This is a genomic window from Dyella choica, assembly GCF_003977665.1.
GTDB lineage: Bacteria > Pseudomonadota > Gammaproteobacteria > Xanthomonadales > Rhodanobacteraceae > Dyella_B > Dyella_B choica.
The window spans coordinates 56,990-102,433 of sequence record NZ_RYYV01000016.1 but is presented as its reverse complement, the minus strand read 5'-3'; the positions used below and the strand labels follow the sequence as shown (position 1 = coordinate 102,433).

At 62.7% G+C, this 45,444-nt stretch carries 44 protein-coding genes (1 of these 44 running past the window's edge); 16 read left to right on the top strand and 28 right to left on the bottom strand.

The window, feature by feature from the left end:
* Window positions 1-201: 201 nt before the first annotated feature.
* The 5 genes from EKH80_RS18185 to rlmE form a co-directional block, all read right to left on the bottom strand.
* On the bottom strand, window positions 202-921 hold the full coding sequence (locus EKH80_RS18185) for an AraC family transcriptional regulator (protein WP_126686210.1): 720 nt from the start codon (window positions 919-921) through the stop codon (window positions 202-204).
* Window positions 922-1,458: 537 nt separating this feature from the next.
* A complete protein-coding gene (locus EKH80_RS18180) occupies window positions 1,459-1,878 on the bottom strand; it encodes a DUF1330 domain-containing protein (RefSeq protein ID WP_126686209.1) in 420 nt (139 codons plus the stop codon).
* Window positions 1,879-1,891: 13 nt separating this feature from the next.
* On the bottom strand, window positions 1,892-2,488 hold the full coding sequence (locus tag EKH80_RS18175; protein WP_126686208.1) for a DUF2239 family protein: 597 nt from the start codon (window positions 2,486-2,488) through the stop codon (window positions 1,892-1,894).
* 133 nt (window positions 2,489-2,621) lie between these two features.
* Complete coding sequence (gene ftsH / locus EKH80_RS18170) at window positions 2,622-4,556, bottom strand: ATP-dependent zinc metalloprotease FtsH (protein ID WP_196240408.1); 1,935 nt, start codon at window positions 4,554-4,556, stop codon at window positions 2,622-2,624.
* On the bottom strand, window positions 4,553-5,203 hold the full coding sequence (gene rlmE / locus EKH80_RS18165) for a 23S rRNA (uridine(2552)-2'-O)-methyltransferase RlmE (protein WP_126686207.1): 651 nt from the start codon (window positions 5,201-5,203) through the stop codon (window positions 4,553-4,555). Before rlmE ends, ftsH begins: the two co-directional genes overlap by 4 nt.
* Window positions 5,204-5,282: 79 nt before the next feature.
* Here rlmE and yhbY point away from each other — a divergent pair, with 79 nt between their 5' ends.
* Both yhbY and EKH80_RS18155 read left to right on the top strand, forming a co-directional pair.
* The gene (gene yhbY, locus EKH80_RS18160; RefSeq protein ID WP_126686206.1) at window positions 5,283-5,579 is read left to right on the top strand and encodes a ribosome assembly RNA-binding protein YhbY; all 297 of its coding nucleotides are present in this window, start codon (window positions 5,283-5,285) and stop codon (window positions 5,577-5,579) included.
* Between the two features lie 10 nt (window positions 5,580-5,589).
* Window positions 5,590-5,967 carry an Mth938-like domain-containing protein gene (locus EKH80_RS18155; RefSeq protein ID WP_126686205.1) on the top strand — a complete coding sequence of 126 codons (378 nt, stop codon included), beginning with the start codon at window positions 5,590-5,592 and terminating at the stop codon, window positions 5,965-5,967.
* Between the two features lie 117 nt (window positions 5,968-6,084).
* Here the strand turns inward: EKH80_RS18155 and EKH80_RS18150 are convergent, their stop codons facing one another.
* Genes EKH80_RS18150 through surE form a run of 4 tightly spaced genes read right to left on the bottom strand, consistent with a single transcriptional unit; the run spans window position 6,085 to window position 9,193 of the window.
* Window positions 6,085-7,059 (bottom strand): peptidoglycan DD-metalloendopeptidase family protein, encoded by a 975-nt coding sequence (locus EKH80_RS18150; RefSeq protein ID WP_126686204.1) that lies wholly within the window; start codon window positions 7,057-7,059, stop codon window positions 6,085-6,087.
* Window positions 7,060-7,104: 45 nt separating this feature from the next.
* Window positions 7,105-7,713 (bottom strand): YqaA family protein, encoded by a 609-nt coding sequence (locus EKH80_RS18145; protein WP_126686203.1) that lies wholly within the window; start codon window positions 7,711-7,713, stop codon window positions 7,105-7,107.
* Window positions 7,713-8,363 (bottom strand): protein-L-isoaspartate(D-aspartate) O-methyltransferase, encoded by a 651-nt coding sequence (locus EKH80_RS18140; RefSeq protein WP_230473794.1) that lies wholly within the window; start codon window positions 8,361-8,363, stop codon window positions 7,713-7,715. Before EKH80_RS18140 ends, EKH80_RS18145 begins: the two co-directional genes overlap by 1 nt.
* A gap of 38 nt (window positions 8,364-8,401) precedes the next feature.
* Window positions 8,402-9,193 (bottom strand): 5'/3'-nucleotidase SurE, encoded by a 792-nt coding sequence (gene surE / locus EKH80_RS18135; protein ID WP_126686216.1) that lies wholly within the window; start codon window positions 9,191-9,193, stop codon window positions 8,402-8,404.
* A gap of 166 nt (window positions 9,194-9,359) precedes the next feature.
* Here surE and EKH80_RS18130 point away from each other — a divergent pair, with 166 nt between their 5' ends.
* Entirely contained in the window at window positions 9,360-9,905 is a 546-nt protein-coding gene (locus EKH80_RS18130; RefSeq protein WP_126686201.1) for a Smr/MutS family protein, read from the top strand.
* A gap of 8 nt (window positions 9,906-9,913) precedes the next feature.
* Window positions 9,914-10,273: a gamma-glutamylcyclotransferase family protein gene (locus EKH80_RS18125; protein WP_126686200.1), complete on the top strand. Its 360-nt coding sequence runs from the start codon at window positions 9,914-9,916 to the stop codon at window positions 10,271-10,273.
* Between the two features lie 20 nt (window positions 10,274-10,293).
* Here the strand turns inward: EKH80_RS18125 and truD are convergent, their stop codons facing one another.
* From truD to cyoA, 9 genes are all read right to left on the bottom strand, one after another.
* Window positions 10,294-11,310: a tRNA pseudouridine(13) synthase TruD gene (gene truD, locus EKH80_RS18120; RefSeq protein WP_126686199.1), complete on the bottom strand. Its 1,017-nt coding sequence runs from the start codon at window positions 11,308-11,310 to the stop codon at window positions 10,294-10,296.
* A 112-nt stretch (window positions 11,311-11,422) separates the two neighbouring features.
* Window positions 11,423-11,749, bottom strand: coding sequence for a cell division protein FtsB (gene ftsB / locus EKH80_RS18115; protein ID WP_126686198.1), 327 nt, complete (start codon window positions 11,747-11,749; stop codon window positions 11,423-11,425).
* Window positions 11,750-11,769: 20 nt separating this feature from the next.
* A complete protein-coding gene (gene eno / locus EKH80_RS18110) occupies window positions 11,770-13,068 on the bottom strand; it encodes a phosphopyruvate hydratase (protein ID WP_126686197.1) in 1,299 nt (432 codons plus the stop codon).
* 107 nt (window positions 13,069-13,175) lie between these two features.
* Entirely contained in the window at window positions 13,176-14,009 is an 834-nt protein-coding gene (kdsA, locus tag EKH80_RS18105; protein ID WP_126686196.1) for a 3-deoxy-8-phosphooctulonate synthase, read from the bottom strand.
* Entirely contained in the window at window positions 14,006-15,679 is a 1,674-nt protein-coding gene (gene pyrG, locus EKH80_RS18100; protein WP_126686195.1) for a CTP synthase, read from the bottom strand. Before pyrG ends, kdsA begins: the two co-directional genes overlap by 4 nt.
* Window positions 15,680-15,874: 195 nt before the next feature.
* The gene (cyoD, locus tag EKH80_RS18095; RefSeq protein ID WP_126686194.1) at window positions 15,875-16,246 is read right to left on the bottom strand and encodes a cytochrome o ubiquinol oxidase subunit IV; all 372 of its coding nucleotides are present in this window, start codon (window positions 16,244-16,246) and stop codon (window positions 15,875-15,877) included.
* A gap of 2 nt (window positions 16,247-16,248) precedes the next feature.
* Window positions 16,249-16,878 carry a cytochrome o ubiquinol oxidase subunit III gene (gene cyoC / locus EKH80_RS18090; protein ID WP_126686193.1) on the bottom strand — a complete coding sequence of 210 codons (630 nt, stop codon included), beginning with the start codon at window positions 16,876-16,878 and terminating at the stop codon, window positions 16,249-16,251.
* A 3-nt stretch (window positions 16,879-16,881) separates the two neighbouring features.
* On the bottom strand, window positions 16,882-18,897 hold the full coding sequence (gene cyoB, locus EKH80_RS18085) for a cytochrome o ubiquinol oxidase subunit I (RefSeq protein ID WP_126686192.1): 2,016 nt from the start codon (window positions 18,895-18,897) through the stop codon (window positions 16,882-16,884).
* Between the two features lie 3 nt (window positions 18,898-18,900).
* Entirely contained in the window at window positions 18,901-19,830 is a 930-nt protein-coding gene (cyoA, locus tag EKH80_RS18080) for a ubiquinol oxidase subunit II (RefSeq protein ID WP_126686191.1), read from the bottom strand.
* A 757-nt stretch (window positions 19,831-20,587) separates the two neighbouring features.
* Between cyoA and EKH80_RS18075 the strand changes: the two genes are divergently transcribed.
* From EKH80_RS18075 to EKH80_RS18055, 5 genes are all read left to right on the top strand, one after another.
* Window positions 20,588-22,387: an aminopeptidase P family protein gene (locus EKH80_RS18075; RefSeq protein WP_126686190.1), complete on the top strand. Its 1,800-nt coding sequence runs from the start codon at window positions 20,588-20,590 to the stop codon at window positions 22,385-22,387.
* Window positions 22,388-22,540: 153 nt separating this feature from the next.
* Window positions 22,541-24,430, top strand: coding sequence for a DNA topoisomerase IV subunit B (gene parE, locus EKH80_RS18070; RefSeq protein WP_126686189.1), 1,890 nt, complete (start codon window positions 22,541-22,543; stop codon window positions 24,428-24,430).
* Window positions 24,431-24,536: 106 nt separating this feature from the next.
* A complete protein-coding gene (locus EKH80_RS18065; RefSeq protein WP_126686188.1) occupies window positions 24,537-27,122 on the top strand; it encodes an acyltransferase family protein in 2,586 nt (861 codons plus the stop codon).
* Window positions 27,115-28,482 (top strand): SGNH/GDSL hydrolase family protein, encoded by a 1,368-nt coding sequence (locus EKH80_RS18060; protein WP_126686187.1) that lies wholly within the window; start codon window positions 27,115-27,117, stop codon window positions 28,480-28,482. The genes EKH80_RS18065 and EKH80_RS18060 overlap by 8 nt, the downstream gene beginning before the upstream one ends.
* Before the next feature lie 95 nt (window positions 28,483-28,577).
* Window positions 28,578-29,099 (top strand): 3-hydroxyanthranilate 3,4-dioxygenase, encoded by a 522-nt coding sequence (locus tag EKH80_RS18055; RefSeq protein WP_126686186.1) that lies wholly within the window; start codon window positions 28,578-28,580, stop codon window positions 29,097-29,099.
* 283 nt (window positions 29,100-29,382) lie between these two features.
* Here EKH80_RS18055 and EKH80_RS18050 read toward each other — a convergent pair whose 3' ends face one another.
* Complete coding sequence (locus EKH80_RS18050) at window positions 29,383-29,931, bottom strand: NUDIX hydrolase (RefSeq protein ID WP_126686185.1); 549 nt, start codon at window positions 29,929-29,931, stop codon at window positions 29,383-29,385.
* Window positions 29,932-30,077: 146 nt separating this feature from the next.
* Between EKH80_RS18050 and EKH80_RS18045 the strand changes: the two genes are divergently transcribed.
* From EKH80_RS18045 to EKH80_RS18035, 3 genes are all read left to right on the top strand, one after another.
* Window positions 30,078-31,055 (top strand): hypothetical protein, encoded by a 978-nt coding sequence (locus EKH80_RS18045; RefSeq protein WP_126686184.1) that lies wholly within the window; start codon window positions 30,078-30,080, stop codon window positions 31,053-31,055.
* 198 nt (window positions 31,056-31,253) lie between these two features.
* Window positions 31,254-32,738 (top strand): amino acid permease, encoded by a 1,485-nt coding sequence (locus tag EKH80_RS18040; RefSeq protein WP_126686183.1) that lies wholly within the window; start codon window positions 31,254-31,256, stop codon window positions 32,736-32,738.
* A gap of 79 nt (window positions 32,739-32,817) precedes the next feature.
* The gene (locus tag EKH80_RS18035) at window positions 32,818-34,287 is read left to right on the top strand and encodes an amino acid permease (RefSeq protein ID WP_126686182.1); all 1,470 of its coding nucleotides are present in this window, start codon (window positions 32,818-32,820) and stop codon (window positions 34,285-34,287) included.
* Between the two features lie 400 nt (window positions 34,288-34,687).
* On the opposite strand, the gene EKH80_RS18030 is transcribed toward EKH80_RS18035, so the two are convergent.
* Window positions 34,688-35,020: a high-potential iron-sulfur protein gene (locus tag EKH80_RS18030; protein ID WP_126686181.1), complete on the bottom strand. Its 333-nt coding sequence runs from the start codon at window positions 35,018-35,020 to the stop codon at window positions 34,688-34,690.
* Between the two features lie 157 nt (window positions 35,021-35,177).
* On the opposite strand from EKH80_RS18030, the gene EKH80_RS18025 reads away from it, so the two are divergent.
* From EKH80_RS18025 to EKH80_RS18010, 4 genes are all read left to right on the top strand, one after another.
* Complete coding sequence (locus EKH80_RS18025; RefSeq protein WP_126686180.1) at window positions 35,178-35,825, top strand: methylthioribulose 1-phosphate dehydratase; 648 nt, start codon at window positions 35,178-35,180, stop codon at window positions 35,823-35,825.
* On the top strand, window positions 35,822-36,379 hold the full coding sequence (locus EKH80_RS18020; RefSeq protein ID WP_126686179.1) for a 1,2-dihydroxy-3-keto-5-methylthiopentene dioxygenase: 558 nt from the start codon (window positions 35,822-35,824) through the stop codon (window positions 36,377-36,379). Before EKH80_RS18025 ends, EKH80_RS18020 begins: the two co-directional genes overlap by 4 nt.
* 91 nt (window positions 36,380-36,470) lie before the next feature.
* The gene (gene mtnC, locus EKH80_RS18015) at window positions 36,471-37,157 is read left to right on the top strand and encodes an acireductone synthase (protein ID WP_126686215.1); all 687 of its coding nucleotides are present in this window, start codon (window positions 36,471-36,473) and stop codon (window positions 37,155-37,157) included.
* Window positions 37,158-37,167: 10 nt separating this feature from the next.
* Window positions 37,168-38,169, top strand: coding sequence for a C13 family peptidase (locus EKH80_RS18010; protein ID WP_126686178.1), 1,002 nt, complete (start codon window positions 37,168-37,170; stop codon window positions 38,167-38,169).
* A gap of 248 nt (window positions 38,170-38,417) precedes the next feature.
* On the opposite strand, the gene hisIE is transcribed toward EKH80_RS18010, so the two are convergent.
* From hisIE to hisG, 8 genes are all read right to left on the bottom strand, one after another.
* Entirely contained in the window at window positions 38,418-39,050 is a 633-nt protein-coding gene (hisIE, locus tag EKH80_RS18005) for a bifunctional phosphoribosyl-AMP cyclohydrolase/phosphoribosyl-ATP diphosphatase HisIE (RefSeq protein ID WP_126686177.1), read from the bottom strand.
* Entirely contained in the window at window positions 39,043-39,834 is a 792-nt protein-coding gene (gene hisF, locus EKH80_RS18000) for an imidazole glycerol phosphate synthase subunit HisF (protein WP_126686176.1), read from the bottom strand. The genes hisIE and hisF overlap by 8 nt, the downstream gene beginning before the upstream one ends.
* Window positions 39,828-40,556 carry a 1-(5-phosphoribosyl)-5-[(5-phosphoribosylamino)methylideneamino]imidazole-4-carboxamide isomerase gene (gene hisA / locus EKH80_RS17995; protein ID WP_126686175.1) on the bottom strand — a complete coding sequence of 243 codons (729 nt, stop codon included), beginning with the start codon at window positions 40,554-40,556 and terminating at the stop codon, window positions 39,828-39,830. The genes hisF and hisA overlap by 7 nt, the downstream gene beginning before the upstream one ends.
* Window positions 40,557-40,749: 193 nt before the next feature.
* The gene (gene hisH, locus EKH80_RS17990) at window positions 40,750-41,340 is read right to left on the bottom strand and encodes an imidazole glycerol phosphate synthase subunit HisH (RefSeq protein ID WP_126686174.1); all 591 of its coding nucleotides are present in this window, start codon (window positions 41,338-41,340) and stop codon (window positions 40,750-40,752) included.
* A complete protein-coding gene (gene hisB, locus EKH80_RS17985; RefSeq protein WP_126686173.1) occupies window positions 41,340-42,404 on the bottom strand; it encodes a bifunctional histidinol-phosphatase/imidazoleglycerol-phosphate dehydratase HisB in 1,065 nt (354 codons plus the stop codon). Before hisB ends, hisH begins: the two co-directional genes overlap by 1 nt.
* Window positions 42,401-43,450, bottom strand: a complete 1,050-nt coding sequence (hisC, locus tag EKH80_RS17980; protein WP_126686172.1) for a histidinol-phosphate transaminase — start codon at window positions 43,448-43,450, stop codon at window positions 42,401-42,403. Before hisC ends, hisB begins: the two co-directional genes overlap by 4 nt.
* A complete protein-coding gene (hisD, locus tag EKH80_RS17975; protein ID WP_126686171.1) occupies window positions 43,447-44,754 on the bottom strand; it encodes a histidinol dehydrogenase in 1,308 nt (435 codons plus the stop codon). Before hisD ends, hisC begins: the two co-directional genes overlap by 4 nt.
* Window positions 44,755-44,766: 12 nt before the next feature.
* On the bottom strand, window positions 44,767-45,444 hold the 3' portion of the coding sequence (hisG, locus tag EKH80_RS17970) for an ATP phosphoribosyltransferase (protein WP_126686170.1). The gene runs 216 nt beyond the window's last position; 678 of the gene's 894 nt are visible here — the last part of the coding sequence; the start codon falls outside the window, past its right edge; the stop codon is at window positions 44,767-44,769.

Genomic DNA, 45,444 nt, shown 5'->3' with positions numbered 1-45,444 from the left:
ACTGCTCGCCCATGGCCTTCTCCACTCCAGTGATGCACTTGAGTTTAGAATCCGCCGTTACTTTTCTTTGGGCCAGCAAAGAAAAGTGACTCGGTCCCTTTAGGGACCGAAAGCGCCGCAGGCAATGGTTCAACCCACGAAATGCAGCAACCGTGCGGGATAAAAAGGGGCCGTCGGGGTGACACCCCAACCTCCCCCCCGCTACGCCGGCACCATCGCCTCCTGCCCCTGCGCCAGCGAGCGATACGCTCGCGGCGTCATCCCCACCGTCGCCTTGAACTGGCGCGCAAACGCGCTCTGGTCGACAAAACCGCATGCCACGCCTATCGATGCCACACTGTCGTCGGAGTGCAGCATGCGCATGGCTGCCTCAATGCGCAGCTTGGTCAGCACCTGCTGCGGCGTGAGCTGGAAAACGCGGCGGAAATGCCGTTCGAATTGCGCAATCGAAAGCTCGGCCTGCTCGGCCAGGGCCTGGATACGAACACCGTCGCCGTAGTGTTCCTGCATATAGGCCAGCACGCGCTTCAAGCGGTCGTAGACAGGATGGCGCCCATCCGGCAGGCCAAGATCGCGCGAAATGCCCACTACGCCGCAAATCTTGCCGCGTGAGCGCAGCGGACGCTTGCAGGTGAGGCACCAGCCCGGCGCGCGGTTGGCGAAGATATGCACTTCCAGCTGGTTTTCGATGACCTCGCCGTTCAATACACGCAGATCCTGCGCGGCATAGGAGCCGCCCATCGTGGTCGGAAACAGTTCGGTGACATCCTTGCCGATCACGTCGCTGCGCTGCTTGAGGCCAAGACGGCGCACCAGGGTCAGATTAGCGTGCGTGTAACGCCCCTCTGTATCCTTCACAAAGAACACAACATCCGGCAAGACGTCGAACAGCGGCTCCAGCTCATCGGCAGAAATCTTCATGGTGACTAGGTGCGTACCGGCAAAGGATGACAAGGACCGGCTGTACGATCGTGCAGTCCGGACACCGCATCTTAAGGGCTATTTCGCCTACCAGCGCAAGTGCCTCACCAGTAACGTGCTATAGTATGGCAAATAAATTGTGCCGAATTGCGCATTCAAAATCCGCAAGTTGTTCTAGTCTTTCATGCCTGTGCAAAGTGTTTACCGGTGCGTGCGCCATTTGTGCGGAAATTCGCATCTCGCGAGCCTCGAATGCACAAGACACTGTGGCATCAAATTGTCCACTCTATAGATGAGGCGGACGACGCCGCACAAGTACGCTCCCCAGCAATCGATGTGCGGTATGCGTCTGACAGATGTGTGCTGTTTCCTCAAAGTGCGAAAGTGAGAGCACAGGGATGTGCTCGTTTTTTTCGAGCTCCCCAAGCGCAGTAACGGGCTTTACCCTTTGGCCGTGTAGGTTGAGGTGCAGACCCCAACCTCGAAATGTCCATGCACGACGATGTTGGGGTTTGCACCCAACCGACGATCAAACCTTCAGATGTCGATCGACGTCAGTGGCAACAGGCGCGAATCTTCAAGCGCCGCCGTGCGATGCCCTATTCCGGCCAGATACGCCTGGTGCGAAGCAAATGCCATGAATGAAGCAACGCTGTGCTGGCGCACCAGCATGGCCATGTCCCATCGCTCGTCAGGCGGTCCGATCAAAAAATGACCGCCATCGCCAAGCCATAGGAGCTCGCCGCCGCTTTCGCGCAAGTACGGCAAAGTGAGTTCGATGTAACGCTGAAAGGCTTGCGCACCACTGATGGCTTCGGCAGGTGCCAACTCCGGCGTGGCCGAGTAATCGGCCACGGCGCGAAAACGCAACAAATTGAGCATTACGACGCTGCCTTGCCATGGCCTCGCCATGAAGGCACGCCCCGCTTCCCACGTCGGTTCCAGATAGCTGCTCATGACCACCGTCCTTTTATTCGCCGAATGCCAGCTGCGAGGCGTAGTCGCGCACGTCGATCGGCCAGGCGGCAATCAGCTCGGCAAACTTCGACTTGTCGTCGGCGAACAGAGCACGCGTGGCCTCTTCGAAACCGGGCCTGTCGCCGGCCATAGCTGACATGAAGTGATAGGCGCGTTCCTGTCGCGCGCGCGACTTGTCGCGTTCGCCGTGGGTACGACGCGCCTCGTCCACCAGTTTGCGCAGCGCCACGGAGGGGCCGCCTGGCTGGGCGGACAGCCACTCCCAGTGCCTCGGCAGCAAGGTGACCTCGCGCGCGACAACGCCCAGCTTGGGACGCCCCCTGCCCCGGGGAGCATCGGCGGCGCCATCCAGCTTGTCCTCTTCGACGGCGGCAACCGGGAAATAGCGGGCGAGCACGTCTTCATCGGAGCCACGCGTGTCGACATCGACAGAGCGTCCGGTGCTGTCGTCAAAGATCTGAATCGGCTTGGCATTCGCTCGCGCAGCGGCGAGCTTGACCGCCAGCGCCACAACGTGCGGCGGCCCGGAGGCAAGGCGTCGTTCGCTCTGAAAGCTGGTGTAGGAAACGGGTGACGCTGGGCTGTTCATGAGAGGGCTTCCTGGAAAGCCAGAATAATACCCGGATAAAAATACTCATTACAATATCACCCGGATAAAATTATTGACGCGCCCAACAAAAAAGGCCGCCCAAGGGGCGGCCTTTCCGATCGGATGTCCAGGCTTAGATACGGCTTTGCGTAGCCGGATCACCCACCTTGGCCCCGGCATCGCTGCGCGGTGGCGGCGGCGGCACCGAACTCGACGGCGTGGTCTTGGACCAGTCCGCCGGGGGACCCGGCACGCGGCCGGCCATGATGTCATCGATCTGGCGCGCGTCGATCGTTTCGTACTGCAGCAGAGCATCGGCCATCATGTGCAGCTTATCGATGTTCTCGGTCAGCAACTGCATGCTGCGGCCGTAGGCGCGGTCGAGGATGTCGCGCACCACTTCGTCGATCTTGCGCGCGGTCTCATTGGAGACGTTCTTGTGCTGCGTCACCGAGCGGCCGAGAAACACTTCGTCCTCTTCCTCGCCGTAGGTGACCGGACCGAGCTCGTTCGACAGGCCCCACTTGGTGACCATGTTGCGCGCCATCTTGGTCGCGCGTTCGATGTCGTTGGAGGCTCCGGTGGTGACCTTGTCGGTGCCGAAGATCAACTCTTCCGCTACGCGGCCACCGTACAGCGAACACAACTGCGATTCGATCGCGGTCTTGTTCATGCTGTACTTGTCGCCTTCCGGCAGGTACATGGTGACGCCGAGCGCACGGCCGCGCGGGATGATCGTCACCTTGTAGACCGGATCGTGCTCCGGCACCAGGCGGCCGACGATGGCGTGACCGGCTTCGTGATAGGCGGTGAGCTTCTTTTCGTCCTCGCTCATCGCCATCGAGCGCCGCTCGGTGCCCATCAGGATCTTGTCGCGCGCCTTGTCCATATGGGTCATGCGCACTTCACGGGCGTTCTCGCGCGCCGCGAACAGCGCCGCCTCGTTGACGAGGTTGGCCAGGTCCGCGCCGGAGAAGCCCGGCGTACCGCGTGCAATCACCATCGGCTCCACGTCGCTGGCGATCGGCACCTTGCGCAGGTGCACTTTGAGGATCTGCTCGCGGCCCTTCACGTCCGGCAGGCCGACCACGACCTGGCGGTCGAAGCGGCCGGGACGCAGCAGAGCCGGATCGAGCACGTCCGGACGGTTGGTCGCCGCGATGACAATGATGCCCTCGGTGCCTTCAAAGCCGTCCATTTCCACCAGCAGCTGGTTGAGCGTCTGCTCGCGCTCGTCGTGACCGCCACCCAGGCCGGCGCCACGATGGCGTCCTACCGCATCGATTTCGTCGATGAAGATGATGCAAGGGGCGTGCTTCTTGGCCTGATCGAACATGTCACGCACACGCGACGCGCCCACGCCGACGAACATCTCGACGAAATCAGAGCCGGAAATCGAGAAGAACGGTACCTTGGCCTCGCCGGCAATCGCCTTGGCAAGCAGGGTCTTGCCGGTGCCGGGCGGACCGACCATCAGTACGCCGCGCGGAATCTTGCCGCCGAGGCGCTGGAATTTGCCCGGGTCACGCAGGAATTCGACCAGTTCGCCGACTTCTTCCTTGGCTTCGTCACAACCGGCCACATCGCTGAAATTGACCTTGACCTGGTCCTCGCCCTGCAACTTGGCGCGCGAACGGCCAAAGCTCATCGCCCCGCGCCCGCCGCCGCCCTGCTGCATCTGGCGCATGAACCAGATGAACACGCCCACGATAAGAATGACCGGCAGCCAGTTCACCAGCAAGCCGAGCAGCGAAAAGCCGGTGCCGGAATCCTGGGTGACGGTGACGTTCTTGTCCTGCATCTGCTTCACCACCGAGTTGGTGGAGAAGCCGAGTACCGGCGCGACGGTGCGGTAGTTGCTGCCGTCCTTCAGCTTGCCGTTGATGGTGGCCGGATTTTCGGCGCTGATATTGGCCGTGGCGACATTGCCGCTATCCACACTCTGCACGAAGCTGCTGTAAGGCAGGTCCGAAGAGGCGCCACCGTGCGGGTTGAAGCTCTGGAACACGGTGATCAGGACGACCGCGATCACCAGCCAGAGCAACAAAGTTTTCCATGTTTCGTTCATGCGCGGTTCTCGCCAGTTTGCCTGCCGCCGGCCTTGAAGCCGGTGGCCAGCGCGTACACCTCACGCGAACGCGCACGTGAGGCCTTGGGTTTACGCATACTTACGCGCGAGAAGTCAGCGCGCAAGCTACGCAAGTAATCGTCGAAGCCTGTTCCCTGGAACAACTTGATTAGAAACGCTCCGTCGGGCTTCAGCCAGTGCCTGCAGAAATCAAGCGCCAGTTCCGCCAGGTCCATCGCCCGGATCTGGTCGGCCAGTGCCACGCCACTCATATTGGGGGCCATGTCCGACAGCACAAGATCGACTTTCCAGCCATCCAGACGCTGCTCCAGCGCCTGCAGGACGCTTTCTTCACGGAAGTCGCCCTGCAAAAAATCAACGCCGGCAATACCCTGCATGGGCAGGATATCCAGCGCCACCACAGTACCACTATCGCCCAGGCGCTGCCGCACCAGCTGCGACCAGCCGCCGGGAGCCGCTCCCAGGTCGACTACGCGCATGCCCGGCTTCAGCAGGTGGTCGCGATCGACCAGCTCTTCCAGCTTGAATACGGCACGCGAACGCAGGCCTTCGGCCTGGGCCTTCTTGACATAGACATCGTCGAAATGCTCCCGCAGCCAGCGGGAACTGCTCTTGCTGCGAGGCATGGGTCGGCAAACGGACCGGGAACAGGGGGTGGACATGATACCCTTTAAGATTAGCTTGCAGTGCATCGAGACTGAACGCATGGCCATATCCCCTTCACAGAAGCGCTACCTGCGCAGCCTCGCCCACGACCTCCATCCGGTGATCCTGCTCGGCGCCAAGGGCGCCAGCGAGGCGGTGGTGAAGGAGCTGGACCTGGCGCTGTCGCACCACGAGCTGGTGAAAGTGAAGCTCTCCGGCGGCGACAAGGAAGAACGCGAAGAGCAGATCCGGATCCTGCTCGAAGGCACCGGCGCCGAGAACGTGCAACAGATTGGCCACACCGTGGTGCTGTTCCGGCGCAACCAGGACGATCCACGGCTCGCCTTGCCACGCTGAGGAGGCGGTCATGGATCTCTCGCTGGATCGTCCTGGCGACTACCTGTTCGTTCGCCGCGTGACCGAACGTGGCATCACGGTGGTCGACCGTGAACTCACCCGCAGCTTCTTGCTATCGCCGGAACGCGCGGTGGAACAGTGGCCCGTCACCGACGCGCGGGCGCTGACGGACGGCCACGTTGAAGAAGTGTTGGCATTGAAGCCTGAATTGGTGTTGCTCGGCACCGGCATCCGCCAGCAGTTTCCGCCGGCCGCCTTCATGGCCGGATTTCTGCGCAAGGGGATCGGGGTCGAAGTGATGGACAATGCGGCGGCGGCGCGTACCTATGATCTGCTCGCCGGCGAAGGTCGGCGCGTGGTGGCTGCTTTCATACTTCCCGCGGACTGAGCGCAGCTTCGCACCTATATGGACTAGGGCCAGGGGTCAAGCCGGGAGGAAGCGCTGCCCGGCCAAGACGCGCCTACAACCGCTTCATCGCGCTCACCCCAAGCCTTTCGAAAATCCTCAACGCGACGGCAGGTACTCCAGCGGATCCACCGGATTGCCGTCCTTGCGAATCTGGAATTGCAGCTCGTCGCGCGTACTGCCACTGGACCCCATTTCGGCAATTTGTTGCCCGGCTTTGACTTGCTGCCCTTCGGTCACCAACCGCTTGCGGTTATGGCCATAGGCGGAAAGAAAGCTGTCGTTGTGTTTGATGATGATCAGCTCGCCATAACCGACCAGGCCGTTGCCGCTGTACACCACCGTACCGTCCGCCGCGGCCACTATCGAATCGCCCTGCTTGCCGGCGACATCGATGCCCGGTATGGCGGCACTGGCCTGGAATCGGCCGACCACCTGGCCGGATGCCGGCCAGCGCCACTTCACTCCTCCTGCCACGCGCGTACCACCACTGCTCGCTGCAACTACGGGTGCGGCAGCAGCGGCCGTTGCAGGTGTCGGATTTGCGGCAACGGTGTTGCCCGACGGTGCTGGCGCAGCGTTCGGCGGCGGCAAGGGATGCGCAGCCACAGCGGGGGCTGTGGCGACTGAACTGGCATGCGCAGGCGGCGTAGCCGTTGCAGACTTGGTCTCAACCGGCTGGAACACTGGGGCCGCTGTTGCAGGCGCCGGCGCTTTCGCGACTACTGGCGACGGCACATGCGCGGCTGCCGGAGCAGCCCCATGTCCTGGCAATTTCAGGACCTGTCCCGGCCAGATCGTGTAAGGCGACGCAATGCCGTTCAATTTGGCGACATCGCGAAAGTCGGCGCCATTGCGGAAGGCGATGGAATAAAGCGTATCGCCCTTCACTACCGTGTAAGTGCCGGCCTGAGCGGCCGACGGCAACGGACGGGCACTACCTGATGCACTCGGCGGCGGCTGCACCACCACGGTGCTGCAACCGGTCAGGGCCAAGGCTATAACGGCAAATGCGGACCATCGCGTCAATCCATTCATGCGCGCCAGCATAGCGAGGTCCCCAAGAGTTTTCATGCGATCGATACGCGCCGATCGCCGGCCGTTAACGCCCGAGCATCACTAGTGCCGGAAGAACCACCAACCGGCGAGCCCCGCCAATGCCACCAGCGCCGCCCAACCGATCCATTCGATGTGCTTGTGCAGGATCCGCTCCGCACGCTCGCCGAACAGGCGGATCAGCAGCGCCAAGATCCACACGCGCTTGCCTCGTCCGAGCAGGATGCACAGCAGGAACGGCATCAACGGCACCCCGACGATCCCCGATGCCCAGGTGACGAACTTCATCGGCACCACCGGCTGCAACGCCGCGAGCACCAGCACCAGCAGCAGCTCCAGCCAATGCTGGTTCATCTGCGCGCGCAAGCTTTCGACACCGCGCTCGATCGAATCGTACAGATGCAGCGACTGCAGCAGCGGCGTGAGCGCATGAAAAGCCCAATGGCCAAGCGCATAACCCACCAACGAACCGAGCAGCGAGAACAGCAAACTCAAGTTGGCATAGAAGAAAGCGCGATGGCGCTTGCCCAGCATCATCGGCGCCAACATCACTTCCGGCATGATCGGAAAGATGAAGGCCTCCACGAAACTCAGGCCACTAAGGTAATAGACCGCACGACGGTCGCGCGCCCACACCAGTACGCGCGCATAAAGTGTCCCGAAAAGCCGCATCAGCCAATACCGCCCAGCAAGGGTACGAAGCTGACCGCCGCCAATTCTTCCTGCATGAAATCGCCCTTTCCGTCGCCGCGCATGCGGATCAAGGTCTGACTGCTGGGGGAGCCGACCGGCGCGACCAGCACGCCGTCCGGAGCCAATTGTTCGAGAATAGGAGTGGGAATGGCATCGCCGGCAGCGGTGAGAATGATGGCATCGAACGGCGCCTCGGCCGTCCAGCCCAGCTTGCCGTCGTCGTGGCGCGAGCGGATATTGTCGCAGCCGAGCTGGCGGAAGCGCCGGCGTGCCTGGCGCAGCAATTCCTCGATGCGCTCCACCGTGTAAAGCTGCGGCACCAGTTGCGACAGCACCACCGCCTGGTAGCCCGAACCGGTGCCGATCTCCAGCACTTTCAGTGGGCGCCCTGACTTGGGATCAAACGGCTCCAGCAAGGCTTCGGTCATGCGCGCCACCACCCATGGCTGGGAAATGGTCTGGCCGTGGCCGATCGGCAGCGCGGTGTTTTCATAGGCGCGCGAATGCAGCGCCTGATCGATGAAATGATGCCGCGGCAGGTTGCGCATCACGTCCAGTACGCGCTGGTTGCGAATGCCCTCTTCCTTCAATTTCGCAATCAGCCGGTCGCGCGCGCGTTGCGAGGTCATGCCCTCGCCTTTCAAGGCCGATGGCGGCAAGGGATGAATCATGCCGCCTTACCGTTTGCTTGATCGCCCATGTTCTTGCTCAACGCGTCAACCCAGCTGCTGACTTTCTCCAGCGCCTGGAATCGAGTCAGGTCTACATGGATCGGTGTCACGGAGATGTAGCCGTGCTGCACGGCATGGAAGTCGGTGCCGGGGCCGGCGTCCTCCACCTCCCCTGCCGGCCCGATCCACCAGATCGGCCTGCCGCGCGGATCATTCTGCTTGATGCACGGCGCCGAACGATGGCGCTTGCCCAGGCGCGTGGTCTCGAACCCGCGGATCTCCTCCCACGGACGATCCGGCACATTCACGTTGAGAATGGTGTCAGCCGGCAGCGGATCGACCAGCAGGCGCTCCATCAGCAGCAACACGGCCTTGGCCGCGGATTCGTAGTGCTCGCCCTGGTGATTCTTGCTGACCAGCGACACCGCGATCGCCGGAAACCCGAGAAAGCGCCCTTCCATCGCCGCCGACACCGTCCCCGAATAAATGACGTCGTCACCAAGGTTGGCGGCGTTGTTGATGCCGGAAACCACGATATCCGGCTCCTCGTCGAGCATGCCGGCCAGCGCAAGGTGCACGCAGTCGGTCGGCGTGCCCACCACGCGGTAGTACCCGTTGTCCATGCGCGAGACGCGAATCGGTACGTCGAGGGTGAGCGAATTGCTGGCCCCCGAGCGATCCCGGTCCGGCGCCACCACCGTCACCTCGCCTACCGCGCCGAGGCGCTCGGCGAGCACACGGATGCCCGGCGCATCCACGCCATCGTCGTTGCTTACCAGAACTCGCATCATGATCCGTTCAAGACTAGTGATCGGCGTGCGCCCGCGTAGCGGGATACACGCGCCCTGGACCTTGGAGTCTAACCGAGCCGACCGTTTGTTTCACCGGCGATTTTTCCGATTGCCACGACCTTCTCTTCACCATCACTGCATGGCTTTCGCTACGATGGCGATCATGAAACGCCGCCCCCCCGCCATTGTGAGCGACGAGGACAGCCGCCTGTTCCGCGAGGCCATCGGCGAGGTACGCCTGTTCGACCCGGTCGCCCCGCCGCCGGAGTCGCCCAAGCCGGAACCGTACCCGCACATGCTGGAAGCGGATGAGGCCGCCGTCCCGGGCGAATTGCTGGACATGGCCTTCGACCCCGGCCTGATGGAAGTGGGCGAGGAATTGAGCTATCTGCGCGACGGCTATCCGCCGAAACTGCTGCGCCAGCTCAAGCGTGGGCAGTTCAGCGTGCAGGACGATATCGATCTGCACCACATGAACGCCGCGGCGGCGCAAGCGACGATCGCGGAGTTTCTTGCCCATGCCTCCGCACAAGGCTTTCACTGCGTACGCATCGTGCACGGCAAGGGCCTGCGCTCCAAAGCCAGCGGCCCGGTGCTGAAGACTTTGACGGATCGCCTGCTGCGCCGCCGTGACGATGTGATCGCTTTCGCTTCCGCGCGGCCGATGCAGGGTGGCACGGGCGCCGTGGTGGTCCTGCTGAAAGGATAGATGAAGCCATGCCCAAGCTATTTTCCTACGGCACCCTACAGCAGGAAAACGTGCAGCTCGCCACCTTCGGCCGCACGCTGGCCGGCCAGCGCGACCAACTGGCCGGATACGTGCAAACCGAGGTCGAAATTAGCGATCCTGAGGTGGTGGCCGCCAGTGGCAAGACCCACCATCCGATCCTGTTGTTTACCGGCCTGCCAACCGATCACGTCAGCGGCACGGTATTCGACATCACCGATACCGAGCTGGCGCAAGCCGATGAATACGAAGTCGACGACTATCGGCGTATCGCCGTGACCATGGCTTCCGGAACTCGGGCTTGGGTTTACGTGGACGCACGCCAGGACCTGTCCCATGACGTCGCGTAGGCCGGGATGACAATCCCGGCCTACAAAACCAGCTCGCGCACCACTACCGTGGCGTAAGCGCCGGCTGGCAATTCAAACGCCAGTTGCAGCGTTTCCTCATCCACCCAATGCCACTCAAGGTTCTTCGGCAGGAGGCGCAATGGGCGGCGTTCCTGATCCATGCGTGCCGCGGCAAGTCCTTCGGCGAGATCGGCGTATTGCGCAGCAATACTGCGCTCCAGCTCACCTGCTGTGGCGGTAGCGGGCGGCTCACCCTGTCCCCATAGGGGGCCGGAGGGATGGATATCGCCTTGCGCCAGGCGTGCGGCGAGCGTGGCGTCGAACTCTTCCGGACCAAACCAGGAACGCGAACCGGCCAGCGACCAGATTTCGCCTTGCAGCGGCTTGTCCCATGCGTCGCGTTCCACGCGCGCGGCCAGTACGCCGTTGAAAACTTGCGAGCGTGCAGCCGACAGCAGGATCGAGCGCTTGTCGCGATCGACCCGGCGGCCGGCAAACATCGCCCTCGCCTGCGCAACGTTGCCGCCTTCGCGCCCGAAACGCTGCTCGCCGAAGTAATTGGGTACGCCGCGGGCAGCAATGGCGTGCAGCACTTCTTCAGTGCGTAGCCGATCACCGCGCACATCACGCAGCACCAGCACGAACCGATTGCCGCGCAAGGCTCCGCGCTTGAGCTTGCGCTTGTGGCGTGCGCTGCTCAGCACTTTCACTTCCGTGTGGGGAAAAGCGTTCCAGTCCGGATCGGCTTTGCCGGGCAATTGCACGGTGAACGCTTGTCGCGTCACGGCATGCCGGTCCTTCAAGCCCGCGTAGCCGACATTCATCGGCGACACGCCGGCGTAGCGCGCCAATTCGCGCGCCACCCAATCGGTATTGGCTTCGCGCTTTTCCACCCATAGCAGGGCGTGCTCGCCCTCGCCGTCGGCTTCGTAACCGAGAATTTCCTCGACGCGGAAGTCTTCGGGGATGCTGCGCAGTGCTGCCGTTAAAGGCGGTGTGCCGTAGGCACGAGGGAGTTCGTTTTCGGGAGAGGCCATAGCTGGACCGGGATGACAATCGTAGGCTGGGATGACAATCCCAGCTTTTTTGCAACGTACTGCTGCTGGGATTGTCATCCCAGCCTACGCGGCTTTTAGTGAACTATCACGCTCAATTGGCGCCAGTGGTCGCTGCAGCCGCCGGCGCAGCCGTGCTTGCCGCCGGCTTCGGTACCACCTGATAGAACGTCTCGCCCGGCTTGATCAAACCCAATTCACCGCGTGCACGCGCTTCCACCGCCTGCTCACCGTGCTTGAGATCACTCACGTCCGCAGCGAGCGCCTGGTTGCGCTGGGTGAGCTTGTCGTTCTCGTCCTGCTGCTTTTTGACCGCAGCACGCAAATTGGCCACCTCGGACATGCCACCGTGATTGGACCACAGCTCAAGCTGCAGGCCAATCAGCATCAATAGCAGGACCAAGGCGACCCAACGCAACATGGTTTAAGACCAGACCTCGCTCAAGCGGGCAAATGGGATAGGTTCGGGAATGCGTTGCGGCCTGCGTAGCGCGCGGCCGAACCCAGCGCCTCTTCGATGCGCAGCAGCTGGTTGTATTTGGCCACGCGATCGGTACGGCTCAGCGAACCAGTCTTGATCTGCGTGGCGGTAGTGGCCACGGCAATGTCGGAGATGGTGGTGTCCTCGGTTTCGCCGGAACGGTGCGACACGATCGCAGCGTACTTGGCCTGGTCGGCCATCGCGATCGCTTCCAGCGTTTCCGACAGCGTGCCGATCTGGTTCACTTTGATCAGGATCGCGTTGGCGATGTTCTTTTCGATGCCTTCGCGGAAAATCGAAGGATTGGTGACGAACAGGTCGTCGCCGACCAGCTGCACCTTGCTGCCGATCTTGTCGGTGAGCAGCTTCCAGCCGTCCCAGTCGCCTTCGGCCATGCCGTCTTCGATGGTGACGATCGGATACTGTTGCGCCCAGCTTGCCAGCAGGTCGACGAACTGCACAGGCGTGTAGGCCTTGCCCTCGCCTTCCAGATCATACTTGCCGTCCTTGAAGAACTCGGAGCTGGCAACGTCCAGGCCAAGCAGGATTTCGCTGCCGACCTTGTAGCCGCACTTGTTCACCGCTTCGAGGATGGTGTCCAGCGCTTCGATGTTCGAGCGCAGGTTCGGCGCAAAGCCGCCTTCGTCACCCACGGCGGTATTCAGGCCCTTGCCCTTCAGCACGCTCTTGAGCGCGTGGAAGATTTCCGTTCCGGCGCGCAACGCTTCGGCAAAGCTTGGCAAGCCCACCGGCAACACCATGAATTCCTGCACGTCGATATTGTTGTCGGCATGCGCACCGCCGTTGATGATGTTCATCATCGGCACCGGCAGCGCGCCCGGCTTGCCGTGGGAGAGATACTTCCACAGCGGCTCGTGACGCGAAGCAGCCACGGCGTGCGCAGCAGCCATCGACACGCCGAGCAATGCGTTCGCGCCGAGGCGGCCCTTGTTCGGCGTGCCGTCGAGGCCGATCAGCTTCTTGTCCAGACCTTGCTGGTCTGCCGCCTCGAAGCCCTTCAGCGCGTTGGCGATTTCGCCGTTGACGTTGCCGACCGCCTTCTTCACACCCTTGCCGAGATAACGCGACTTGTCGCCGTCGCGCAACTCCACGGCCTCACGCGTACCGGTAGAAGCACCGCTGGGCACTGCGGCACGGCCGAACGCGCCGCCAGAGAGCGTTACTTCGGCTTCGAGCGTGGGATTGCCGCGGGAGTCGAGAATTTCACGGGCGTGGATATGGGTGATCTGTGTCGTCATTGAGTGATGCCCCTAATCGGTTATTACTTGAAGAGCCAAAACAGCAGGGTCGCGATAGCCACCAACAGCACCGCGACAACCATGCGGTAAAACTTCGGGTCGTCAGCTTACAGGGTGTTCTCGAGAAACCCGTGGCGCTTGGTGATCTGATCGAGCTCGAGCAGGGTTTCCAGCAGCGCCTCCATCTTGCCCAGCGGCCATGCGTTCGGCCCATCGCTGAGCGCCTGGCTCGGATCCGGATGCGTTTCCGCAAACAGGCCGGCGATGCCCACGGCTACGGCAGCACGCGCCAGCACCGGCACGAATTCACGCTGGCCGCCGGAGCTGGTGCCCTGCCCGCCCGGCAACTGCACCGAATGCGTGGCATCGAATACCACCGGGCAGCCGGTTTCACGCATCGCGCTCAGCGAGCGCATGTCGGAAACGAGATTGTTGTAGCCGAAGCTGGCGCCACGTTCGCAGACCATGATGGCTTCGTTGCCGACGGCCTTGGCCTTGGCCACGACGTTCTGCATGTCCCACGGCGCCAGGAACTGGCCTTTCTTGATGTTCACCGGCTTGCCGGCACGAGCCACGTTCTGGATGAAATCGGTCTGACGGCAAAGAAACGCCGGCGTCTGCAGCACGTCCACCACTGCGGCCACTTCATTCATCGGCGTGTACTCGTGCACGTCGGTAAGCACCGGCACGCCCACCTGCCGCTTCACCTCGCCCAGGATGCGCAGTCCCTCTTCCATGCCAGGCCCCCGAAAGCTGCTGCCGGAAGAACGGTTCGCCTTGTCGAAGCTGGATTTGAAGATGAAGTTGACGCCGAGCCGGCCGGTTATTTCCTTCAGCTTGGCGGCGGTATCGATCTGCAGTTGTTCGGACTCCACCACGCAGGGGCCGGCGATCAGAAACAGCGGCTGGTCCAAGCCGACTTCGAAACCGCACAACTTCATGCAACCGACTCCTTCGTGGCCAGCTTCTCACCTTCGCGCACGGCCTTGAACTCGCGCGCGGCCCGCACGAAGCCGATGAACAACGGATGGCCGTCACGTGGCGTAGAAGTGAACTCCGGATGCGCCTGGCAGCCGAGGAACCACGGATGCTGCTGCAGCGGCAGCTCGACGATCTCCACCAGCAGGTCGTCCATCGACTTGCCGGAAATCACCATCCCCAGGTCCTCGAACGCCTGTCGATAGCGATTGTTGAATTCGTAGCGATGGCGATGGCGCTCACGCACCACGTCCTGGCCGTACAGCTGGCGCGCCAGCGTGCCAGCCTTGAGGCGGCACTCCTGCGCACCCAGGCGCATGGTGCCACCGAGATCCGAGCGTTCGTTGCGCTGCTCGACTTCGCCGGTCGCCGTGGTCCATTCGGTGATCAGCCCGATCACCGGGTTGGGCGTGTGGCGGTCGTTCTCGCTGGAATCGGCGTCGGCCAGGCCGGCCACATTGCGCGCGAAATCCACCACCGCCGCGTGCATGCCATAGCAAATGCCGAAATACGGAACCCCGTGTTCACGCGCATACCTGGAAGCCAGGATCTTGCCTTCGAAGCCGCGTTTGCCGAAGCCGCCGGGCACCAGGATCGCATCGACCCCGCTCAATACGCTGGCCGCGCCGTCCGCCTCGATCTGCTCGGAATCGATCCACTTCAGGTTCACGCGCGCCTGCTGCTTGATGCCGCCGTGGCGCAGGGCCTCACCCAAGGACTTGTAGGCGTCCTTGTGCTCGACGTATTTGCCGACGATGGCAACGGTGACCTCGTCCTTCGGGTGCTCGACTGCCTCCACCGTGCGCTGCCAGCCGGAAAGGTCGGCCGGCTTGGCGTCCAGGCCCATCTTCTTCACGACGATGTCGTCCAGGCCCTGCTGGTGCAGCCACAGGGGCTGCTTGTAGATGATATCCACGTCGGCCGCACTGATCACGGCCTGTTCCGGCACGTTGGTGAACAGCGCGATCTTGCGGCGCTCGCTGTCCGGCAGCGGCTGCTCGCAGCGGCACAGCAGGATGTCCGGCTGGATACCGATCGAACGCAGCTCCTTCACCGAGTGCTGCGTCGGCTTGGTTTTGATTTCGCCGGCGGCCTTGATGTAGGGCACCAGGGTCAGGTGCATGAACAGGCACTTCTCCGGGCCGTGCTCGATGCGCAGCTGGCGGATGGCCTCCAGGAAGGGCTGGGACTCGATGTCGCCCACCGTGCCGCCGATCTCGACCAGGGCCACGTCGAAGCCACGGGTGGCCTCGTGGATGCAGTGCTTGATCTCGTCGGTGATATGCGGGATCACCTGGACGGTGGCGCCCAGGTAGTCACCGCGGCGCTCCTTGCGGATCACCGATTCGTAGATCTTGCCGGTGGTGATGGAATTCTTGCCGGTGAGGCGGGTATGGACGAAGCGCTCGTAATGGCCAAGGTCCAGGTCGGTCTCCGCGCCGTCGTCGGTCACGTAGACCTCACCGTGCTGGAAGGGACTCATGGTGCCCGGATCCACATTGATGTAGGGATCGAGCTTCATCATGGTGACCGAGAGGCCGCGGGCCTCCAGAATGGACGCGAGCGAGGCCGCCGCGATGCCCTTGCCAAGCGAGGACACCACTCCGCCGGTGACGAAAATCAGGGGGGTCATGGAAAGCAGCCGTGCTGGAAATCAGCATTTTAGCGGCAGATCGTTCCAACCGCGAGATGGCTGCGCCGAAACGGCACAAAAAAGTAGGCTGGGATGCCAATCCCAGCATCTGGAACCCCGGAAAGCTGGGATTGCCATCCCATGCGATTACGACCGATCCCGCCCGCGGTACCGGGCAGGATCGGGAGCTGTCGTTTAGCCGATGCTCGAGGAGGTCGACTGCATCATCGGATGCATCATGTACAGGTTCATGTTGTGCATCACCCATAGCGAGCCCACCACCACGATGGCGATGATCAGCAGGGTGAACACACCGATCGACAGGTTGTCGCGCTGCCCCGGGGCCGCACTCATGTGCAGGAAGAAGCCCAGTTGCACCAGCAACTGCGCGATGCAGAACACCACGATGCCCGGCACCACCAGGTGCTGCGGTACCGCCCCGCTCATCACGCAGCCGAACGACAGCAGCGTAAGAATCAGCGACAGGGCGAAACCAACGACATAGCTCTTCAGGCTGCCGTGGGCGTGGTGCTGGTGGGCGTCAGAATGACCATGCTGGCTCGACATCTTCAGAGCACTCCGAACAGATAGACAAAACTGAACACGCAGATCCACACCAGGTCCAGGAAGTGCCAGAACAGGCTCAGGCACGACAGACGGCGCTGCACGGCGTCATTGAGGCCGAACTTGCCGACCATGACCATCATCGCCACCAGCCAGATCAGGCCGGAGGTGACGTGCAGGCCGTGGGTACCGACCAGGCCGAAATACGCGGATAGGAACGCACTGCGGCTCGGCCCGGCGTGTTCGAACACGACCAGGTGATGGAATTCGTAGACTTCCATGCCCACGAAGCCCGCGCCGAACAGGAACGTGACGAACAACCAGGCGATCACCTTGTTGCGATGGCCGGCATGCATGTTCAGCATGCCCAAGCCAAAGGTGAAGCTGCTGACCAGCAGCAGCATGGTTTCGCCAAACACGAATTTCAGATCGAACAGCTCCTTGCCGCTCGGGCCACCGGCGGTGGCATGCCCCAGCACGGCGAACGTGGCGAACAGGCCCGAGAAGATCAGGCAGTCGCTCATCAGGTAGATCCAGAAACCCAGCAAGGTCTTGGAACCGTCGTCGTGGTGCTCGTGCTCGTGGGCGCCGCCGTGTGCGATGGCGCCGTGGTTAGCGGTAATTGCGGTACTCATGGATTAAGCCACCTTCTCGCCGGCCGACGCCGGGCCCACGTTTTGGATCAGCTTGTTGAGCGGCACCAGGCGTGCGCGCTCGATCTTCTCGACCTCGGCGCCCGGTACGTAGTAATCCACGTCGGTGTCGAAGGCGCGGACGACAAAAGTGCCCACCATGCCGAGCAGGCCGCCAATGGCAAGCCACCAGATGTGCCACACCATGGCAAAGCCAAGCACGGTACCGAAAGCCGCCATGATCAGGCCCGCACCGGTGTTGCGCGGCATGTGGATGTCTGCGTAGCGCGCATGGCTCGGATAGGCGCGCTTGTGCTCCTTGTCCGCCCAGAACTGATCCAGCTCCTCCACTTTCGGCAACACTGCGAAGTTGTAGAACGGCGCCGGCGAGCTGGTAGCCCACTCCAGCGTGCGTCCGCCCCACGGATCGCCGGTGAGATCGCGGTTCTCGGCGCGGTTGCGGATGCTTACCGCGAACTGCAGCAGCATGAAGCCGATGCCCAGCGCGATGAACACGGCGCCCACGGCTGCCACGATCAGGTACGGCTGCCAGGCCGGATTCGCGTAGTGGTTCATGCGGCGCGTCATGCCCATCAAGCCCAGCACGTACAGCGGCATGAAGGCCAGGTAGAAGCCGACCACCCAGCACCAGAACGAAGCCTTGCCCCAGCGTTCCTCCAGCTTGAAGCCGAAAGCCTTCGGGAACCAGTAGTTGACCGCGGCAAAGATGCCGAACAGCACGCCGCCGATGATCACGTTATGGAAGTGCGCGATCAGGAACAGGCTGTTGTGCAGCACGAAGTCCGCACCCGGCACCGCCAGCAACACACCGGTCATGCCGCCGATGGTGAAGGTGACCATGAACGCCACCGTCCACATCATCGGCAAGTTGAACTGGATGCGGCCGCGATACATGGTGAACAGCCAGTTGAACAGCTTCACGCCGGTGGGGATCGAGATGATCATGGTCGAAATGCCGAAGAAGGCATTCACGTCCGCGCCCGACCCCATGGTGAAGAAGTGGTGCAACCACACCACGAAGGACGCCACGCCAATTCCCGCGGTGGCGTACACCATCGACTTGTAGCCGAACAGCGGCTTGCCCGAGAACGTGGCCACGACCTCGGAGAACACGCCGAAGCACGGCAGGATCAGGATGTAGACCTCCGGGTGGCCCCAGATCCAGATCAGGTTGATGTACAGCATGGCGTTGCCGCCAAGCTCATTGGTGAAGAAGTGCATGTCCAGGTAACGGTCGGCCGCCAGCAGCGCCAGCGCCACGGTCAGCACCGGGAACGCCGCCACGATCAGGATGTTGGTGACCAGCGCGGTCCAGGTGAACACCGGCATCTGCATCAGCTTCATGCCAGGCGTGCGCATGCGCAGGATGGTCACGATGAAGTTGATGCCGCTGAGCGTGGTGCCCAGGCCGGATAGCTGCAGCGCCCAGATGTAGTAATCCACGCCCACGGTGGGGCTGAATTTGAGCTCCGACAGCGGCGGATAGGCCAGCCAGCCGGTGGCGGCGAAATCGCCCACGAACATCGACAGCATCACCAGCACCACACCCGAAGCGGTGAGCCAGTAGCTGAGCGAGTTCAGGAACGGATAGGCCACGTCGCGCGCGCCGATCTGCAGCGGCACCACCAGGTTCATCAGGCCCACCACGAACGGCATGGCCACGAAGAAGATCATGATCACGCCGTGCGCGGTGAAGATCTGATCATAGTGATGCGGCGGCAGGTAACCGGCCGCGTCCGCCGAGGCGACCGCCTGCTGGGCGCGCATCATGATGGCGTCGGCGAAGCCGCGCACCAGCATCACTATCGCCAGGATGCCGTACATGATGCCGATGCGCTTGTGATCGACGGTAGTGAACCATTCGGTCCACAGATAGCCCCACTTGCGCTGGTAGGTCACCCAGCCAAGCAGTGCCGCACCACCGAGGCACACCATCAGCAGGGTGCCCATGATGATCGGCTCATGGTAGGGAATGGCCGATAGAGAAAGTTTTCCGAACATGGCCTACTCCGCAGCCTTGGCGTGATCGATGTGCGAGGGAATGGCGCTGGCCTGTTGCGGCTCGACGCCGATCTTGTCCATCTGCATATCGCCCATGTACTGGCCGATGATGCTGTTGAACAGGCCCGGCTTGACGTTGGCGTAGTACGTCACCGGCATCTTTTCGCTCGGCTGGGTCAGCGCGTGATAGGTCTGGTCATCCAGGCTGGCCGGGCTGGCCTTGGCCTTGTTGATCCAGTCCTGGAAGCCCTGTTGGGAAGTTGCGATGGCGGTGAAGTGCATGTCGGAAAAACCTGCACCACTGTAATTGCTCGACAGGCCGGCATATTGGCCCGGCTTGTTCGCGATCAGGTTGAGCTGCGTCTCCATGCCTGCCATGGCGTAGATCTGGCTGCCCAGCTGCGGAATGAAGAAGGCGTTCATCACCGAGTCGGAAGTGATCTCGAAATGCACCGGCACGTCGGTCGGCATGGCCAGTTCGTTGACGCTCGCCACACCGTATTGCGGATAGATGAACACCCACTTCCAGTCCATCGACACGGCCTGGATGGTGATCGGCTTGGCCTGATGTTCCAGCGGCTTGTACGGATCCAGCGCATGCGTGCTGCGCCAGGTGATGGTGCCGAGGATCGCGATGATGATGCAGGGAATGATCCATACCACCGCCTCGATCGCGGTCGAATGCGACCACTTCGGCGCGTACGTGGCCTTGGTATTGGAAGCACGGTAGCGCCAGGCGAAGATCAGGGTCATGGCAATGACCGGAACCACGACCAGCAGCATCAAACCCGTGGCGATGAGGATCAGGGACTTTTCCTGTAGGCCGATGTCACCGCCAGGCGACAGGACTTCCAGGTTGCAGCCGCTGAGCAACAGCGCAGCGAAGCCAGCGCACGACCAGCGCGCGGCGGAGACGAGGGAACGTTTGTTCACGAACGACTCTTAAGAAGGACTGATTGGGAGGTGTCGTGGGGAACGACTCATATAGAATATCGCGCCGCAGCAAGCTGTGACTAGCCCGCGGGTCGCGGAGGCTGCCCGACAGAATGTCGCGGGTGGGGCGTGGGTTGGGGGTTGTAGGCCCCAACGGTCCTGTTTTTGGACTTCGCACGGTTGCTGTATCGCGCACATGTGATGCATTGCCTGCGGCGCTTTCGGTCGCAAGCGACCGAGTCACTTTTCTTTGCTGGCCCAAAGAAAAGTAACCCAAAGAAATGGCCTAAAAGGCTCTTGGCATGGGTAAAGTAAAAGCCTGAACGTCCATCGCCAGATCGAAAGTTGCTCGCCCCAGGTTCAAAGCCCCCGCTATACCGCGAGGCGTCGAGGCGCTGAGGATTTAAGATCTGGCAGATCTCAGCACAGCTCAACCTATCGGCAGGCGCGCTTTAAGCCCTCAGCGCCCCGACGCCTCGCGGTATAGCGGCGCTGCAGAAGCTTGGCCCGCCATCGATCAAAGCATGGCGGCATGCTTCAGGCTTGTAACCTGGGCAGTGCCGCACGCTCTTGAGGCCGTTTCTTTGGGTTACTTTTCTTTGGGCCAGCAAAGAAAAGTGACTCGGTCCCTTTAGGGACCGAAAGCGCCGCAGGCAATGCTGCCAGATACGAAATTCAGCAACTGTGCGGGAACGAAAAACGGGGGATGTTGGGGCGCCCCCCAACGCCCAGCAGGACCCCTGCTACCATCCCCCCCATGAGCACTCCCATTCCCGCCCGCATTGCCGCCTTGCGCGAGGCGATGGCCAAGCACGGCGTCGCCGCCTGCGTCGTTCCGACCGCGGACCCGCATTTGTCCGAATACCTGCCCGCGCATTGGCAGGCGCGCGCATGGCTTTCCGGTTTCGACGGTTCGGCCGGCACCCTCGTGGTTACCGCCAAGACGGCCGGGCTGTGGACCGATTCGCGCTACTTCTCGCAGGCCGAACAACAGCTTGCGGGCGGTGGTATCGCACTGATGAAGCAGCGCCCCGGACAAGCGAACGAACATCTGACCTGGTTGCAGCAACATCTGCATCAGGGCGAAGTGGCGGCCATAGCCGGCGATAGCCTGTCGGTGGCCATGCAACGGCAGACTGAGAGCCTGCTCGGCGCGGCCGGTGCCAGTCTGCGCGTTGACCTGGATTTGCCGGGCATGGCCTGGCGCGACCGCCCCGCCCTGCCCCATGCGCCGGTGTTCGAACATCCGGCCGGCTACGCCGGCGCCACCCGCGCGGAAAAATTCGAGAAGCTGCGCAGCGCCATGCGCAAGCAGCACGCCACGCACCATCTCGTCTCCAGCCTGGACGACATTGCCTGGCTTACCAACCTGCGCGGCAGCGATGTCGAGTGCAATCCGGTGTTCCTGGCCCACCTGCTGGTGCGATCGTCCGGACCGGCCACGCTGTTTGTCGATCGGGACAAGCTCAATGACGAAGTGGTCGCCGCATTGATCGCCGATGGGGTCTATGTCGCCAACTACGCCACCCTGGGCGATGCACTGGGCGAATTGAGAGCGGCTGACACGTTGTTGTTCGATCCCAGCTATGTCGTAAGCGATGTGCTCAAGGCTGTCGCCGCCGATGTGAAGCGCATCGAGGGCGCCAACCCTTCCACCGCATTCAAAGCGGTCAAGAGCGAAAACGAACTGGAGCACGTGCGCGAAGTGATGCGCCGGGATGGCGCCGCGCTGGTGCGCGCCTTCCGCCGCCTGGAAGAGCGCCTTGCCGCCGGCATGACGCAGACCGAGCTGGACGTGTCGGCGCTGCTGCGCGATGAGCGCTCGGCGCAACCCAATTTCATTGGCGAAAGTTTCGCCACCATCGCCGGCTACATGGAAAACGGCGCGCTGCCGCACTATCGCGCCACGCCCGAAGCCCACGACAGCTTGCAGCGCCATGGCCTGCTGCTGGTCGATTCCGGCGGCCAGTACCTGGGCGGCACCACCGACATCACGCGCGTGCTGGCGCTGGGACCGACCACCTCCGAACAGCGGCGCGATGCCACCCTGGTGATGAAGGGCATGATCGCGCTATCCCGCGCCCGCTTTCCCAAAGGCGCCAGCGGCCAGCAGCTAGACGCCCTGGCCCGCGCGCCGCTATGGGCCAGCGGCATGGATTATGGCCACGGCACTGGCCATGGCGTGGGCTACTTCCTGAACGTGCATGAAGGCCCGCAGAGCATCCGCGTGCCGACGTCCGGCGCCACCCTGGTCCCGCTCGAACCGGGCATGATCACCTCGATCGAGCCAGGTCTGTACAAGCCCGCCCGCCACGGCATCCGCCACGAGAACCTTGCCGTGGTGGTCGAGGCCGAACAGACCGAATTCGGCGAGTTCTACGCCTTCGAAACGCTCACCCTCTGCCCGTTCGACCGCCGCGCGCTCGAGCCGGGCCTGCTGGGCCCGGAAGAACGGGCCTGGCTGGACGACTACCACGCCAGCGTGCGCGCCGCGTTGGCGCCCTTGCTGGAAGATGCGGATCTGGCATGGCTGGAGAAACACTGCGCGCCGCTTTAAATAGGCACGCTGGCGGCCCCGATCTTATGTATGGCCGTCATTCCCGCGTACGCGGGAATGACGGCCATGAGGGTTGCGCGCTCCCCTTGACCTGCGCGCAACCACCGCCCATCCTCCCGCGTCTGACTACCCGCGAAACACGCAGCAGGCCCCATGAGCAGCCGTTATAACGCCGCCGACATCGAAGTTCTCTCCGGCCTTGACCCCGTCAAGCGCCGGCCGGGCATGTACACCGACACCACCCGCCCGAACCATCTGGCGCAGGAAGTGATCGACAACTCGGTCGACGAGGCGCTGGCCGGCCACGCCAAGTCGATCGAAGTGATCCTGCACAGCGACGGCTCGGTGGAAGTGAGTGACGACGGTCGCGGCATGCCGGTGGACATTCATCCGGAAGAAGGTATTCCCGGTGTCGAGCTGATCCTCACCCGCCTGCATGCGGGCGGCAAATTCTCCGGCAAGAATTACAACTTCTCCGGCGGCCTGCACGGCGTGGGCGTGTCGGTGGTGAATGCGCTGTCGAACAAGGTGGAAGTGACCATCCGCCGCGACGGCAACGAATACCGCATGGCATTCGCCAACGGCGACCGCGCCAGCCCACTGGAAACCATCGGCACGGTGCCGAAGAGGAAGACCGGCACCACCGTGCGCTTCTGGGCCGATCCGAAATATTTCGACTCGCCGAAGATCTCGCTGCCCAAGCTGAAGCATCTGCTGCGCGCCAAGGCGGTGTTGTGCGCCGGCCTCAGCGTCAAGCTGGTCGACGAAGCCAGCGGCGAAGTGAGCGAGTGGTACTACGAGGACGGCCTGCGCGATTACCTGCGCGGCGAACTCGACGGCGCCGAATGCTTGCCCGCCGAACTGTTCGTGCATCATGTGACGCGCGAAACCGAAGGCCTCGATGTCGCCTTCACCTGGTTGCCGGAAGGCGAACTGGTGCAGGAGAGCTACGTCAACCTGATTCCCACCGTGCAGGGTGGCACGCACGTCAACGGATTGCGCAGCGGCCTCACCAATGCGGTGCGCGAATTCTGCGATATCCGCAGCCTGCTGCCACGCGGTGTGAAGCTGGCGCCGGAAGACGTGTGGGAAAGGCTGGCCTTCGTGCTGTCGGCAAAACTGCAGGACCCGCAGTTCGCCGGCCAGACCAAGGAACGCCTGTCCTCGCGCAACGCCGCCGCGCTGGTGGAAAGCGTGGTGCACGACGCCTTCAGCCTGTGGTTGAACCAGCACGTCGATCTCGGCGAGCGCATCGCGCAGTTGGCGATCGAGCGCGCCAGCGCGCGCTTGAAAGCCGCCAAGCAGGTGGTGCGCAAGAAAATCACCCAGGGCCCGGCCCTGCCCGGCAAGCTGGCCGACTGCACCGCCACCGACCTGAGCCGCACCGAGCTGTTCCTGGTGGAGGGCGATTCGGCCGGCGGCAGCGCCAAGCAGGCGCGCGACAAGGAATTCCAGGCCATCCTGCCGTTGCGCGGCAAGATCCTCAACACCTGGGAGGTGGAATCCACCTCGGTACTCGCTTCGGAGGAAGTGCACAACCTGGCGGTGGCGATCGGCTGTGATCCGGGCAAGGACGACCTGTCGGGCCTGCGCTACGGCAAAGTGGTCATCCTCGCCGACGCCGATTCCGACGGTCTGCACATCGCCACCCTGCTCAGCGCGCTGTTCCTGCGCCATTTCCCTACGCTGGTGCGCGAAGGCCATGTGTTCGTGGCGATGCCGCCACTGTTCCGCGTCGACGTGGGCAAGCAGGTGTTCTACTGCCTGGACGAAAACGAAAAGCAGGCCATGCTCCAGCGCGTGGAGCGCGAAAAGATGAAAGGCCAGGTCACGGTCACCCGCTTCAAGGGCCTGGGTGAAATGAACCCCGGGCAGCTGCGCGAATCCACCATCCATCCCGACACGCGCCGCCTGGTGCAGCTGACGGTGGAAGACAACGACGGCACCGCCAAGCTGATGGACATGCTGCTGGCCAAGAAGCGCGCTTCGGATCGCAAGAGCTGGCTCGAAGAGAAAGGCGATCTGGCGACGCTGGACGTGTGACCGCAAGAAAGCATCGGCCTGCCCGGGATTCGCCCCGACCGGACGCGAATCCATCACAATCGACGCTCATGCTTGACCCTCAACACCTGCAACCAAGAACGGAATCATGCTGCTCGCCAGATATCCGCAGGAAGTGGAATGCCGAACGGACGCGGCTTGGCTCGCCACAGACAGGGCAGCGTCTGCCCCGGCACGAATTCCCGGGCTCGACGGCCTTCGCGCCCTCGCCGTCTCGGCGGTCGTGTTCTTCCACGCCGACTTCCGCTGGGCTCGCGGTGGTTATCTAGGCGTCGACCTGTTCTTCGTCATCTCCGGTTTCCTGATCACCGGCCTGCTGGCTCGGGAGGCCGACGCCACCGGCCGCATGAATCTTGGCGATTTCTATTGGCGGCGCGCCAAGCGCCTGCTGCCCGCCTCATGGCTGATGATGGCGGCTGCCGTCGTCGCTGCGGCCCTGATCGCGACCGATGCCCTGGCGCACCTGCGCGGCGACACCCTCGCTTCGCTGCTGTATGTCACGAATTGGGAGTTGCTGCACTCCAACACTTCCTACTTCGAGGCAATGGGCCGCCCACCTTTGCTGCAGCACCTGTGGTCGCTCGCCATCGAAGAACAGTTCTACATCCTGTGGGCACCGCTGGTCCTGCTGTTGTTGCCACTTGCCGGGCGGCGCGTACTGGCCCTGCTCGCCATCGTTCTTGGCCTGGCATCGGCGGGCTGGATGTTCCTGCTGGCGCGCAAGCTGGGTTATCCCGAACAGGGGGATCCGTCGCGGCTCTATTTCGGCACCGACACGCATGCATTCGCCCTGTTGCTGGGTGCGGCGTTGGGTCTGCTGTGGGAACCTGCGCGAACCCTTCGATCATCGAGCCCGGCCCGACGCGGCTTTGGCCTGTTGCTCGGCCTGACCGCGCTTGCCGGCATGGTCGCCCTGTTCGCAATGATGGGCGAAGAGACTCGCCTGCTCTACCCATGGGGTTTCCTGCTGGCCGCCACCACCGGCATCACGCTGGTCGCCGCCGCCACCCACCCGGGGCTGGCGTTCGGCCGCTGGCTCGACGTGCGTCCGCTGCGCTGGCTCGGCGAGCGCTCGTATGGCATCTATCTGTGGCATTGGCCCATTTTCATGTTGACGCGCCCGGGCATCGACCTGCGCGGAATGAATGCCAACGAAGCGTTCGCCCTGCGCATCATGGCCACCCTGGCCATCGCCGCACTTTCCTACCGCTTCATTGAAATGCCCATCCGCCACGGCGCCATCGAGCGCATCTTTCGCGACGCGCGACTGGCTTCACGCCGCCGCCTGGCGTGGTCGCGCGGACTGCTCATGGCATTGAGCGTCGCGTTCGCCTTCGGCACGATCGGAACCATCCTCTGGCAGGCGCCCGTGGAGGCCAGCCCTGCGCAAGACGTGCGCGAGGCATTGAGCCTCGGCGGTCCGCCCAATCCGACCGATAACAGCACGCTGATTGATACCAGCAAGGGTGGCGGGAAGACGTATGCCTCGCTGACTGTAAGCCTCGCAGACACAGCGGTTGTCACCCCCACCGCATCGGTGGAAGAGCCGGTCGTGCCGGTCCCGACACCCGAGCCTGGCGCACAATCGGATGTTCCGGTGATGGAAACTTTTTCGGGCAGCGACATCACCGCCATAGGCGACTCGGTGCTGCTGGGCTCGAGCCAGCTGCTCAAGGCCTCGCTGCCCGGCGTGGACGTACACGCCACCATGGGCTGGCAGGCCGCCGATATGATCTATCAGTTGAAGGCGCTCAAGAGCGCCGATCAATTGCGCGCGGCAGTGCTGCTGCACCTGGGCACCAACGGCTATGTCACGGAGGACCAGTTGCGCCTGATGCTTTCCATGCTGGCCGGCTGCAAGCGCGTGGTGCTCGTCAACACGCACGTGCCACGCCGCTGGATGGAAGCCAACAATGCACTCATCGATCGTGTCGCCCCCGATTTCCCGAACGTGGTGGTGGTCCGTTGGAGCGACCTGTCCGAAGACCAGCCCGACTATTTCGTCTCCGATGGCGTGCACCTGTCGAGCATCGGCCTGCGCGCTTTCATCTCCGAGATCCTGAGCACGGGCCACCTGGCGCGCGATGCGAAAGTCGCGCAGATGCACGACAAAACGCCGATCGAAACGCCCAAGACAGCCACGCCGTTGCCCAGCACTCTGGAGCTCGCCCCGCAACTAGCAGCCGACGACACCTATTGGCGCAAGATGGCGCTGTGCGAAACCGATGCCAACTGGCGCAATGCCGGACGACACTCGGGCGGGCTGGACATCACCCTCGAAGACTGGGCCAACTGGGGCGGCACGCAATTCGCGCCGACCCCGGCCGAGGCCACGCCCGAACAACAGATCGAAGTGGCCAACCGCATTTCCACCCAGGGCTGGACCAATCAGCAAGGTGTACTGGTCAAACCCGTAGGTTTCAGCCGTTGGCGCTGTGTGGCCGCGCTTGGTCACCCTCACTCGACCTCGCCCTACACTTACACGCCCGAGAGCGTGATCGCGCAAGCGTTCCATCTGGGCGAGCGTGGTGATGTTGTGCGCGATCTGCAACGGATGCTGGGCGAGTCGCCTGACGGCGTCTATTCCAGGAAACTGCACAAAAAGCACCTTGCCTACCTGAAGCAACACGGGCTGGACGAAAGTCTGGCCGGAGCGAAAGCCGTAAATGACTAGAACAAGCTGCGCACAAGGCGCTACACGATCACTCATCGTCAGAGCCTGCTGCGCCGGCCTGCTCGCCCTCTGGCTGCCCCATGCCGCATTGGCGCATGGCGACACATCAGCAAACCAGGTTGATGACCTGGTTTGCCCACGCGCGACACCGGCACCCAAGCCACCCACCGACAAACCTGCCGCCTCCGTATCGTTGGCCGGCAACCAGATGCCCAGCGATGCGGAACTCGGTCCGTTCGCACGCACCATCGTCCGCGACGAGCCGACACTCGATCCGCACGCCATCCCTGGTCTGGCGCTGAGCAACGGCCCATTGCGCCGCATCGCTTTCTGGGGCGACAGCCACATCGCCGCCGGTCCGTTCATGCCTACGCTCATCAACGCCCTGCGTGGCAAGGGCCTAAGCGTGGGCCCCCGTTTCCTGCCGCCAACGATGGGGCGTGCGAACGTGAGCCTGCCGGGACTGCGGGCGTACTGCATCGGTTCGGCGTGGAACACGGAAATCGCCTATACCTCTCCCACGCCGCTCGATATCGGCCCTGCGCTGGTCGATCGCGAGGTCGAAGCCGGGCCGGAGGCCTACCTTTGGCTGGATCTGCGCAACGCCTCGCGCCAGGCCGAAATGCAACAAGTGCAGATGGTCTACGACACGCCGGACGGCGCTACCATCGAGTACTCCATTGACGACGGCGGCACGCACAGCTTGACGCTCGAAAGCACCACCGGCAGCGAACTGTTGACGGTGCGCAGCGACCATCCCATGGCCACCATCAAGTGGCGCGTGGCACGGGGCAAACTGGTGCTGCACGGTTTCGTGCTCGAACCCGTGAAGCTGCCGGACGTCACTTTCGACGTATACGGCCTGCCATCCGCCACCGTGAAGGGTTGGGCCAACGCCAATCCCAAGGTGATCGCACAGACGCTGCACGGCGTGAGCTACGACGGCGTAGTGCTCGAATATGGCACCAACGAAGGTGCCGATCGGGACTTCGACGCGGACAAGTACGCTGCGCTGCTTGGCAAGGCACTCACCAATATGCGGCAGGTGTTTCCCTCTGCATCGTGCCTGCTGGTCGGTCCACCGGATCGAGGCGTACTGCGTTCCGGCAAAGGCAACCGCTTGCCGCTGCTGGCGTATAGTCGCGTCCACCGGCAAATCGAAAATGTCCAGCGCACGGTCGGCAGCCGGTTCGGATGCGTGGAATGGAGTTGGCAGGACCTGATGGGAGGCCAGGGCGGCAGCTATGGCTGGGCTCATGCGAAGCCGAGTTTGATGGGCCGCGACTTGATCCACCTCAGTCCCGATGGCTACCGGCGTACCGGCAGCGCCCTGGCCAAAAGCCTCGGCTGGTCGCCCTGAACACAACGGCGGCGAAGATCGCATGGATCATCCGCATCGGTCCGCTTAAACTGCGCTGGCCGTTTCAAGCGCTCCCATCACGACGGAAAGTGTCCATGGCCCTATTCCCACCCATCGACCTGCAGCGCTGGATCGACGAGCATCGCCACCTGCTCAAGCCGCCCGTCGGCAACAAATGCATCGTCGACGGCGATTTCATCATCATGATCGTCGGCGGCCCCAATGCGCGCACCGACTATCACCACGATGAAGGCCCCGAGTTCTTCTATCAGATCGAGGGCGAGATGGTACTGAAGGTGCAGGACGAGGGGACCGCCCGCGATATTCCGATACGTGCCGGCGAACTGTTCTACCTGCCGCCGCGCGTGCCGCACTCGCCGCAGCGCATGCCCGATTCGATCGGCTTGGTGATCGAGCGGCGCCGTCTCGGGCATGAAAAAGATGGCTTGCTATGGTTCTGCGAGCGCTGCAACCACAAGCTGTACGAAGAGTATTTCACGCTTGAGAACATCGAGACCGACTTCCCGCCGGTGTTCGATCGTTTCTATACCTCAAAGCAAGCGCGCACGTGCACGGCATGCGGGCATCTCAATCCAGCGCCGGCACGTTACGGGTAGGTTGCCCCCTTGGTCACGCACAGTTGCTGCTTGTCATGATTGGCTGCATTGCCTGCGGCGCTTTCGGTCCCTAAAGGGACCGAAAGCGCCGCAGGCAATGCATCACATGTGCGCGATACAGCAACCGTGCGAAGTCCAAAAAAAAAGGGTTACGTTATCCGGTTGAAACCGCCAGCACAGAAAGGTGACTCGAGCGCCTACGGTGTCCGAAAGCGCCGCAGGCAATGCAGCCGCATACGAAATGCAGCAATCGTGCGAGGACAAAAAACGGGACCGTTGGGGTTTACACCCCAACCTGCGCGCTCCCGCGCGCCAACCACTTCCTCGCCATGCGCCGCATCGATTCGTCAGTATCCCGCGAATCAGCCAATCCGCGGATCGACACCCAGGCAAGCTCCAGTGATTCATCGCTGACTGCGTAGTCTTCGCTCTCGCCAGTGCGCACCACGTAGCGCACGTCGTAATGCCAGTGTCCCGGTTCGTGCTTGCGTTCCGGTATCCAATGCCGGTCGACATCGAAAATGCCCTGCTCGACGGTCAGGCCTTGCAGCCCTGATTCCTCGCCGGCTTCGCGCAGCGCCACCGCCGCCAGGTCACTGTCGCCATCGGCATGCCCGCCCAATTGCAACCAGCGCTGCAACTTGCGGTGATGCGTCAACAGCACCCGCTCGCCGTCGCGACTCACCAGCCAGGCCGAACCCGTGAAATGGCCGGCAAGGTGTTCGCGATCGAAGGGGTGCTCAGTCTGCTGCAGAAAAGCCAGGCATGCCACAACGTGCGGATCATCAGGAAAAGCCTGCGCATAGTTGCGCAATGTCTGAAGCAAAGTCACGCATGTCTCCTATGGAAAACCACGACTAACGGCGGAGCATTTTAAAAGTAATTCGATAGATCGGCCGCGTCGCCTTGATTAGCCTCGATCAAAAGCCGGCGCTCGCTTGCCGAGCCCACTTGTTCACCGCGCTCGAGACCTATCCCATGAAACACTCCTGCCTGAAACACGTGATCCTTGCACTGCTGTTCACCTCCCCCGGCTGGTGCGCCCAGGCTGGCGCCACGGATTCGGATGTCAACTTTACCGGACCGCTGATTACGCCCAATCCCATGAACCTGCCGCAGGGTACATTCCTGATCGAACCCTACTTGATGTACTACAAGAGCGATTCCGCCTACGGCAGCAGCGGCAACGAACAGCCTGTGCAGCCTGGTCTGCGCCAATGGCAACTGTCCCTGCCGATGTTCTTTGGGCTTACCGATCGCTTCCAGGTGCAAGCCACGCTTGGCGCAGTGCATTCGATGTCCGGCAATCTCAGTTCGGACGGCTGGAAGGTCGGTGACACCGCCGTTGGCGCCCAGTATCTGCTGCTGTCTCCCGGCACCGATAAAAAGCACCCTGCCGTATCCGTGTTCTATTCGCATCGCTTTCCCACTGGCAATTACGATCAACTCGACGAGAATCCGTTCAATGCCAATGGCAACGGTGCCAGCATCGATACACTTTCGCTACGGGCGCAACAAATGTTTTGGCTGCCCAACCACCGTCCGCTGCGCGTGCGCGCTTCGCTCAGCTACAGCCTGCCGCCAAGCGGCGTGAACGTAAACGGCCACAGCACTTATGGCACCCCCAAGGATTTCCACGGCATCGCCCGCCTGGGGCAAAGCCTGGGCGCAGCCGTCGGCACCGAATACAGCATCAATCCACAGTGGGCACTGGCCCTGGACCTGACTTACGACCGCACAGGTCCCTCCCAGTTGCGAGGCGTGACGAACACTGGCGACAAACTGACGATATTTGAGCGGCGCGCCGGCTCGCGCGATGTCTACAGTCTGGCGCCCGCCGCGGAATACAACTTTAACGATCGCTTCGGCCTGATTGCCGGCGTGCAATTCAGCTTCGCCGGCCGCGACAACGATGCGTTCATGACACCCATGGCGGCTTTCAACATGGCGTTCTGATAGCAGGCTGCGAACAAAACGCAAGTGCCATCGGATCTTGGAAAAACGGAGTCGGAAGGGATCTGCACCGAGGCTGTTTAACCGCAATGCAGCTTGTACCAGCGCCCTCCGCTGGGCTATGGTTTACCGATGCCTCGGGCCTTCGGGCTGATACCAGAGCTGTAGATAAACGAGGCATTCGTCCTCGGGGAGCATTTAATGCTATTCAAACGTGTCAAGCCACTTGACCTGATTCTAGCCACGGCCGAAAAGAAGGGCCTCACGCGACAGCTTGGCGCATTCCAGCTCACCATGCTCGGCATGGGCGCCATCATCGGCACCGGTATTTTCGTACTCACGGCACAGGCCGGGCAAAAGGCCGGCCCAGGCATGATGATCTCGTTCGTGATTGCCGCGGTTGTCTGCGCACTGGCTGCGCTGGCTTACGCTGAACTCGCTTCGATGGTCCCGGTGGCAGGTTCCGCTTACACCTACACCTATGGTGTGCTCGGTGAAGGACTCGCGTGGGTCGTCGGCTGGGCCTTGATCCTGGAATACACGATCGCTGCCAGCACAGTATGCGTAGGCTGGTCGGGCTACATGAACGGCCTGCTTGCCAGCCACGGACTTGGACTGCCCGCGTTCCTGCGTGCCGGCCCCATGGATGGCGGAAGCTTCAATTTGCTGGCCTTCGCGATCGGGGCGGTGGTGACGTTCCTGCTGGTCATCGGCACGTCGAAATCGGCCAAGGTCAACTCCATACTGGTGCTGATCAAGGTCATCGCGTTGACCGTCTTCATCGTGATCGCCCTGCCCAAAGTGCAGGAAACGAACTTTCATCCATTCATACCCAATGGCTGGGGCAACCCGATGGGCGGCATCGGCGTGCTGGGTGCGGCCGCATCCATCGTCTTCGCCTATATAGGCTTCGACGCCGTGTCCACCGCCGCGGAGGAAACCAAGAATCCCAACCGCAACATTCCGATCGGCCTGATCGGTTCGCTCGGAATCTGCACTGTCTACTACCTGCTGGTGAGCTATGGCGCGATCGGTTCGGTCGGCGCCCAGCCCATAACCGGGCCTGGCGGCGTCATGCTGCAACCGGGTACGCCGGAAATGGCATTGGCCTGTAAAGGTTCCGAAGCGCTGGTATGCAGCAAGGAAGCACTTGCACATGCCCTGCGCGTGTTGCACCACAATTGGTGGGGTGACGTGATCGGTGCCGCCGCCAGCATCGCCCTGCCTTCGGTGATCCTCACCATGACCTATGGCCAGACGCGCATCTTCTTCACTATGGCGCGCGATGGCCTGCTACCCGCTTCGCTGTCCAAGATTCATCCGCGTTTCCACACTCCGCACGTGATTACCCTGATCACTGGCCTGTTCGTGTCACTGTTCGGCGCGATCTATCCGGTCGGCCAGCTTGCCGACATCACCAACTCCGGCACACTGTTTGCGTTCTTGATGGTGGCCATCGGAGTGATGGTGCTGCGCGTTACGCAGCCTGATCGCAAGCGTCCGTTCCGCACGCCGATGGTGTGGGTGGTGTGCCCGCTTGCGATCGTCGGCTGCCTACTGCTCTTCGTCAACCTGCCGTGGACGACCATTAAAGTGTTCTTCGGTTGGGGCATCTTCGGCCTGGTGGTGTATTTCCTATACGGTCGCCGCAACAGCCACCTGGCCAACGGCACCGAACCTGCCTGAGGTTCCGTGCTCTGCGTTATCGAGTGAATCTGATCCGGCACGGTGATCCCACCGTGCCGGCTTTCTTTCAGGGATCCCTATGCTGAAACAGCTGTTCGCCCGCAAAACCGATTTTTCCGAAGACGAGTCTTCGCACGGCCCCGCCTTGCGCCGGACTCTCGGTCCGTGGGGCATTACCGCATTGGGCATCGGCGCCGTGATCGGCACGGGCATTTTCGTGGTGACGGGCCAGGCCGCGGCCGATCACGCAGGGCCGGCAGTACTCATCTCTTTCATCCTGGCGGCGATCTGCAGCGGTTTCTCGGCGTTGTGCTACTCGGAATTCGCTACGCTGATTCCGATTTCCGGCAGCTCCTACTCCTACGCCTATGCCACTCTCGGCGAACTGGTGGCATGGTTCATCGGCTGGAACATGGTGCTGGAATACGGCATTTCCGCCTCCGCGGTGGCCACCAGCTGGACCGGCTACTTCGTCAGCCTGCTCGATCATGTCGGCATCCATCTGCCGTCCTCGCTCACTGATGCTCCGTTTGCCTACACCAACGGAGCGCTGGTCGCGACCGGGCACCTGTTCAACCTGCCCGCCGTCGCCATCGTGATGGCGCTGACCTGGGTGTGTTACATCGGCATTCGCGAATCGGCCGGCATCAACTTCCTGATGGTGCTGCTGAAGGTAGGCTTGATCATTGTGGTGGTGGTAGCCGGTTATCGCTACGTCGATCCGGCCAACTGGCATCCGTTCATTCCGGCGCCGCAAGGCGATCATAAATACGGCTGGGACGGCATCCTGCGTGGCGCCGGCATGGTGTTCTTCGCCTATATCGGCTTCGAAGCCACCTCGACCGCCGCCCAGGAATGCAAGAACCCGCAGCGCGATCTTCCGTTCGGCACCCTGGTATCGCTGGTCATCTGCACGGTGCTGTACCTGGCGATGGCCGCCGTGCTGACCGGGCTCGTTTCCTACACCCAGCTTGGCACCCCCGAGCCGGTCGTTACCGCGATCAAGGGGCACCCCGAACTCGGCTGGCTGCGCCTGATCGTGGAAGTCGGCGCGATGATCGGCCTGTCCTCAGTGATCCTGGTGATGATCATCGCGCAACCGCGCATTTTCATGATCATGGCGCGCGATGGCTTGCTGCCGAAGATATTCAGCAGCATCCATCCACGCCATCGCACGCCACATATCAACACGCTCATCACGGGCGGCAGCATTGCGTTGCTCTCGGCCGTGTTCCCGCTCGACCTGCTGGCGAACCTCACCTCGATGGGCACGCTGATCGCGTTCGTGGCCGTTTGCGCGGGCGTGCTGATCCTGCGTTATACCGCGCCGAAATTGCCCCGCACCTTCCGCGTGCCGTGGGCTCCTGTCATCTGCGTGGGCGGCGTGCTGAGCTGCACTGCGTTGCTGATGACCTTCGATTGGTTCAATTGGGCCCTGATGGTGGTCTGGACCCTGTTCGGCTTTGCGATTTATTTCACCTATGGAGTTCGCCATAGTCGCCTGCGGCTTGCCAATGGCACGGCAAAGGGCCAAACGTCGGCCATTTGACGCGATCGACCGTGAAATGTCGCGAAAAGACACCAATCAGTCACTAACGGCGTTTTAATGAATTGAAGGTGATGTCTCGGATTTTTGTTGCAACTATTTGAAATATAAAGATAAAAATTTAAGGCGCAACAAATTTCCTGCCCTGGCCCGCCGTATTTCCGTCAACCGGAGTATCATCGGTAGCCCGTGGGTTGATCACTTGGCAGTGGGCCCCGGATCGCGACCCGGCGCGTCAGGCCAGCTAGCTCCTCGACCTGACGCGTCCGGGTAGCACCTTTCAGCAACACCCCTTCGTTTCTTTACAAACGCCTGTCTCGTACAGGCGTTTTTTTATGCGCCGCAGGGACACGCCAACAAAAAAGGCCGGCGCGAAGCCGGCCTCGGTTCGTCAAACCAGGCATCAAGCCTGTTTGGCGGTATGCGAGATGCACCAGCCTTTCGCTGCCACCGCTTTGCCGGGGAACAACTGGCATGGCCCGTAACCCGCTGCAGCACCGGTGTAGAACTGGCAGTTGGCACAGTTATCGCCAGGCTTGTGCTTGGCATCGGTGGTCTTGCTGGCATCTTCGACGTAGCCCAACGCCTTGGCCGTGGAATCCGCTTCGGAAACATGCGGCAGGTCATCCGCACGTGCGACGCGCGGCAACCCGCTCACCAGTACCGCTGCGGCGGCGGTGCCGGCGGCAAACTTGAGGAAACGACGGCGTGATTCGAATTCTTCTTGTCCTGACATATCCATCCTCATGGCACGGAAGTCCGCCGCGGGAACTGCGGCGATGCTTCGCCCATCCTAAACCCATGCGACGCACGGAAGCCTCTTCGCGAATAACTCGCATTTGGCGCTTTTTCCGCCGTGCTATAGTCATCTTCCATTTGGACGTCCATATGCCATGAGCCAAGACCTGCCTGCATCCATTCCCGCCGCGCTGTTTTACGAGCGCGCCGACGCGATCGCCGACGCTGCGCGCGAACTGGCGCAACACGGCTGGACGCCCGCCACCAGCAGCAATTTTTCGATGCGCGTGGACCACGAACACGCTGCAATAACAATCTCCGGGCGCGACAAGGGCAAGCTCGGTCGCGATGACATCATGCTGGTGGACATGCACGGCCAGGCGGTCGGCACCCGTTCGCGCCCCAGCGCGGAAACCGAGCTGCACACGCAGGTATATCGCCGCTGGCCCGAAGTAAACGTGGTGCTGCACACGCATTCGCGCACGCAAAGCGTGGCCTCGCGCCTGTTCGCCGCCGACGGCGTCATCCGGCTGGAAGGCTGGGAGCTGCAAAAGGCGATCCGCGGCCACACCACGCACGAAAGCGTGCTGAGCATTCCCGTCTTCCCCAACACCCAGCACATGCCCGAACTGGTGGCGCGAGTGGATGCCTGGATCGCGTCCGGTCAACCCCTGCACGCCTACTTGATCAACGGCCACGGCATCTATACCTGGGGTCATGACATGGCCGAGGCGCGCCGTCATCTGGAAGCGCTGGAATTCCTGCTCGGCTGCGAACTCGATCTCAGGAGACTGAACGCATGAGCCGCCTGCGCATTTTTGACGAACATCAGCCGCACAACCCGCTCTCGGTGCACACGGATCACGCCAGCATCGCCGGCGAGCTGGGCAAGGTCGGCGTACGCTTCGAACAATGGGCCGCCAGCCAGCCGATCGCCCCCGGCGCCAGCCAGGAAGAAGTGATCGCTGCCTACCGTGCCGACATCGATCGCCTGATGCGCGAAGAAGGCTACCAGGCGGTCGACGTGATCAGCCTCAAGCCCGATCACCCCGAGCGCGCCACCCTGCGCCAGAAGTTCCTGAGCGAGCACACCCACAGCGAGGACGAGGTGCGCTTCTTCGTGGCCGGCGCGGGCCAGTTCACCCTGCACATCGATGGCAAGGTCTACGACGTCCTGTGCGAACAGGGCGACCTTATCGGTGTGCCGGACGGCACCCGGCACTGGTTCGACATGAGCGAAGCCCCCTATTTCGTGGCGATCCGCCTGTTCACCAACAAGGAAGGCTGGGTGGCCCAATTCACCGGCTCGGATATCGCCCAGCAATTCCCGCGGATGGAGCCACTGGCGACCGCGTAGGCTGGGATTACCATCCCAGCCTACGAAATCAACCGCTTGCACCGGCGCAAGCGCACGCTAAGCTTGGGAGCCCCCTTTGCTCCCCGCCCCCATGACCGCCATCCGCGCCATCGTCACCGACATCGAAGGAACCACCAGTTCGATCAGCTTCGTCAAGGACGTGCTGTTCCCTTATGCCCGCAAGCGCTTGCCGGCCTACGTGGAAACCCATGGCGACCGGCCCGAGGTGCAGCACTGGCTGCATGAAGCGGCCAAGGAGGCCGGGATCATCGAAGCAAGCCGGCAGGAAATCATCGAGTTGCTGCTGCGCTGGATCGACGAAGACCGCAAATCCACCGCACTTAAGGCGCTCCAGGGCATGATCTGGCAGGAAGGCTACGAAGCCGGCGAATACCGCTCGCACATGTACCCGGAAGTCGCTGCGTGCCTGCACGCATGGCGCGGCGCGGGGTTGCACCTGTACGTGTACTCGTCGGGCTCGGTGCAGGCCCAGAAGCTACTGTTCCGCCACACCGAGTCCGGTGACCTCACTCCGCTGTTCGCCGGCTACTTCGACACCGAGACCGGACCCAAGCGCGAGCAGGTCTCCTACCAGCGTATCGTGGAGGCGATCGGCGAGCGGCCCGAGCACGTGCTGTTCCTGTCCGACGTCGAGCAGGAACTGGATGCCGCCCGTGCCGCCGGGCTGCACACCGGCTGGCTGCTGCGGCCACCGCTGGAGATTCCGCCCCAGCCCAGACATCCCGCCTACACCAGCTTCGACGCCATCCAGCCCTGAGGCGACAGCCATGCGCACGCGCACTGCACTGACTGCCCTGCTCTCCTTCGCCGCCGGCGTGCTGGTGATGCTGTGGGCGGCCGGGCACCATCCATCCTCTGAACCTGCCGAACCGGCCGTGGCATCCAGCAGCTCAGCGCCGTCACCGTCCTCGTCCAGCAATGACGCGGACGAGAATGACAACGGCGACAACTGGCCGAGCCAGGGCCCGTCGCCCGAGCAGGTGATCTACTCGCAACCGGCCATGCTGAGCCAGGCCGTATCCAAACTGTCGCCGCGAGTACCGGACAAAACCAACCTGTATCTGGTCGCCTTCGCCGGCGACGGCGGCGAAGACGTGTTTCGCAACGAAGCCGAATACGCTGCCCAGCTGTTCACCCAACGCTTCGGACCTACTACGCATGCGCTGGTATTGGAAAACAATCCCGGCACCTTGCAATCACACCCGCTGGCCAGCTGGAGCAACCTTGAGGCCGCGCTCGACCAGCTCAGCACGGTGATGAAACCGGAGCAGGACATCCTGCTGCTGTACATGACCTCCCACGGCGACGAGGACCACAACCTGCTGGTCGACATGGACCCGCTGCCGCTGGACCAGATCGGCGCCCCGGACCTCGCCGGCATCCTGAAGAAGCGCCCGTTCAAGTGGAAAGTGGTGGTGGTGAACGCGTGCTACTCCGGCGGCTTCGTACCCGAACTCCACGCCCCCGGCACGCTCGTGCTGACCGCGGCGCGCACGGACCGCAGTTCGTTCGGTTGCGGCAGCGATTCGGACATCACGTATTTCGGCAAGGCCTGGCTGGTGGATGCGCTGAACAGGACCGATGACTTCGTCGACGCCTTCCAGTTCGCCAAGCGCGATATTTCCGATTGGGAGCAGCACGACAAGCTCACGCCGTCGGAGCCGCAGATCGACGTCGGCACGGGCATTGCGCAGCAGCTTGCTACATGGCGCAAGGAAGTCGTGTCTGGACCGGCGGTGCGCTTCGCTCCTACGCCGCCGACCCAATAGGCTGGGATGGCAATCCCGGATTGCCATGCCCATCGTTCCTTCGCTGTCATTCCGGCGAAGGCCGGAATCCAGTCTAAATAGGCGTCCGAAGGACACAAAATCAGGCTTTGAGTGCTTCGCACGGCGGATTGAAACTGGATTCCGGCCTGCGCCGGAATGACGGTGAGGTACTACAAGGCCTTGCGATCAAGCGTCGAATTTCCCCGGACGGCGATGGGCTTTCGCCGGAATGACGATGCGGCGAGACCCTACCCATGCCGCTCCACCAGCACCTGCGCCACATCAGCCAGCCCGAATCCCCGCGCGCGCAACAAGACGGTGAGATGGAACACCAGGTCCGCCGCTTCGCCCAGCAGCTCGTCATCGCCCTGCGCCACGGCAGCAAGCGCGGTCTCCACGCCCTCTTCGCCGACCTTCTGAGCTATCCGCCGCGTTCCGCCATGGAACAGCTTGGTGGTGTAGCTGCCTTCGGGCAGTTCGCTTTTGCGGCTTTCCACCAGCGCATCCAGCTGGGCCAGAAAGCCCAGCGGCGGGCGCACTTCGTTGCCGAAGCAGCTGCGGGTGCCAAGATGGCAAGTCGGCCCGTGCGGATCGGCAAGCACCAGCAAGGTATCGCCGTCGCAATCGACGCGAATCGACTTCAAGTGCAGCACGTTGCCGGAGCTTTCGCCCTTGGTCCACAGGCGCTGTTTGCTGCGACTATAGAAAGTCACCATGCTGCTGGTCTGCGTCAGCGTTAGCGCCTGGTGGTCCATGTAGCCCAACATCAGCACTTCGCCCGTGAGCCAATGCTGCACTATGGCAGGCACAAGACCTTCCGTTTTCTTCCAGTCGATCTGGTTGAGATCGAGCGGATCGAAATAGCTGGCTGTTTCACTCATGGCCGACTGTCTCCTGCAGGCGAATCACAATGCCTGCCTGCTGCAGGTAACGCTTCAGATCGGGAACCGAGAGGGCGCCACTGTGAAAAACACTGGCCGCCAAGGCGCCATCAACACGAGCCTGCGTGAACACATCGCGAAAATGCGCCGGGGTGCCTGCCCCGCCTGAGGCAATCAAGGGGACCGCGCATAGCTTGCGCGCCGCCGCCAGCTGCAGCAGATCGTAGCCTTGGCGCACGCCGTCCGTGTCCATGCAGTTGAGTACGATCTCGCCGGCACCGCGGCGCTGCGCCTCCACCATCCAGTCCAGCGTGCGCCTCGCCAGAGAACGCGTCTTGGTCGGATCGCCGGTGTATTGGCGCACACGCCACTCGCCGTCCGCGTCGCGCATGGAATCGACCCCCACCACCACGCATTGCACCCCGAACGCGGCAGCAAGTTCATCGATCAAGTCGGGGCGCTCCAAGGCCGGCGAATTGATCGACACCTTGTCTGCACCCGCGTGCAGCACTTCGCGCGCGTCCGTCACCGAGCGGATGCCACCGGCCACACAAAATGGAATATCGATCTCGCGCGCCACGCGCTCCACCCAGCCGCGATCCACGCTGCGCCCTTGCGGGCTCGCGGTGATGTCGTAGAACACCAGCTCGTCCGCGCCTTCGTCGCGATAACGCAGGGCCAGGTCGACAATTTCGCCCATCACTACGTGATCGCGAAAACGCACGCCCTTCACGACCTTGCCGTCGCGCACGTCCAGGCAGGGAATGATGCGTCGACTCAGCATGCCAAGGCATCCTCCAGCGTAAAGCGCCCTTCCAGCAGGGCGCGCCCAAGAATCACCCCACGCGCACCCGCCTCGCGTGCCGCGCGAATGTCGTCCAATGAGCGTACGCCACCGGAAGCCTGCACGGCCAGTTGCGCCACGGTTTGGGCCAGATGGCGGTAAAGTTCCAGGTTGAAGCCCGCCAGCATGCCGTCACGCTCGATGTCCGTGCACAGCAGGTGACGTGCGCCGTGCGCTGCATACCAGGGCGCCAGCTCGTCCAGCGTGCGCGTTTCGTCCGCAGTCCAACCTGCACTAGGCAAAGTCCACGTATCGTCGCGACGGCGTGTATCCAGCGCGATGGTGAAGCGTTCCGCTCCATGCTTGTTCAGCCATTCGGCTACACGCTCCGGCTCGCGAATGGCGATGCTGCCCACCACTACGCGACTCACGCCCGCATCGAAAAGCCTGTGCACATCCTCCTCTGCACGTACGCCGCCACCGGCCTGAACCTGCATCCCCGCCTTGGTCAGCGCTCGGATGACCGTGATATTGGCCAAATCACCGTCGCGCGCGCCATCGAGATCCACGACATGCAGCCAACGGGCTCCGGCATGGGCGTACTTCGCCGCCAATTCGCTTGGCGCAGAGGCGTATTGGGTTTCTTGCGCGTAATCGCCTTGCCGCAGGCGGACAACTTGTCCGCCGCGCAGGTCGATGGCTGGGATAACTTCAAAACTCATATCGATCCGCAAAATTGAATGCCTGACTCCCTCCCCTGCTTGCAGGGGAGGCTGGGGTGGGGTTGCGCGAGCTTGCCGTGTTGCATGCATTCATCGCGAGATGGTGGACTTCACCCCACCCCAGCCCTCCCCTACTGCACGTAGGGGAGGGAGTTGATCGCGCTCTCGATGCAGTTGCAGGCGAATTCATCGATCACATTTCAAGAAAATTCTTCAACAGCTTCGCTCCCACCTGCGCCGAACGCTCCGGATGAAACTGCATGCCATGGAAATTCCCGCTGGCGATCACGGCCGAAAACGCCATACCGTAGTCACAGCTCACCAGGGTGTAATCCCCCACCGGCACCGCATAACTGTGCACGAAATAGGCCCAATCGCCCTCTTCCAGGTTCTTCAGCAAGGGATGATGGGCAACCGGCGAAAGCCGATTCCAGCCCATGTGCGGCACGCACCGTTCCGGCGTCTCTTCGAACCTGCGTACGCTGGCCGGGATCACGCCAAGGCAGGCGGTATCGCTTTCCTCGGAGTGCTCGCATAGCAGTTGCATTCCCAGGCACACACCCAGCACGGGCTGTGTCAGGGACCGGATCACGTCGACCAGTTCCAGCTCGCGCAAGCGCGCCATGCCTGGCGCCGCCGCACCGACGCCCGGCAAGATGACCTTGTCAGCCGAACGAATGCTTTGCGCATCGGCGGTCAACGCCGCATCCACGCCAAGCCGCTGCAGGGCATAGCGTACCGAGCCGATATTGGTACCGCCGGCATCGACCAGGACCACGCTCATTACAGCGCCCCCTTCGTACTCGGCAATTCATCGCCTTCGCGGCGGATCGCCTGGCGCAGGGCGCGCGCGGTGACCTTGAAGCAGGCTTCCACCATGTGGTGCGCGTTCTCGCCTTTCACGCTCAGATGCAGGTTCGCGCCCAGGGTGTCGCACAGCGAACGGAAAAAGTGCGGCACCAGTTCCGTGGGCACCTCACCCACGCGCTCGCGCGGGAACTGCCCTTCGAACACGAAATACGGGCGTCCGGAAAGATCCAGCGCGGCACTGGCCAACGCTTCGTCCATCGGCAAGGTGAAACCATAACGGCCCAGGCCACGCTTGTCGCCGAGCGCCTGGCGCAGGGCCTGCCCCAGCGCGAGCGCGCAATCTTCAATGGTGTGGTGTTCGTCCACCTTGGTGTCGCCGTCGCAGCGGATGTCCAGCGCAAATCCGCCGTGCTTGCCGATCTGCTCCAGCATGTGATCGAAAAAGCCCAGCCCCGTATGCGCTACCGGCTCGGCTGGGACATCCAGATCCACCCGCACCTGGATGCGCGTTTCCTTGGTATGGCGCAGCACTTCGGCAACGCGCGGCCGGTCGAGCAATTGGTGGGCGATTTCTTCCCAGCTCATGCCATAGGGCCCGACGCGGAACCCACGCACGCCCATGTTCGCGGCGAATTGCAGATCCGTCTCGCGATCGCCCACCATCGCCGATGCGGCACGCGTCCAGCCGTCATCGGCCAGGTACTCCCGCATCATGCCGATGCCGGGCTTACGCGTGTCCAGGCCTTCATGCGGAAAACTGCGATCGATCAGGACTTCGCGAAAACGCACCCCCTGAGAGGCGAAAATGCGCATTAGCAGGGCATGCGGGCCATCGAACTGGGCTTGCGGAAAGCGGTCCGTGCCCAGGCCGTCCTGGTTGGTGACCATCACCAATTCGTAGCCCGCGGCAACAATGCGTTGCAACGCTGCAATCACGCCAGGCAGCAAGGCAAGCTTTTCGTAGCTGTCGATCTGCTCGTCGGCCGGCTCCTCGATCAGGCAGCCGTCGCGGTCGACAAATAGGATCTTGCGGCTCATGCGATGGCCTCCAGCACTCGCGCATTTTCGGCCGGCGTACCGATGGTGATGCGCAACGCATCCTGCAACTTTGGATAGCGCCGTACGTCACGCACCACGATGCCTGCCTGCAGCAAACGCTGATAAACCGCGCCGGCATCAGCGAAGCGCACCGCGAGAAAATTGGCATCCGAAGGTAGCACTTCGCGCACACCAGGAAGCTCGGTCAGCCAACGGTGCATGAGCATACGTTGCTCGCGCACGATGGCGAGGTGCGCACGCGACGAAGCCTGTCCCGGTGGCGACAACGCCGCTTGCGCTGCGGCAACGCAAGGCAGCGGCAGCGGATATGGCGGCATGATCCGCCGGATCAAGGCGATCACCTCCGGACTCGCAATCAGGCTGCCGATGCGCGCACCAGCCAGCGCCCAGGCCTTGGACAAGGTACGCAACACCGCTACGTGCTCATAGTGCCCGATCAGTTCGATCGCACTCGGCTGCTCCGAAAATTCGATATACGCCTCGTCCACCACCAGCATGGCTTTGCCGGCCAGAGCCTGTGCTACCTGCTCGATGGCTGCACGCGAAATCGACTTGCCGCTGGGATTGTTCGGCGTGCACAGAAACACCAGCTTCACGGCAGGCGTGATCGCGCCAAGCAAAGCCGTGACGTCCAGGCTGAAATCCTCCGCCAGCGGCGCTTCGATCACCGCAGCGTTCTGGATCCGCGCACAGACCGCATACATGCCAAACGTCGGCGGCTGGATCACGATCGCGTCCTGGCCGGCGCGGCAAAAGGCGCGCACCAGCAAGTCGATCGCTTCGTCGCTGCCGCGCCCCACGAACAGCTGCTCGCGCCGCACGCCATAGAGACTGGCCAAGGACTGCAACAAGGGCTCCGGTTGCGGATCGGGATAGCGGTTGCAACCAGCCCCCGCTTGACCCACCGGTTCCCAGGCCGATTCATTGGCATTGAGCATGATCTGCCCACCGCCGGCTTCCATGCGCGCCGAAGAATACGGCTGCAGCGTGCGGATTTCCGGCCTTGCCAGGTCCAGCACGCTCATAGACTGATCCCCAGCGCGGCCAAACGAAGCGTCACCGCGCGGCGATGAGCCTCCAGTTGCTCTGCCGCCGCCAGCGTGGCCGTGCACGGACCGATCGCGCGCAAGCCGTTGGGGTCCAGTTCCTGCACCGTGATCTGCTTGAGGTAGCTGGCCACCGACACACCACTGTAACTGCGTGCGTAACCGTAGGTGGGCAATACATGATTGCTGCCGCTGCAGTAGTCGCCCACGGATTCGGGTGTCCACGCTCCCACGAAGACCGAGCCCGCGCTGTCGATACTGGCAACCAGCTCGCGCGCGCCGCTCACTTGCAGGATCAAGTGTTCCGGCGCATAGCGATTGCTGACTTCCACTGCCTGCGCCAGCGACTCGACTTCGATCAGCCGGCTTTGCTCCAGTGCCTGTTGCGCGATCGCGCCGCGCGGCAGCTGTGCGCATTGACAGTCCACTTCCGCAGCCACTTCATCCAGCAGCGCGGCGGACGGGCTGACCAGCACCACCTGCGAATCCGGGCCATGCTCGGCTTGCGACAGCAGGTCGGCCGCGACGAATGCGGGATTGGCCAGCGCATCGGCGATTACCAGCACTTCGGAAGGGCCGGCCGGCATGTCGATGGCCGCACCGTTGGGGTCGGCGCTGACTTGCAATTTCGCTTCCGTTACCCAAGAGTTGCCCGGACCGAACAGCTTGTCGCAGCGGGGCACGCTTTCAGTACCGTAAGCCATTGCCGCGATCGCCTGCGCACCACCGAGCTTGAACACGCGATGCACGCCCACGCTACGCGCTGCGAACAGCACAGCCTCATCGCAAGTGCCGTCCGCTCGCGCCGGAGAGCACAACACCACTTCGCGGCAACCTGCGATTCTCGCAGGCACCCCCAGCATCAGAGCTGTGGATGGTAGCGGCGCGCTACCGGCTGGCACATACAAGCCAACACGGTTGATCGGGCGAAGGATTCGTTCCACGCGCACGCCAACGGCGGTGTTTACGCCAACCGGCTGCGGCGCGGCGGCGCGGTGAAATGCTTCGATGCGCGCAGCCGCTTCGCGGATGGCCGCTTTCAGCTCCGGCGCCAGCTTGGCTTCGGCCGCGGCAAATTCCGCTTCGCCGACTTCGATGGCATCCAGGCTACAACGGTCATAACGCGCCGAAAGCTCGCGCAGCGCCGCATCGCCATTAGCGCACACCTCGGCAATGATGCGCTCCACGCCACGGCGCAGTTCCTCCGCGCGCGCTTGCGCCGGCCGCGCCAGCGCGTCGTTACGTGCGGCCTCGTCCAAAGCGTTCCAGTTGATTCGTTTCATGGCTGATGCGTCTCAGGCAAGCATTTTCTCGACCGGCAGCACGAACATTTCGCGCGCACCGGCCTTCTTGATTTCTTCCAATTGCCGCCAGCTCACCTCGCCGGCGCAAAGGGCCTGCAACATCAGCTGATCGGGTTGCCCCGCCACCGGCAGCAAGGTCGGCTGGGGGCCGCCCGGCAACAAGCGGGTTACCGCTTCGAGCGCGTTACGCGAGGTTTGCAGCAACAGCAGGCGCGACTCGCGCACCTGGATCACACCTTCCAGCCGCTTGAGCAGCAGCTCGATCATGTCGCCGCGTTCGTCCGTGGGCAGTGCTTCCGGACCGGCCAGCACCGCTTCGCTTTGCAGCAACACGGCCGTTTCGCGCAATTGATTGGCGACCAGCGTGCCTCCGCTTTGCACTAGGTCGCAGATCACGTCGGCGGTACCGAGCTTGGGCGCGATTTCCACCGAACCGGCGAGCGTGAGGATGGTGGCGTCCACGCCCTGCTCCCTCAGCCAGGCTGCAAGCAGGCCGGGATACGAAGTGGCGATGCGCAAACCGTGCAGGTCCTTGGGCTCGCCGTAAGGCATTTCCTGCGGCACAGCAATGGAAAGTCGGCAACGGCCGAATCCCAGCGGGCGCCATTCCGTCAGCGTTGCAGCGCCATCGCCGGCGCCGCCCTTGAACTCGTTGAGCACATTGCGCCC

What these genes read in the sequence shown, in the direction of transcription:
- EKH80_RS18185 (WP_126686210.1), bottom strand. Translation starts at nt 921, where the DNA reads ATGAAGATTTCTGCCGATGAGCTGGAGCCGCTGTTCGACGTCTTGCCG.
- EKH80_RS18180 (WP_126686209.1), bottom strand. Translation starts at nt 1,878, where the DNA reads ATGAGCAGCTATCTGGAACCGACGTGGGAAGCGGGGCGTGCCTTCATG.
- EKH80_RS18175 (WP_126686208.1), bottom strand. Translation starts at nt 2,488, where the DNA reads ATGAACAGCCCAGCGTCACCCGTTTCCTACACCAGCTTTCAGAGCGAA.
- ftsH (WP_196240408.1), bottom strand. Translation starts at nt 4,556, where the DNA reads ATGAACGAAACATGGAAAACTTTGTTGCTCTGGCTGGTGATCGCGGTC.
- rlmE (WP_126686207.1), bottom strand. Translation starts at nt 5,203, where the DNA reads ATGCCTCGCAGCAAGAGCAGTTCCCGCTGGCTGCGGGAGCATTTCGAC.
- yhbY (WP_126686206.1), top strand. Translation starts at nt 5,283, where the DNA reads ATGGCCATATCCCCTTCACAGAAGCGCTACCTGCGCAGCCTCGCCCAC.
- EKH80_RS18155 (WP_126686205.1), top strand. Translation starts at nt 5,590, where the DNA reads ATGGATCTCTCGCTGGATCGTCCTGGCGACTACCTGTTCGTTCGCCGC.
- EKH80_RS18150 (WP_126686204.1), bottom strand. Translation starts at nt 7,059, where the DNA reads ATGAAAACTCTTGGGGACCTCGCTATGCTGGCGCGCATGAATGGATTG.
- EKH80_RS18145 (WP_126686203.1), bottom strand. Translation starts at nt 7,713, where the DNA reads ATGCGGCTTTTCGGGACACTTTATGCGCGCGTACTGGTGTGGGCGCGC.
- EKH80_RS18140 (WP_230473794.1), bottom strand. Translation starts at nt 8,363, where the DNA reads ATGACCTCGCAACGCGCGCGCGACCGGCTGATTGCGAAATTGAAGGAA.
- surE (WP_126686216.1), bottom strand. Translation starts at nt 9,193, where the DNA reads ATGCGAGTTCTGGTAAGCAACGACGATGGCGTGGATGCGCCGGGCATC.
- EKH80_RS18130 (WP_126686201.1), top strand. Translation starts at nt 9,360, where the DNA reads ATGAAACGCCGCCCCCCCGCCATTGTGAGCGACGAGGACAGCCGCCTG.
- EKH80_RS18125 (WP_126686200.1), top strand. Translation starts at nt 9,914, where the DNA reads ATGCCCAAGCTATTTTCCTACGGCACCCTACAGCAGGAAAACGTGCAG.
- truD (WP_126686199.1), bottom strand. Translation starts at nt 11,310, where the DNA reads ATGGCCTCTCCCGAAAACGAACTCCCTCGTGCCTACGGCACACCGCCT.
- ftsB (WP_126686198.1), bottom strand. Translation starts at nt 11,749, where the DNA reads ATGTTGCGTTGGGTCGCCTTGGTCCTGCTATTGATGCTGATTGGCCTG.
- eno (WP_126686197.1), bottom strand. Translation starts at nt 13,068, where the DNA reads ATGACGACACAGATCACCCATATCCACGCCCGTGAAATTCTCGACTCC.
- kdsA (WP_126686196.1), bottom strand. Translation starts at nt 14,009, where the DNA reads ATGAAGTTGTGCGGTTTCGAAGTCGGCTTGGACCAGCCGCTGTTTCTG.
- pyrG (WP_126686195.1), bottom strand. Translation starts at nt 15,679, where the DNA reads ATGACCCCCCTGATTTTCGTCACCGGCGGAGTGGTGTCCTCGCTTGGC.
- cyoD (WP_126686194.1), bottom strand. Translation starts at nt 16,246, where the DNA reads ATGTCGAGCCAGCATGGTCATTCTGACGCCCACCAGCACCACGCCCAC.
- cyoC (WP_126686193.1), bottom strand. Translation starts at nt 16,878, where the DNA reads ATGAGTACCGCAATTACCGCTAACCACGGCGCCATCGCACACGGCGGC.
- cyoB (WP_126686192.1), bottom strand. Translation starts at nt 18,897, where the DNA reads ATGTTCGGAAAACTTTCTCTATCGGCCATTCCCTACCATGAGCCGATC.
- EKH80_RS18075 (WP_126686190.1), top strand. Translation starts at nt 20,588, where the DNA reads ATGAGCACTCCCATTCCCGCCCGCATTGCCGCCTTGCGCGAGGCGATG.
- parE (WP_126686189.1), top strand. Translation starts at nt 22,541, where the DNA reads ATGAGCAGCCGTTATAACGCCGCCGACATCGAAGTTCTCTCCGGCCTT.
- EKH80_RS18065 (WP_126686188.1), top strand. Translation starts at nt 24,537, where the DNA reads ATGCTGCTCGCCAGATATCCGCAGGAAGTGGAATGCCGAACGGACGCG.
- EKH80_RS18060 (WP_126686187.1), top strand. Translation starts at nt 27,115, where the DNA reads ATGACTAGAACAAGCTGCGCACAAGGCGCTACACGATCACTCATCGTC.
- EKH80_RS18055 (WP_126686186.1), top strand. Translation starts at nt 28,578, where the DNA reads ATGGCCCTATTCCCACCCATCGACCTGCAGCGCTGGATCGACGAGCAT.
- EKH80_RS18045 (WP_126686184.1), top strand. Translation starts at nt 30,078, where the DNA reads ATGAAACACTCCTGCCTGAAACACGTGATCCTTGCACTGCTGTTCACC.
- EKH80_RS18040 (WP_126686183.1), top strand. Translation starts at nt 31,254, where the DNA reads ATGCTATTCAAACGTGTCAAGCCACTTGACCTGATTCTAGCCACGGCC.
- EKH80_RS18035 (WP_126686182.1), top strand. Translation starts at nt 32,818, where the DNA reads ATGCTGAAACAGCTGTTCGCCCGCAAAACCGATTTTTCCGAAGACGAG.
- EKH80_RS18030 (WP_126686181.1), bottom strand. Translation starts at nt 35,020, where the DNA reads ATGTCAGGACAAGAAGAATTCGAATCACGCCGTCGTTTCCTCAAGTTT.
- EKH80_RS18025 (WP_126686180.1), top strand. Translation starts at nt 35,178, where the DNA reads ATGAGCCAAGACCTGCCTGCATCCATTCCCGCCGCGCTGTTTTACGAG.
- EKH80_RS18020 (WP_126686179.1), top strand. Translation starts at nt 35,822, where the DNA reads ATGAGCCGCCTGCGCATTTTTGACGAACATCAGCCGCACAACCCGCTC.
- mtnC (WP_126686215.1), top strand. Translation starts at nt 36,471, where the DNA reads ATGACCGCCATCCGCGCCATCGTCACCGACATCGAAGGAACCACCAGT.
- EKH80_RS18010 (WP_126686178.1), top strand. Translation starts at nt 37,168, where the DNA reads ATGCGCACGCGCACTGCACTGACTGCCCTGCTCTCCTTCGCCGCCGGC.
- hisIE (WP_126686177.1), bottom strand. Translation starts at nt 39,050, where the DNA reads ATGAGTGAAACAGCCAGCTATTTCGATCCGCTCGATCTCAACCAGATC.
- hisF (WP_126686176.1), bottom strand. Translation starts at nt 39,834, where the DNA reads ATGCTGAGTCGACGCATCATTCCCTGCCTGGACGTGCGCGACGGCAAG.
- hisA (WP_126686175.1), bottom strand. Translation starts at nt 40,556, where the DNA reads ATGAGTTTTGAAGTTATCCCAGCCATCGACCTGCGCGGCGGACAAGTT.
- hisH (WP_126686174.1), bottom strand. Translation starts at nt 41,340, where the DNA reads ATGAGCGTGGTCCTGGTCGATGCCGGCGGTACCAATATCGGCTCGGTA.
- hisB (WP_126686173.1), bottom strand. Translation starts at nt 42,404, where the DNA reads ATGAGCCGCAAGATCCTATTTGTCGACCGCGACGGCTGCCTGATCGAG.
- hisC (WP_126686172.1), bottom strand. Translation starts at nt 43,450, where the DNA reads ATGAGCGTGCTGGACCTGGCAAGGCCGGAAATCCGCACGCTGCAGCCG.
- hisD (WP_126686171.1), bottom strand. Translation starts at nt 44,754, where the DNA reads ATGAAACGAATCAACTGGAACGCTTTGGACGAGGCCGCACGTAACGAC.